The organism is Streptomyces sp. WZ.A104, from assembly GCF_002382885.1.
In the GTDB taxonomy this organism is placed as follows: Bacteria; Actinomycetota; Actinomycetes; order Streptomycetales; family Streptomycetaceae; genus Streptomyces.
The window spans coordinates 1-56038 of record NZ_NWVL01000010.1; the positions used below are offsets into that span (position 1 = coordinate 1).

Below are 56038 nucleotides of genomic sequence, written 5' to 3' on the forward strand. Positions count from 1 at the left end.
GGGCGTGGGGTCAACGGTGCGGAGAACTTCCCGCTGATCGAGGCGCTCGCGGACTCTCTGGGTGCCGCGGTGGGTGCGTCGCGTGCGGCGGTGGACGCGGGCTGGTATCCGCACACCTCCCAGGTCGGCCAGACCGGTAAGTCGGTCTCTCCTCAGCTGTATATCGCCTCGGGTATCTCGGGGGCGATCCAGCACCGGGCGGGGATGCAGACCTCGAAGACGATCGTCGCGATCAACAAGGACGCCGAGGCCCCGATCTTCGATCTCGTCGACTACGGCGTCGTGGGTGACCTCTTCACCGTCGTTCCGCAGCTGACCGAGGAGATCAACACCCGCAAGGGCTGATCCCCGGGCAGGCATACCCCGCCTCTGGGCCGCACGGTGAACCCACCGCGCGGCCCAGAGCCGTTCCGGGCCACCATTGACGCAGGTCCGGCGGACTTATAACTTCACTATACGGATTGTTGATTCCGGGAAGCGGAAACGGCGAGAGCGTGGAGGGTACGGTCATGGGTCAGCAGGAGAAGGTGGCGACGAGCCTCGCGGGCACGGTCAGCGAGGAGATCAGCGCCTCCCTCACGGCGGTCGACGCGGAGCTCGCCCGTCGCTACCCGGGCGATCCCGGCACCCGCCAGCCCGTCCACACCGTCTACGTACCGGGTGACGTCTTCGAGCCCGGCACGTTGCGCTCCTGGGGCGACCAGGCGCTGGCCGCCCTCGACGAACACGCCCCCGACGCCTCTTCGTTCGCCGCCGTCCTCGGCATCCCCGAGGAGCTGGCCGGGCCGGTCCACGACCGCGTACGCGCCAAGCTGGAGCGCGAGCCGGTCGAGGACCTGCGCATCGACTTCGAGGACGGCTACGGCCCCCGCCCGGACGCCGAGGAGGACGAGGCCGCCGCCCGCGCCGCCCGCCTGGTCTCCGAGGCGTACGCGAACGGCACGGCGGCCCCGTACATGGGCATCCGGATGAAGTGCATGGAGGCCGGGGTACGCGACCGGGGCATCCGGACCACGGACGTCTTCCTCACCGGGCTCATCGAGGCGGGCGGGCTGCCCGAGGGGCTCGTGCTGACCCTGCCGAAGGTGACGTACCCCGAGCAGGTCACCGCCTTCGTCCAGCTCCTGGAGGCCTTCGAGAAGACCCACGGGCTGGACGCGGGGCGCATCGGTTTCGAGATCCAGATCGAGACCAGTCAGTCCATCCTCGCCGCCGACGGGACCGCCGCGGTCGCCCGCATGATCGACGCCGCCCGGGGCCGGGCGACCGGACTGCACTACGGCACCTTCGACTACAGCGCCTGCGTCGGCGTCAGCGCCGCCTACCAGGCCAGCGACCACCCGGCCGCCGACCACGCCAAGGCCGTCATGCAGGTCGCCGCCGCGGGCACCGGCGTACGGGTCTCCGACGGCTCCACCAACGTGCTGCCCGTCGGCCCCGCCGCCCAGGTGCACGAGGCCTGGCGGCTGCACTACGGACTCACCCGCCGTGCCCTTGCCCGTGCCTACTACCAGGGCTGGGACATGCACCCGGGCCACCTGCCGACGCGCTACGCGGCCGTCTACACCTTCTACCGCGAGGGTCTGGAGCCCGCCGCCGCCCGGCTCGCCGCGTACGTGGCCAAGGCGGGCGGTGACGTCATGGACGAGCCCGCCACCGCCAAGGCGCTCAGCGGCTATCTGCTGCGCGGTATCGACTGCGGCGCGCTGGACACCGCCGAGGTCGCCCGGCTGACCGGTCTGACCCGCGCGGACCTGGACGCGTTCGCCTCCCCGCGCCGTGGCGACCTGACGGTCACGGCCCCGTAGGGAGCCGTCGGCGGGCCCGGTGCCCCGGCCGGGGCACCGGCCAGTCCGGCCGGAGTCCGACGGCCCGACGGCCCGACGGCCCGACGGCCCGACGGCTCACGTGGGCGCGGGCCGCCCGGGCGGGCGGGCGCAGGCACAGCCGTTCTCCGGCGGAGCGGCGAGGCGCCCCCCTACGGTCGCGCGAGACGCCCTCCAGGCCGAAGGTGGTGAAGGCCGTCCTGTCCGGCAGCGGATAGGTCTCCTTGCCCGTGAGGGCGTTGACGATGACGGCGGAGCGCCAGGCGGCCAGGCCCAGATCGGGCGCCCCGACCCCGTGGGTGTGCCGTTCGGCGTTCTGCACGAAGACGGAACCCGCGATCTCCGGGGCGAGGACGAGCCGTTGGGCCTCATCGACCTCGGGGCGCCCTGCGCCGTCCCGGACGAGGTACGGGTCGAGGGCGGCGAGCAGCGTGTCCACGGGGCGCTCCCGGTAGCCGGTGGCGAGGACGACCGCGTCGGTGGTGAGGCGGCCCCGGGCCCCCTGCTGGCCGTGCTCGACGCTCAGTTCGACGCGCCCGGCGTCGGTGACCGCCGCACCGGTCACCTCGATGCCGGGGGTGAGGGTGACGTCGGGCCAGTCGCCTCCGAGGCTGCGCCGGTAGAGCTCGTCGCGGATGTCCCCGAGGGTGTCCCCGCTGACGCCCTTGTAGAGCTGCCATTGACGAGGCAGGAGCCGGTCCCGGGTGGCCTGCGGGAGTCCGTGGAAGTAGCGGGTGTAGTCGGGGGTGAACTGCTCCAGGCCGATCTTGCTGTACTCCATGGGCGCGAACGCCGGGGTACGGGCCAGCCAGGTCAGCCCCTCCGCCCCGTCGGGCCGGGAACGCAGCAGGTCCAGCAGGACTTCGGCACCCGACTGCCCGGAGCCGACGACGGTGATGTGCCGGGCGGCCAGCAGCCGGTCCCGCCGGCCCAGATAGTCAGCCGAGTGACAGACGAGGTCCGCCGCATCCTGAGCCAGGGCCCGCAGCGGCTCGGGGACGTACGGGGCGGTCCCGACGCCGAGAGCGAGGTTACGGGCATGGGCCAACCCGGAAGAGGACATCTCGCCGTCCGGGCCGAGCCGGGTGAACTCCACGGCGAACGCGCCCTGTCCGGCATCCCAGGCCACCGTGTCCACGCGGTGCCCGAAGCGGGTGGAGGGGAGTTCCGTGCTCACCCAGCGCAGGTAGTTGTCGAACTCGGAGCGGTGGATGTGGAAGCTCTCGGCGAAGTAGAACGGGAAGAGCCTGCGACGGATCTTGACGTAATTGAGGTAGGACCAGGGGCTGGTGGGCTCTATGAGGCTCACCAGGTCGGCCAGGAACGGAACTTGGAGCGTGGCCCCCTCGATGAGCAGCCCGGGGTGCCAGTGGAACGCGGGGCGCTGCTCGTAGAAGGCGCCGCGCAGACCGGGTACGCCGTCGGCGAGCGCGGCCAGGGAGAGGTTGAAAGGCCCTGCGCCCACTCCGAGCAGATCGAGCGGCGGCGTTCGCGGTCCGGACGTCATCGGATTCCTCCCACAGGGTTCGTGCGCTTCGTCAACAACGTCATGGCGACAGTCTTTCCGTCACCGGGGCCCCGCCATCTCCGTCCGCCGTCCCTTCGGCAGCGGCACGCTCCGCCGCGGTCGTCACGAGGCCGAGGAGCGGCAGCAGTTCGGCCGTGGTGGCGTTCGGGTGCAGCAGCGCGGCCTTGAGCCACAGGCGACGGCGGCCGTCGCCGTCCTCCGCGACGGCCCGGCCGAGCACGGCACGCCCTTCGGCGAGCAGGGTGCGGCGGACGGCGGCGACGACCAGGACCGGTACACCGGTGAGCCCGGACGCGGCATGGCGAAGCCCTTCGGTCGGAGCGGAAAGATCCACCACCGGGGGTTTGCTGGTTAGGCTAACCTAACTTCAGGCGCGCGAAGGGCGGTCTCCCGCGCCGGGCCACGGGGGCTACTTCGCGTACCAGCCGCCCAGGTCGTTGGTGCGGGACTCCGCGGCCCGCCGCATCGCATCGGGACTTCCCAGCAGATCGGGCGGCAGATAGCCGGAGCGTACGCCGAGCTCCCATCCGTGCGCCTGAACGGCGAGCGCGGCCAGGGCGAGGGCGTCGAGCGGCAGCAGGCTCCGCGGCGCGGGGTGGGGCCCCACGCTCTCCCGGTAGGTGCCGAGCCGGGCCGCCAACGCCTCTTCGAATGGGTGCTGTTCGTCGTCGAGGAGCACGCGCAGCAGGTGCTGATCGGGGGTCGGCGTGCCTGCGGCGTCCAGCGCGGCGGCCGCCTGTTTCCGCTCGTCGGCATCGGGCTTGCACAGCGGCACGGTGGGCCAGTGGCGGGGCTGATGGCCCTCCGTCCGGGTCAGATAGAGGCACAGGACGTCCATCGCGGCGAGGTCCGCCGGGTCCGATGCCGAGGTGAGCGGGGAGTAGGGCACTCCTTCGTGGATCTCGGGCGCGTAGTCGTCCCGCAGCAGCAGTCCGATGACCCGCTGCCAGTCCCATACGAGGCCGCTGGCCAAGCAGATCGCGAAGGTGTCCAGCCAGGTCCGGGCCGAGGGGGCCTGTGCCCCCGCGTGGCCGAAGGCGGCGCTGAAGGATATGTCCTCGGTGCTGAGCTTCTCGCCGATCAGCGGGAAGAAGATCTCCTGGTCGCCGTCGGGGTAGCAGCCGACGCTCAACTCCCCCAGGCGGCACTCGGCCGCCGTGCGCAGCGCGGAGCGGGCCACATCGTCGAGCGCGGCTCCCTGCGCGGTGCGCGCGGCGACGTGGTCGAGCAGTTCGTCGGCCGCTTCGGCCATGCGCCGCGGGGCCGGGTCGTCGTAGCGCATCCGGTGCCACCGCCCCGTGGCGCGCCCGACGATGCCCTCCGACGCCTCGCCCAAGCGCCGGGCGTCCACCTCATGACACGTCACTTCCCGCACGTCCGCAGCCCTTTCGTGATCTTCGATCCGGAAGCGGCACGCTATCAGCGGGCTCGGACATTCACCGGCGCGCACGGGAACGTCATCAGCGGGCTCGGACAATCACCGGCCCGCACGGGAACGTCCCGGGGCGGGAGCAGCGGTGGCCGCTCCCGCCCCGGGGCGGATCACGCCGCTTCGGTGGGCAGCTCCGCGCGGATCTGCCGCGCGGCGGCGACCAGGTTCTCCAGGGAGGCCCGGGTCTCGGGCCAGCCGCGGGTCTTCAGGCCGCAGTCGGGGTTCACCCAAAGCCGCTCGGCCGGGATGGCCTCAAGTCCCTTGCGCAGCAGGGCCGCCGCCTCTTCGGTGCTCGGGATGCGCGGGGAGTGGATGTCGTAGACGCCGGGCCCGGCCTCACGCGGGTAGCCGTGGGCGGCGAGTTCGCGGGCGACCTGCATATGGGAGCGGGCGGCCTCCAGGCTGATGACGTCGGCGTCGAGGTCGTCGATGGCCTGGACGATGTCACCGAACTCCGCGTAGCACATGTGGGTGTGGATCTGGGTGTCCGGCCGTACCCCGGCGGTGGCGAGCCGGAAGGACTCGGTCGCCCACTCCAGGTACGCGGCATGCTCGGCGGCCCGCAGCGGCAGCGTCTCGCGGAGCGCGGGCTCGTCGACCTGGATCACCGAAGTGCCGCTCGCCTCCAGGTCGTTGACCTCGTCACGGAGGGCGAGGGCCACCTGGCGGGCGGTCTCGCCGAGCGGCTGGTCGTCGCGGACGAAGGACCAGGCGAGCATGGTGACCGGGCCGGTGAGCATGCCCTTGACGGGGCGCTCGGTCAGCGACTGCGCGTAGGTGGTCCAGCGCACGGTCATCGGCTCGGGCCGCGAGATGTCCCCGGCGAGCACCGGCGGGCGGACGTATCGGGTGCCGTAGGACTGGACCCAGCCGTGCCGGGTGGCGAGGTAGCCGGTGAGCTGCTCGGCGAAGTACTGGACCATGTCGTTGCGTTCGGGCTCGCCGTGCACAAGGACGTCGATCCCGGCTTTCTCCTGGAAGGAGAGGACCTCGCGGATCTCGTCCTTGATCCGCTCCTCGTACCCGGCCTCGTCGATCCGGCCCGCCCGCAGGTCCGCGCGGGCGGTGCGCAGTTCGGTGGTCTGCGGGAACGAGCCGATGGTGGTGGTCGGGAGCTGCGGCAGCCCGAGGTGGGCGCGCTGGGCGGCGGCCCGCTCGGGGTACGGCTGGGAGCGGCGGCCGTCGGCTTCGGTGATGGCCGCCGTACGGTCCCGGACAGCCGGGTCATGGGTGAGCGCGGCCCCGGCGCGGGAGGCCAGGTCGGCGCGGTTGGCGGCCAGGTCGGCCGCGATGGCGCCGGTGCCGCCGGCCAGGCCGCGGGCCAGGACCACGATCTCCTCGGTCTTCTGCCGGGCGAAGGCCAGCCAGCGGGCGATCTGCGGGTCGATGTCGCGCTCGGCGTCCGCGTCCAGCGGGACGTGGAGGAGGGAGCAGGAGGCGGAGACGTCGACGCGGTCGGCGAGGCCGAGGAGCGTGCCGAGGGTGGTGAGCGACTTCTCGTAGTCGTTGATCCAGATGTTGCGGCCGTTGACGACGCCCGCGACCAGGCGCTTGCCGGGCAGGCCGCCCGCCGCCGCGAGATCGTCGAGGTTGCCCGCGCCGGACTCGGTGAAGTCGAGCGCCAGTCCGTCGACGGGGGCCTTGGCCAGGACCGGCAGCGCGTCGCCGAGCCGCCCGAAGTAGGTGGCGACCAGCAGCTTGGGCCGGTCGGCGAAGGCGCCCAGCTCGCGGTAGGCGCGGGCGGCGGCGTTCAGTTCGGCGGGGGTGCGGTCCTGGACGAGGGCGGGCTCGTCCAGCTGCACCCATGCGGCGCCCGCCGCGCGGAGGTCGGCGAGGACTTCGGCGTACACCGGGAGGAGCCGGTCCAGCAGGGTCAGCGGCTCGAAGCCGGCGGCGACACCGGGGGCCGCCTTGGCGAGCAGGAGGTAGGTGACGGGGCCGACGAGGACCGGGCGCGGGGTGTGGCCGAGCGCGAGGGCTTCCTTGAACTCGGCGACCTGCTTGGCGGGGTCGGCGGTGAACACGGTGTCGGGCCCGAGCTCGGGCACCAGGTAGTGGTAGTTGGTGTCGAACCACTTCGTCATCTCCAGCGGCGCGACGTCCTGGGTGCCGCGGGCCATGGCGAAGTATCCGTCGAGGGCGTCGGAGCGGACGGCGTCGCGGTGCCGCGCGGGGACAGCGCCGACCATGACGCTGGTGTCCAGAACATGGTCGTAGTACGAGAAATCACCGGTCGGCACCTCGTGGACTCCGGCCTCGGCGAGCTGCCGCCAGGTCCCCCGGCGCAGTTCGGCGGCGGTCCGCCGGAGGGTGTCCGCGTCGACGCGGCCCTTCCAGTAGCCCTCGATGGCCTTCTTCAGTTCACGGTTCCGACCCTGGCGGGGGTAGCCGTACACGGTGGCCCGTGCTGCCTCGGCTGCGGGCTTCGCTGTCACGTGACTCTCCTTCGCGAGCGTGGCTGCTTGCTGATCCCGGGACGGGACGCGGACGCGAAGGGGTGACGCATCGGGCGGAGAGCAGGACACACTGAACCGTGTCCGTCCGCCTGACGGTTGCGCCGACCCGCCCACGAGGTCACCGGGAACTCCGCACGCGAACGGTCACGTGCGGGCAACGGGCAGGTCTTCGGACTCGCGGGCACGCCTGCCGGGGCAGACACCTACTGGCCGTCGCTTCCCAGACCCGGCCGGGCCCAGTGCGTATGACGGCGGTCGTTCCCACTCACCGCTGCGGGGCAGTCCCGGATTCCCACCGGGTTCCCTCTTACGACTCCCTGACTGGCGGACAGGGCGAACCAGCTGCACCGGTCACCCTAAGGGGACGACCGCCGGGCGCACACCGTTGTTCACACTTCGAACGGTGATGTGAGACACGGGTGCCCGAACACGGCCCCTCGGGGTGTGCGGGGGCGGAGACCCAGATGTAACCGAATGGCGTAGGAAAGGCGGAACCACAGAGCGTCAAAAGCCGTTCTTCTTCCCACTACACGGCCCGCCGACCCAGGCGGGGCCGACCGAGGAACGGAAAACGCCATATGAAGAAGACAGTTGGATGGGCCCAGGACGGCGACGACTGGACGATCACCGTGAACGGCACGCAGTACCGCGCGATCGAGCGGCCGGCGGACGGCCAGGTGCACAACTACCTGGTGCGGGGTGACGACCTGAGCGCCGAGTGCCCGAGCCTCGGCCACGGGCTGGGCGTCATCCGGGAACACGAGTCCCGGCGCTGACGCCGGCCGGTCAGCCGAGCGGGCCGCCCCCAGAGCCGTCCGCGCCTTCCGCCGGGCGGCCCGCCCCTTCCGCCTCGTCGCGCCCCTGCCGCAGCAGGTAGGTGTCCATGATCCAGCCGTGCCGCTCGCGGGCCTCCGCGCGCAGCCGGCTGATCCGGCCGGCGACCTCGTCGAGCGGGCCGGAGACCAGGATCTCGTCGGGGGTGCCGAGGTACGCACCCCAGTGGATCCACAGACCCCTGCCCGTCAGATGGGTGAAGGTCTCGTGGCCGTCGAGCATCACCACGATGTCGCCGTCGTCCTCGGGGAAGCCCTGGGCGAGCCGTCTACCGGGGGTGATGCGGATGGGGCGGCCGACCCGGTTCAGGGTGACGCGGTGCCGGGCGGCGAGGGCGGAGACGCTGCTGATGCCGGGGATCACCTCATGGCCGAAATTCACCGTGCCGCGGCCCCGGATGTCCGCCAGGATCGCGAGCGTGCTGTCGTACAGGGACGGGTCGCCCCACACCAGGAAGGCCCCGCACTCCCCCGGCGCGAGCTCCTCGATGATCAGGCGTTCGCAGATGTCGGCGCGGCGGCGGCGCCAGTCGTGCACGGCCGAGGTGTAGCGCGCACCGTCGTCCTGGGTGCGGTCGCGCCACGGGTCCTCGGCCTCCACGACCCGGTAGGGGCCGGTGAGGTGCTCGTCGAGGATGTCGCGCCGCAGCCGGGTCAGGGACTCCTTCTCGCGGCCCTTGCCGAGGACGAAGAACACATCGGCCCGGCGCATGGCCTTCACCGCGGCGAGGGTCAGATGGTCGGGGTCACCGGCGCCCATGCCGATGACGAGAACGTGCCGTGGTACCTCGCTGATATCAGCCGTGTCTGCCATGCCTGCCGATCATGCCAGGCGTCGCGGACCGGGCCGTGATCCACCGGCCACACGCCGGGCGGGGTGGACTTACTAGGACGTCCAACTATATGTTCGGGGCAGTGGGTGCCCGGCATGCAGCCGAGTGCTCCGTCCTCGTCGAGCGCCGGGGCCGAACCGCCCTGCTCACCCTGAACCGCCCCGAGGCGCTCAACGCGCTGAGCCTGGGCGTCATGCGGGAAACGGTGGGGGCGACCGAGGCGCTGGACCGCGACCCGGACGTCGGCTGCATCGTCATCACCGGCAGCGGGAACAAGGCGTTCGCGGCCGGGGCGGACATCAAGGAGATGCAGCCGCGGAGCTACCTGGACATGTACCTCAGCGACTGGTTCACCGCCCGGGACCGGCTCGGTCATCTCCGTACGCCCACGGTCGCCGCCGTACGGGGCTACGCCCTGGGCGGCGGCTGCGAGTTGGCCGTGCTGTGCGACCTGGTGATCGCCTCGGACACCGCCCTCTTCGGACAGCCGGAGATCCGCCTCGGCGTGATACCCGGCATCGGCGGCTCCCAGCGACTGACCCGGGCGGTCGGCAAGGCCAAGGCGATGGACCTCTGCCTGACCGGCCGGAACATGGACGCCGAGGAGGCCGAGAGGGCCGGTCTGGTCTCCCGGATCGTCCCGGACGCGGACCTGCTGGAGGAGGCGCTCGCTGTCGCGGGCACGGTCGCCGGGATGTCGGCGCCCGTCGCGATGATGGCGAAGGAGGCGGTCAACCGGGCCTTCGAGACGACGCTCGCCGAGGGCGTCCGCTTCGAACGCCGCCTGTTCCACGCGGTGTTCGCGACGGACGACCAGAAGGAGGGCATGAAGGCGTTCGCCGAGAAGCGGCCCGCGCAGTTCACCCACCGCTGATCCGCGCAGGCGGTGCGGACCGGCCGTCGGCCACCACCGGATGCGGACCGTGCGCGCGGCGGTCGGGGTCGACGGCCGGCGGGAGACCGGGCGGGCGGCGGCGGTTCCGCCGAGGTGGCGCGGGGGGGGTGGCAGGCTGCCCGCCGACGGGCTGCATCGGGTACTGGCGGCGCTGCCGGGTCCGGTGGCGGAGGGCTGAGGGCGCCTGACCGTCGTCCGCGCGGGATGATCCGCGCCCCGATGCGCGTTACATCCAGTTGTGTCCGGCTCATCCGTCGAACCGGGCCCTCTCAGACGAAGCTGGAGGCAGCACGGTGCACGGTGAGTACAAGGTTCCCGGCGGCAAGCTGGTCGTGGTGGACCTGGACGTCGAGGGCGGGGCGCTGCGGAACGTCCGCGTCGCCGGGGACTTCTTCCTCGAACCCGACGAGGCGATCCTCGCGATCGACGCGGCCCTGGAGGGTGCCCCGGCCAACACCGACACGGCCGGGCTGGCGGCCCGGATCGAGGCGGCGCTGCCCGAATCCACGGTGATGCTCGGGCTGAGCGCGGAGGGCGTCGCCATCGCCGTACGACGGGCGCTGGCGCGGGCCACGGAGTGGTCCGACTACGACTGGCAGCTGATCCACGAGGCCCCGCAGCCGCCCGCGCTGCACATGGCGCTCGACGAGGTGATCACCGCGGAGGTGGCGGCGGGCCGCCGTCCGCCGACGCTGCGGGTCTGGGAGTGGGACTCCCCCGCCGTGATCATCGGCAGCTTCCAGTCGCTGCGCAACGAGGTCGACCCGGCGGGTGTGGAGCGGCACGGTGTGAACGTCGTACGCCGGATCTCGGGCGGTGGCGCGATGTTCGCCGAGCCCAGCTCCACCATCACCTACTCGCTGGCCGTGCCGCAGGCGCTGGTGTCGGGCCTCTCGTTCGCCGACAGCTACGCCTATCTGGACGACTGGGTGCTCGAAGCCCTCGCGGACATGGGCATCAAGGCCTGGTACCAGCCGCTCAACGACATCGCCACCGAGGTCGGCAAGATCGCGGGGGCGGCGCAGAAACGGGTGGTGGGGCCCGACGGCGGTCCGGGGGCGGTGCTGCACCACGTGACGATGGCGTACGACATCGACGCCGACAAGATGCTGGAGGTGCTGCGGATCGGGAAGGAGAAGCTGTCCGACAAGGGCACCCGGTCCGCGAAGAAGCGCGTCGACCCGCTGCGGCGGCAGACGGGGCTTCCCCGCCAGGCGGTGATCGAGCGCATGATCGGCTCCTTCCGCAAGCGGCACGGGCTGACCACGGGCGGCGTGACGGACGCCGAGCTGGCCCGCGCCGAGGAGCTCGTACGGACCAAGTTCGGTTCGCCCGAGTGGACGGCCCGGGTGCCGTAACGAAGGCCCCCGGCGCGCAGGGCATGAACACCGATGCCCAGGACGCCTGCACCCCGGCGTGAAAGCCCGCGCTGACCTTCGGGGGTGCCGCGTGCGCCCGGACTGCTACCGCAGCGCCTGCCTCCGACGCCCCACGGTCGGGGAGTTGAAGGAGGCGCTGGGGAGGGTCTTCGACCCGTGAAGGCGAGGGCCTCGCTGCGGGAGGGCCCCGGAGGGCCCCGGCGGCCCTCCCGCAGCGGGGCGGTCTGTCACGGCAGGAGGCTGCCGCCCGACTACTTCGGCATCAGCACCGTGTCGATGATGTAGACGGTGGCATTGGCGGTCGGGACGTTGCCGCAGACCACGCCGGCGCTGTCGTTGACCTGGTACGACTCACCGGAGCCCGACGTGGTCAGCGTGCTCTTCTGCAGCGTGTCGAACGTGCCGCTCTCCAGCTGCTGCGGGGTGAGCTTCTCCCCCACCACGTGGTAGGTGAGGATCTTGGTGAGCATGGCCTTGTCGTTGAGGACCGCGTCCAGGTCGGCCTTCGGGATCTTGGCGAAAGCGTCGTTGGTGGGCGCGAACACCGTGATGTTCTCGGCGTTGTTGAGGGTGTCGACGAGGCCGGCCTTCTGCACGGCGGCGACAAGTGTGGACAGCGCGGGGTTGTTGGAGGCGGCGGTGGCGACCGGGTCCTGGGCCATGCCGTCGAAGCTGCCCGCGCCGTCCTTCGGGACGCCGGCGCAGGCCGGGCCGAACGGCTTGTCCGTCGACGTGTCGTCACCGGCGGCCGGCTTTGACTCCTCGGGAGCCGAGCTCGCGGCGGAAGCGCTGTCGGACGCCTTGTCCGAGCTGTCCTCGGCGCAGGCGGTCAGCGACAGGGGCAGCAGGACCGCGGCGACGACGGCGACGGCTGCACGGCGGTGGCGAAGGGCGTTCATGGAATTCTCCTGGATTGTCGGTACGGGAAAACGGGACGGTTCGTATGGGGCAAGGGAATGCCGTCTGGCTGGGAATGGAGCAGTTGGGAATGGAGCAGTGCAGATGGAAAGGTCTGTTGGGATCAGTCGACGGAGACCACGACGGAGTGCCAGCCACTGGCACCGTCCGGGACGGTCTTGGTGCGCTTCTCGGTCTGGACCTCGCCCGTGCCGTCCGTGGCGCGGACGGTGAGGGTGTGGCCGCCGGGGGTGGCCTGCCAGGGGTAGGACCACTGGCGCCAGGCGTCGACGGTGCTCTGCTCGGCCAGCTGGGCCGGGCGCCACGGGCCGTCGTCGACGCGGATCTCGACCTTCGAGATCCCCCGGTGCTGGGCCCAGGCCACTCCGGCCACCATGACCGTGCCGGCCTCGGGGCGGCCGAAGGGCTTGGGGGTGTCGATCCGGGACTGGGTCTTGATCGGGGCCTTGCGGGCCCACTTGCGCTTCACCCAGTACGCGTCGTAGTCGTCGAAGGTGGTGAGCTCGATGTCCTCGATCCACTTGCAGGCCGAGACGTACCCGTAGAGGCCGGGGACGAGCATGCGGACGGGGAACCCGTGGACGAAGGGGAGCGGTTCGCCGTTCATGCCCACCGCGAGCATCGCGTCCCGGCCGTCCATGACGTCCTCGACGGGAGTGCCGAGCGTCATGCCGTCCACCGAGCGGGCGATGATCTGGTCGGCCTTGCCGCCCCGGGACGGCGGCTTGACGCCCGCCTCCTTGAGCAGGTCGGCCAGGCGTACCCCGATCCACCTGGCGTGGCCGATGTAGGGGCCGCCGACCTCGTTGGAGACGCAGCAGAGGGTGATCTCACGCTCGATCAGGGGGCGTTCCAGCAGGTCCTGATAGGTGAACTCCAGGTCTCGGCGTACGCCCTTGCCGTGGATGCGCAGCCGCCAGGTGTTCGCGTCGACCTTGGGGACCACCAGGGCGGTGTCGACCCGGTAGAACTCGTTGTTGGGGGTGGTGAAGGGGGGCAGGCCGGGCACCCGTAGCCGGGCTCCCGCGGGAATCGGCCGCGCGGGTGAAGCCGGGGCGGGCAGCCGGGCAGCCGCGCGGGAGGCGACGGCGTCCTGACTGCTCCGGCCGTTCAGCGTCCGGCCGACCGCTCCGGCGACGGTGGAGGCGGCGGCCGCGGCGGTGGCGGCGATCAGGAAGCCCCGCCGGTCCCAGCCGCTCTCCTCGTGCGCCTCCTGCTCCTCCCCCGAGATCCGGCGCGGCCGGGTGAGACTGCCGATGAGGACGTACAGCAGGACCGCCCCGGCCGCCGCTCCCACCAGCGATGGGAGTCCGTCGACCAGGCCGGTGGAGTCCGGGCGGCTGACGGCGGAGGCGGCGCCGACCACACCGAAGGCAAGGACGGCGGCGGAACCGGCACGGCGGTGGCGCAGGGCCAGCAGGCCGACGGCGAGGGCGAAAAGGGCGAGCGTGACCACGATGCCGAGCTGCAGGACGAACTTGTCACTCTCGCCGAAGTTCCGGATCGCCCAGTCCTTCACACCGGCGGGCGTCCGGTCGATGGCCGCCCCGCCGACCGCTGTCACGGGGCTCGCCTCGGGCCTGACGGCCGCCGACACGAGCTCGGCGAAGGTCAGTGCGGCGAATCCCGCCAGCAGTCCGCTGAGGGCTGCGAGCGTTTCGCGGGCAAGGGTTGTCCGGGTGATCCTCACGGCCGTCATTCGGAGCCGTGGGCCAGGCGGATTGGTCGTTCACTCGATCACATGAAACCGGTGGGTCCGTTGTGCGTCGGGGGCGTGCGTGGGCTAAGGGGGCCCGAGAGGCAGGGGGAGACACCCGGAGACGCGAACCGCCCCGGCGGGCACAGGGCCGGCCGGGGCGGAACGGTGGGCGGACTCGTCCGCCCCTCACCAGGTCAGACGAGGCTCGCGATCGCCTGGTTGAACGTGGCGGACGGCCGCATGACCGAGGCGGCCTTGGCCGGGTCGGGCTGGTAGTAGCCGCCGATCTCGGCCGGGGAGCCCTGCACCGCGATCAGCTCGGCGACGATGGTCTCCTCCTGCTCGGCCAGGGTCTTGGCGAGCGGGGCGAACGCCTCGGCGAGCTTGGCGTCGTCGGTCTGCTGCGCCAGCTCCTGGGCCCAGTAGAGAGCCAGGTAGAAGTGGCTGCCGCGGTTGTCGATGCCGCCCAGGCGACGGCTGGGCGACTTGTCCTCGTTGAGGAAGGTGCCGGTCGCCCGGTCCAGGGTGTCGGCGAGGACCTGGGCCCGCGCGTTGTCCGTGGTGGTGGCCAGGTGCTCGAAGCTGACCGCGAGGGCCAGGAACTCGCCCAGGCTGTCCCAGCGGAGGTAGTTCTCCTTGACGAGCTGCTGGACGTGCTTGGGGGCCGAGCCGCCCGCGCCCGTCTCGAAGAGGCCGCCGCCGTTCATCAGCGGGACGACGGAGAGCATCTTCGCGCTGGTACCGAGCTCCAGGATCGGGAAGAGGTCGGTGAGGTAGTCGCGCAGCACGTTGCCGGTGACGGAGATGGTGTCCTCGCCGCGGCGGATGCGCTCCAGGGAGAAGGCGGTGGCCTCCTCCGGGGTCTTGATGGAGATGTCCAGGCCGTCGGTGTCGTGGTCGGCGAGGTACGTGGTGACCTTGGCGATCAGGTTGGCGTCGTGGGCGCGGCCCGCGTCCAGCCAGAACACCGCCGGATTGCCGGTGGCGCGGGCACGGGTGACGGCGAGCTTGACCCAGTCCTGGATCGGCGCGTCCTTGGTCTGGCACATCCGGAAGATGTCACCGGCGCTGACGGCCTGCTCCAGCACGACGTCGCCGTTCGTGTCGACGACGCGCACGGTGCCGGTGGCGGGGATCTCGAAGGTCTTGTCGTGGCTGCCGTACTCCTCGGCCTTCTGCGCCATCAGACCGACGTTGGGCACCGAGCCCATGGTCGACGGGTCGAAGGCGCCGTTGGCGCGGCAGTCGTCGATGACGACCTGGTAGACACCGGCGTAGCTGCTGTCCGGGAGGACGGCGATGGTGTCGGCCTCGTTGCCGTCCGGGCCCCACATGTGGCCGGAGGTGCGGATCATGGCGGGCATGGAGGCGTCGACGATGACGTCGCTGGGGACGTGCAGGTTGGTGATGCCCTTGTCGGAGTCGACCATCGCGAGGGCGGGGCCCTCGGCGAGCTCGGCCTCGAAGGACGCCTGGATCTCGGCGCCCACGTTCGGCAGGGAGTCCAGGCCCTTGAGGATGCCGCCCAGGCCGTCGTTCGGGGTGAGACCGGCGGCGGCGAGCTGGTCGCCGTACTTGGCGAAGGTGTTGGGGAAGAAGGCGCGGACCGCGTGGCCGAAGATGATCGGGTCGGAGACCTTCATCATGGTGGCCTTGAGGTGCACGGAGAACAGCACGCCCTCGGCCTTGGCACGGGCGACCTGCGCGGTGAAGAACTCGCGCAGCGCGGCGACGCGCATGACGGCCGCGTCGACGACCTCGCCCTTGAGGACGGGTACCGACTCGCGGAGCACGGTGGTGGTGCCGTCGTCGCCGTGCAGCTCGATGCGGAGCGAGGAGTCCTCGGCGATGACCGCGGACTTCTCGGTGGAGCGGAAGTCGTCGACGCCCATGGTCGCGACGTTCGTCTTCGAGTCGGCCGACCAGGCGCCCATGCGGTGCGGGTGGGCCTTGGCGTAGTTCTTGACGGACGCGGGGGCGCGGCGGTCCGAGTTGCCCTCGCGCAGCACCGGGTTCACGGCGCTGCCCTTGACCTTGTCGTAGCGGGCGCGGACGTCCTTGTCCTCATCGGTCTGCGGGTCGTCCGGGTAGTCCGGAAGCGCGTAGCCCTGCTCCTGGAGCTCGGCGATGGCCGCCTTGAGCTGCGGGATCGACGCCGAGATGTTGGGCAGCTTGATGATGTTCGCGCCGGGCGTCCTGGCCAGCTCGCCGAGCTCGGCGAGTGCGTCATCGATACGCTGCTCGGCCTTCAGCCGCTCCGGGAAACTGGCGATGATCCGGCCCGCGAGGGAGATGTCACGGCGCTCCACCGTGACTCCTGCGGTCGAGGCGTAGGCCTCGATCACGGGCAGGAGCGAATAGGTCGCCAGGGCAGGGGCCTCGTCGGTGTGCGTATAGATGATGGTCGAGTCAGTCACCGGGTGCTCCGCTCCACGTCTGCAACATTGCTTGACATCAAGATATCTCCTCGCCGCGCGGGGCTCCACAAGGCCCCCGCACGGTTTTGCGGTACCGCGGAGGTGTCACGGGCCCGGAGCCCGGTCCTCCGCCGCCCGTGACCGGGGCTCGACCGGCCCGGGCTCGCGGGCGGACACCACGAGCTGGGCCCGGCCGCGGGTGCCGGGCTTGATCATCGCTCGGCTCACGTGCCTCTTGGCGGTGTACGGGCCGACTCCCGTGCGGGCGGCGAACTCCTCGCCGCCGAGACCCCGGGCGTCCTGCGCGGTGACCCCGCGGTCGCGGCGGGTGAGGGTCTCCAGGCCGGGGGCGGTGGCGCGGTCCGGGCCTGAGCGTGGTGTGTCAGGCGGGCGGCCGGTGCTCGTACCAGCGCCGGTCGTCCTCCAGCTGGGCGGCCAGGGCGATCAGCCGCGCCTCGCTGCGGGAGGGGCCGAGGAGCTGGGCGCCGACGGGGAGACCGGTGCTGGTGAAGCCGGCCGGGACGTTCACGCCGGGCCAGCCGAGGACGTTCCAGGGCCAGGCGTACGGGCACGCGGCCGCCATCGCGAGGTCGGTGCGCCAGGCGCTGAGGTCGTCGAACCGGCCGATACGCGGCGGCGGGGCGGCCGTGGTCGGGGTGAGGAGCACATCGAACCCGGCGGCGTCGAAGAGCGCCCCGATCCGGCGGTGCTGGCGCACTTCGCGGGCGCGGGCGGCCCGCACCGCCCGTCCGCCGAGGCGTGTCCCGGTCCGCTGGGCGCTGCGGGTGCGGGGGTCGAGCAGGGCCGGTTGGGGGTGGCGGGCGGCGAACTCGGCGATGCCCGCCGTGGCGCGGGGCACGAAGGCGAGGCCGATCAGCCCGTACCGGGGGCGGGCCTCCTCTACGTGGTGGCCGAGCCGGGCGAGGGCCTCGGCCAGCTCGGTGACGGCCCGGCGCACCTCGGGGTCCGGGGCCGCACGGGTGAGGGTGAGCGGGGGCCGCCAGGCGAGGGCGATGCGCAGGCGGCCCGGGTCGCGGCGGGCGGCCTCGGCGGCGCGGACGGCGGGCGGACGGTGCAGGTCCTCCGGGTGCGCGCCCGCGGCCGCGTCCAGCAGGAGCGCCGCGTCGGCCACCGTACGGGCGAGGGGGCCGTTGACGGTGAGGCCCTGGAAGGCGTCGTGGTGCGGGTGGACCGAGATGCGGCCGCGCTGGGGCTTGATACCGACGAGATGGGTCCAGGCGGCGGGGATGCGGACGGACCCGGCCCCGTCCGAGCCGAGGGCGGCGGGGACGAGCCCGGCGGCGACGGCGGCCGCCGATCCGCCGGAGGAGCCGCCCGGGGTGTGCGCGGGGTTCCAGGGGTTGCGGGTGGCGCCGAACGCGGGGCCCTCGGTGAACGGCCACTGGCCCAGTTCGCAGGAGTTGGCCTTGCCGACAACGATCGCCCCGGCCGCGCGCAGCCGGCGCACCGCCTCGCTGTCGGCGGTGGCAGGGGGCCGTTCGCCGTCGCAGCCGAAGTGGGTGGGCAGGCCCGCGACATCGGTGTCGTCCTTGACGGCGACGGGGACGCCGAGGAGCGGCAGCCGCTCCCCCGCCGCGAGTCTGCGGTCGGCTTCGGCGGCCTCCGCCAGGGCGGCTTCGGCCCGCACGTGGCGGAAGGCGTTGAGGGTGGATTGCGTCGCCTCGATCCGGGCGAGCGCGTCGGCGACGAGGGCGGTGGAGGTGGTGGCTCCGTCGGCGATCCGGCCCGCGCTCTCGGCGAGGCCGGGCACCGGCGCCGGGGCGGGGTCCGGACGGAGGGTCCGGCCGGGGTGCGGCCGCGGGGCCGGTCCGGTCTGCTCGGTGGGCTCCGCTGAGGACATGGGCGTGCCGCCTCCCTCGTAACCGTGGGGCCGACCGGTCGTCCCGGCTGCACCCACCCGTACTTACTGGAGGGTAACGAGAGGAGGCGGCCCGCTCAAGCAGTGCGGCCGCGAAGGCCGTTCCCGTCCCTACCGCCAGGGCGTCACGGGCGGACGTGGATCTCGCCGATGCCGGTGCCGAACTTCCCGCAGTGGGCGGTGGACTGGCCGGACTCGCCGGGCCTCAGGGTGACGTGGTTGCCGTCGACGTCCGGGGACCAGCCGCACACCAGGTGGACCCAGAAGGTCTGCGTCCGGCTGCCGTTGTTGCGACAGAGCGCGAAGCCCGTGTAGTCGTCGATGGCGTGCTTGCCGGTGTCGCACGAGAGGCCGGGCGGAATCGCGGCCGGGGCGGCGGTGGCGGTCACGGCGGTGACCGGGACGGCCAGCGCGGCCGCCATGGAGGCGGCGGCTACGGTCCGCCGGGCCGACCGGAGCCGCTCGTTCCCCGTGAACAGCTTCATGGTTCTCCTTACCTGGTTTACGTGGTCTACGTGGTTTTACGCGACGGGTGCCTAACGCGATCCCTGGTGGGATCACCGCAGCCCTGCCCACCCTCCGTAATCAGAAACGCCTTCACTCCTGACGCTCCGTATGCGCGCCGGGCGGCGCCCCCACGGTCGGCGTACGCTCGAATGTGCCGGTTCTCATGGAGCGCACTCCCCTGACCGGGGCGTTTTCGAGGAGGCGACGTGAGCGGACACCGCTGGGCCGCACGTGCGGCGGCAGGAACGGCGGCCGTAGCCCTCACCCTGACGAGTGGTGCGGTCGCGCAGGCCGATGACGACATCGACTCGCTCAGCGCCGAGGAGATCGTCGACCGCTCGCGCGACGCCCTGCTCGGCGTCTCGTCCCTGCATCTGAGCGCACGCGGCAGCCTCGACGGCAGCGGCTCGGACGTGAGCCTCGACCTCACGCTCGACCGCGAGGGCAACTGCGTCGGCGGGGTCGACATGGGCGACGAGGGGTCGGTGGAGATCGTCAAGCGCGGCAACGACGTATGGCTGAAGCCGGACGCCGCCTTCTGGGAGACCCATGTGCCCATCGGCGGCTCGGCCTTCGACGCGATCCTCGACGGCCGCTACATGAAGGCCGAGGCCGACCATCCGCGACTGCTCACGGTGACCGAGGTCTGCGATCTCGACACCTTCCGCGAACTGATCGAGGACAACGCCGATGTGGCGGACCGGGGCACGCTGACGAAGGGCGAGAGGACCGAGGTGAACGGCGCGCCCGCGGTTCCGGTGACCCGGGCCGAGGGCCGCGAGCGGGTGACGGCCTACGTGGCTGCCGAGGGCGAGCCGTACCCGGTGCGGATCACCGTGCGGGACGCCTCCGAGGAGGGGACCGTGAACTTCTCCGGCTTCAACACGCCAGTGCCCACGGCCACTCCGTCGGCGGACGAGACGGTGGATGTCACGGCCCTGCTGGGCCGCAGCATCAAGCCGGTGTGAGCGTCAAGTCGACTTCGGTGCAGACCCGGTGAGAGCCGCCCCGGTGACCGCCTGCGGACCCGGTGAGCACTGAGGGGCACACGTCCGCCGGTCCGGCGAGCGCCGACCGAGCAACTGCCCACCGGTCCGGCCGACATGCCGGGTGCCCGGATCCGGTTGCCTTGCTCCCCGTTGCTGGGACAGGATCGTCCGGGGGGCCATCACCGGGGGGGTGCACGTGTCGGGCAGGGAAGTGATCGGCGGGCGCTATCGCCTGCGGCGGCTGATCGGCGCCGGAGGCATGGGTGTGGTCCACGAGGCCAAGGACCTGGTGCTCGACCGCAGGGTCGCCGTGAAGATCCTCTCCGTGGCGGCCTCGTCGACGGACACCGAGCGGCTGTCCGAGCGGTTCCACCGGGAGGCCCGGGCCCTGGCACGGATCGCCGGCGACGGCGCACCGGCGCTGTACGACTTCGGCATACTCGACGGCTCCCCGTACCTCGTGATGGAGTATCTCGACGGCGTCGACCTGCAGACACTGGTGGCCCAGCGGGCGCGATTACCGGACGCGGCCGCCGTCGGCATCGGGATCGGGGTCTGTGCCTGCCTGGCGGCCGCCCACGAAGCGGGTGTGCTGCATCGCGATGTCAAGCCGTCAAATGTACGGATCACCTCTCAGGGACGGGTCGTCCTGCAGGACTTCGGACTGGTCCGCCTGACCGAGGACTCGGTGACCACCAAGGTGGGCGCGCTGGTCGGCACCCCCCGGTACATGGCTCCGGAGATCATGCGGGGCGAGCGGCCCGGACCGACGAGCGACCTCTACGGCCTGGGCATGTGCATGTATCTGATGCTCACGGGTGAGCCGCCGCTCGCGGAGGTCGACGACGTCGGGGCCGTCGTGGAACGTGCTGTCGACGAGGGCGCGCCCCGGCTGGCCCGGAGCCGTCACCGTATTCCGCCGCAGCTGGCGGAGTTCGTTGATTCGCTCTCCGCCCGGGAACCGTTCGAGCGGCCGCAGAGCGCTGCCGCGGCGCTCGCCGACCTGCTCGCGCTGCGGACGGAGCCGGACACCGCCCGGCTCCTCGGTGAGCTGGTGCGGCGGTCCGTCCGCGAGGACGCCGTCCGACAGGTTCACCGCCCTCCCGAGGCCGAGACCTCGTATCCGGAGTATCTGGACGCCGCCCTCCCCCAGGGACCCGTGGTGGAACTGCGGCCCGATCGCGTACTGCCGCTGTCCCTCAGCGAGGTGACCCGTCAGACCGTCCTGGGCAGCATGACCGCGGAGAACGCGCTGTCGCGCCAGCGGGAGGCCGTCAATCTCGTCCTGCGGGGAGAGCTGCAGGAAGCCGCTCACATGCTCGCCTCGGTGGTTCAGGTCTGCACGAGGACACTCGGCGCCTCCCACCCCACGACGCTCACCTCCCAGTACTGGCAGGCCGTGTGCCTGGCGAGACTCGGTGCCCGCGAGGTGGCGCTCGCACTGTTCTCGGGGGTCGGCGCCCGGGCTGAACGGAGAAAGGACCCATCAGGTGACCAAGGTTGAGGTACGCGTCGTCGGGAACGAACACGCCGAGGGCGGCGAGGCCGATCTCCGCTCGCTGCTGCGCTGGGTGGATGCCGAGGACTCGCTGCGGCACGAGGTGAAAGGCAGGATCGCGAGCGGCACGACGGCACCACCCGGCTCCATGGGTACGGGGTTCGATGTCCTGGAACTCCTCATCGGCTCGGGGCTGTCCACCGGAGCCCTGGTCGTGTCTGTGGCCCAGTGGCGCGCATCGCGACGCAACCGGCCCGCGATCACCCTGCGGAGGGGAGAGGTCGAGGTGGAGATCCCGGCGAACGGCGTTTCGGCCGACATGGTGGAGCGCATCGTCACGCTGCTCGACCGGGAAGCGGACGGCAACTCCGACGATGACCAGGCTTCCTGACCCGGCCGCGTCCCGGGCCGTGCTCATCGGCACGCACTCCTACCGGAGCCTCGAACAACTGCCTGCGGTCCAGGCCAACTTGCGCGACCTGTCCGAAGCGTTGCGGGACGCGATGCTCTGGGGTCTCCCCGAACCGCACTGCACGGTCGTGCTGGATCCCGAGGACGGTTCGGCCATGCTCGATCCGGTGCACAGCGCGGCGGAGGAGGCCACCGACACCCTCTTCGTGTACTACGCGGGGCACGGGTTGCGCGACGCGGACACCGCGGACCTCTATCTGGCCCTGACGGGGTCGCGCGAGAACACCGGTTACACGGCGGTGGCCTTCGAGCATCTGCGGGCCGCCATCCGTTCGTCCAGGGCCAGGCGACGGGTGATCGTGCTGGACTGCTGCTTCAGCGGGCGGGCCGCCCGCACCCTCGCGGGCGACGCGGACACGCTGGCCGGCCGGGTGGCGGTCGACGGGGCCTACGTACTGACGGCCTCCCCGAAGGACAGACTCGCCCTGGCCCCGGAGGGCGAGGTCCACACCGCTTTCACGGGCGAGCTGCTCCATCTGATGCGGACGGGGGTGGCCGACGGGCAGGAACTCATCGACCTCAACACCATCTACCGGGTGCTGGACGAGCGGTTGCGGGCGAAGAACCGGCCGAAACCGCAGCGTTCGCAGGAGAACGACATCGGGCGTCTCCCCCTGATCCGCAACCGCGCACGCGCCGAGCGCCATGTCCCGGCGGGCCCGGTCGTGGACGCCGACGTCCGCGCGGCGCTGGTCGCCGCCGGACTGAACCTGGCGCGTCTGCTGCGCACCGAGGGACGCAACCGCGACGCCCTGCCCATCCTCCGGCTAGCCCTGGGCGAACAGTCCCCGGGCGGGAAGAGCCACGCCTTCGCCGTACAGCTCGAACTGGCCGAGGCCCTGGCCGACGCGGGTCAGCTCAGGGAGGCGATCGAGGTCCTGGAACAGGCGTTCCACCAGACGCACAAGACACGCGGCTCGGAAGCCGTGCTGGTCTGCCGCAGGCTCGCCGGTCTGCTCCAGGAGTCCGGCAACCACCTCCAGGCCTGCGAGGTGCTCGAACACGCCCTGGACCTCGCCCAGGGCTGACGCCTCCGCCCGCCCGGCTCCGGCGGGCTCTCCTCCGGGGGCGCGGTCAGTCGGTCAGCCGGTCAGGGCGGGGATGATCGCGGCGCCGTACGCGTCGATCGTCGCCTCCCGGGCATCGTGCATGTTGTAGACGGCGAACTGGTCGACGCCCAGGTCCCTCAGGTGGAGCAGCTTCTCGATGTGCGCCTCGGCGGGACCCAGCAGGCAGAACCGGTCCACGATCTCGTCAGGCACGAAGGCGGTGTCCGGGTTGCCGGAGCGCCCGTGGTGGCTGTAGTCGTAACCGTGCCGGTCCTTGATGTACGCGGTCAGCGCCTCGGGCACCAGACCCGAGTGCTCGCCGTAGCGGGCGACCAGGTCCGCGACGTGGTTGCCGACCATCCCGCCGAACCACCGGCACTGCTCCCGGGCGTGGGCGAGGTCGTCGCCGACGTACGCGGGCGCGGCGACGCAGATGGTGACGGCGTCGGGGTCCCGTCCGGCGTCGGCCGCCGCGTCCCGTACCGCCTTGATCATCCACTCGGTGAGGAAGGGGTCCGCGAGCTGGAGGATGAACCCGTCCGCCTTCCGCCCGGCCAGGGCGAGGGCTTTGGGCCCGTACGCCGCCATCCACACCGGCAGCCGCCCGTCCTTCACCCAGGGGATCTGGAGCGGCTGCCCGTCGACACTCGCCTCCCGGCCCTCGGCGAGGTCCCGGATGACGTCGATGGCCTCGCCGAGGCGGGCCAGGGTGTTGGGGCGGCGGCCCGCGACGCGCATCGCGGAGTCGCCGCGCCCGATGCCGCAGACGGTGCGGTTGCCGTACATGTCGTTGAGGGTGGCGAAGGTGGAGGCGGTGACCTCCCAGGTGCGGGTGCCCGGGTTGGTGACCATGGGGCCCACGGTGAGGCGTTCGGTGTGCTCCAGGATGCGGCTGTAGATGACGAACGGCTCCTGCCAGAGCACCGCCGAGTCGAAGGTCCAGCCGTAGCGGAAGCCGTTTCGCTCGGCGCGGCGCATCAGGCCGACGACGGCCGAGGCGGGCGGGTCGGTCTGGAGGACGAGTCCGAAGTCCATGACGGGATCTCCTATCCAGGTACTGACAGGCGGCTAGTCCAGGTACTGACAGGTGGCGCGGGGGGTGTACATGCCGTGTCCGGCACGGCCGGTGAACTTCCGTCCGTCGATGACGGGTTCGCCGCGCGAGAGGACGGTCTCGACCTGTCCGGTGATGCGTTTGCCCTCGTACGCCGAGTAGTCGACGTTCATGTGGTGGGTCTCGGCGGAGAGGACGTGCTCGGCGGCCGGGTCGTAGATGACGATGTCCGCGTCGGCTCCCGGGGCGATGGTGCCCTTCTTCGGATAGAGGCCGAACATCCGGGCCGGGGAGGCGCAGGCGATCTCGATCCAGCGGCGGCGGGTGATGTGCCCGTCCACCACGGCCTGGTGCAGCAGGTCCATGCGGTGCTCGACGCCCGGCATGCCGTTGGGGATCTTGGAGAAGTCCCCGCGGCCCATCTCCTTCTGGCCCGAGAAGCAGAACGGGCAGTGGTCGGTGGAGACGACCTGGAGTTCATTGGTGCGAAGGCCCCGCCACAGGGCTTCCTGGTGCTCCTTGGGGCGCAGCGGGGTGGAGCAGACGTACTTGGCACCCTCGAAGTCCGGCTCGGCGAGGTTGTCGGTGGACAGGAACAGGTACTGCGGGCAGGTCTCGCCGTAGACCGGGAGGCCCCTGTGGCGGGCGGCGGCGATCTCCTCCACGGCCTCGTCGGCGGAGACGTGGACGACGTAGAGGGGAGATCCGGCGACCCGGGCGAGCTGGACGGCGCGATGGGTGGCCTCGGCCTCCAGGGCGACCTTGCGGACGTCTCCGTGGTAGCGGGGGTCGGTGCGGCCGGCCGCGAGCGCCTGTTCGACCAGGACGTCGATGGCGATGCCGTTCTCGGCGTGCATCATGATCAACCCGCCGTTTCCCGCGGCTTGTTGCATGGCCCGCAGGATCTGGCCGTCGTCGGAGTAGAAGACGCCCGGGTAGGCCATGAACAGCTTGAAGGAGGTCACCCCTTCGGAGACGAGGCGGTCCATCTCCTTGAGCGAGGAGGGGTTCACGTCGGCGAGGATCATGTGGAAGGCGTAGTCGATGGCGCAGTTGCCGTCGGCCTTCCCGTACCAGGAGTCCAGCCCTTCGCGCAGCGAACGGCCCACGCTCTGGATCGCGAAGTCGACGATGGTGGTGGTGCCGCCCCAGGCCGCGGCCCGGGTTCCGGTCTCGAAGGTGTCGGCGGCGTACGTTCCGCCGAACGGCATCTCCATGTGGGTGTGGGCGTCGACGCCGCCCGGGATGACGTACTTCCCGGTGGCGTCGATCCGCCGGTCGGCGCTCCAGCTCCCGGCGGCGTCGGTCCCGTGGGCGGCGAGCGCGGCGATGCGGCCGCCCTCGATGAGGACGTCGGCGTGGATCTCGTCGGACGCTGTGATGACCAGGCCGCCGTGGATGACGGTTCGGCTCATGGGTTCCTCCTCACTGCGGGGCGCCCCGCCGGCCTCCTGGGCGTACGGCGGGGCCGCCCCGCACGGCGGTCGATACGTGCGGCGCACGGGTCTGCGGGGCGGGTCAGCCCGCCGCGTGCAGGGCGTCCGCGAGGATGGCCGCGCCCTCCTCCGCCTCGGCGACGGTCAGGGTCAGCGGCGGGGCGATCCTGAGCACGCTGGTGCTGTGGCCGCCGCCCTTGCCGATGAGCAGTCCGCCCTCCCGGGCCGCTTCGAGGACGGCTGCCGCGGCTTCCGGGTCAGCCTCGTCGGTGCCGGGCTTCACCAGCTCGACGCCGATCATCAGGCCCCGGCCGCGCACTTCGCGTACGGCGGGGCAGCCGGCGGCGATGCCGCGCAGCCGTTCGATGAGGAGCCCGCCGACACGCCGCGCGTTGCCCTGGAGGTCGTGCTCCAGGAGGTACGAGAGGTTGGCGAGCGACGCGGCCATGGTGATGGGTGAACCACCGAACGTGGAGATGGAGTTGGCGTCGAGGCAGTTCATCACCTCGGCGCGGGCCACGACTCCGCCCACCGACATGCCGTTGCCGATGCCCTTGGCGAAGGTGAGGATGTCCGGCGGGCCGTGCTCCGCGTGCGCCTGCCAGCCCCAGAAGTGCTCGCCGGTACGGCCCCAGCCGGTCTGGACCTCGTCGGAGATCCACAACACACCGTGCCGGTCCAGGACTTGGCGGAAGGCGGCGAACAGCCCGTCGGGCGGCGAGGTGAAGCCGCCGACGCCCTGGATGGGTTCGGCGATCAGGGCGGCGGGGCGGCGGGTGTGCCCGAGGAGGTCTTCCAGGTCGGCGACGCACGCCTTGATGAAGCGCTCGTCACTCAGCTCGGCGTACGGCCCCCGGCTGCGGACGCCGCCGTGGACGTACAGGGTCTGGAGCGGGGAGAGATTCGTCGGCGACCAGGCCTGGTTGCCGGTGATCGAGACCGTCGAGAACGACCGGCCGTGGTAGCTGTTGCGCATCGCGAGGATCTGGTTGGACCGGCGGTACGCGGTGGCGAGCAGCAGCGCGGTGTCGTTGGCCTCGGTGCCCGAGGTGGTGAAGAAGACCCGGGCGTCGGGGATGCCGGAGAGGGTGGCGATCCGCTCGGCCATCTCCACCATGGGGCGGTTGAGGTAGAGGGTGGAGGAGTGGACGATCCGCCCGGCCTGCTCTGCGACCGCCTTGGTGACCTCGGGCAGGGCGTGGGCGGTCATCGTGGTGAGGATGCCGCCGAAGAAGTCCAGGTAGCGGTTGCCGTCCGCGTCCTGGACATGGCGGCCCTCGCCGTGGGTGAGTTCGATGGGGTGGCGGTAGTAGAGGGCCAGCCATTCGGGGCTGACGGCGCGGTGGCGGTCGTACAGTCCGGTCACGGCTCCACCAGCCCGTCGTAGGCGTCGGGCCGCCGGTCCCGGTAGAACGCCCACTGCTGGCGGACCTCCTCGATCAGGCCGAAGTCCAGGTCTCGGACGAGGAGTTCCTCCTCCTTGTCACTGGCGACGTCGCCGACGAACTGGCCGCGCGGGTCGACGAAGTAGCTGGTGCCGTAGAAGTCGTTGTCGCCGTACTCCTCCTGGCCGACGCGGTTGATCGCGGCGACGAAGTACTCGTTGGCGACGGCGGAGGCCGGCTGCTCCAGCTGCCAGAGGTAGCTGGAGAGGCCGCGCGATGTGGCCGACGGGTTGTAGACCAACTGGGCTCCGTTGAGGCCCAGTTGCCGCCACCCCTCGGGGAAGTGCCGGTCGTAGCAGATGTAGACGCCGACCTTGCCGACGGCAGTGTCGAAGACGGGCCAGCCGGCGTTGCCGGGCTTGAAGTAGTACTTCTCCCAGAAGCCCTTGACCTGCGGGATGTGGTGCTTGCGGTACTTGCCGAGATACGAGCCGTCGGCGTCGATCACGGCCGCGGTGTTGTAGTAGAACCCGGTCTGCTCGATCTCGAAGACCGGCACGACGACGACCATCCCGGTCTCCCGGGCCAGGTCCCGCATCCGCCGGACGGTCGGCCCGTCGGGCACCGGTTCGGCCCAGCGGTAGTGCTCGGGCTCCTGGACCTGGCAGAAGTAGGGGGCGTTGAACACCTCCTGGAAGCCGATGATCTTCGCCCCCTGCCGGGCGGCCTCGCGCGCGTGCTCCTCGTGCTTGGCAATCATGGATTCGGTGTCGCCGGTCCAGGTCGCCTGGACGAGTGCGGCGCGTACGACGTGGGACATGAGCTGCTCCTTCGACGCGGCGTCAGAGAGCCTGCACGCGTTCTCTACGCACGTAGATCGGTGCATGGATGGAGAACGTAAGCCCCGTGGTCCGGCGGGGCAAGACCATCGCCGTGAACCGACGGAGTCGATCATGTTTCGCACCCGAGCGGTCCACAACGGACGCGGTACCGATCGGCGGGCAGCACGCGCCGGGCGTTCAGACCCCCGGCACGCCCGCCACGCGCAACGCGTGCACCAGGTCCCACTCCCGCTCCGCGGACACCTCACGGGCGGCCGCCAGGAGGAGGGGCAGCAGCCGGGTGTCACCGCTCCCGGCGAGGGCGGCGGCCTCCTGCGGAGTGCGTACGCGGATGAAGGCGCCGAGCAGGTCCCGCGCCTCCCGTTCGTGGCCCGCGCCGTCCAGGGCGAGCGCCGCTGCGGCCACCTCGGCGGCGGGCCGGGCCACTCCCTGGCGCAACAGGAGCCCGCAGTCGTCGTCGTGCCCCGCGGCGGCCAGCGCGCCCGCCGCCGAGGCGAACCCGGCGGGCGGCAGCGAGGACACCTCCCAGAGCAGGGTCGTCCAGTCGGCGGAGAGGCCCGCCCGGTACAGGGCGACCGCGAGCACCGGCAGCCGGGCCGCGGGCCAGGCCGCGACCTCGCAGAGCACCACGTGCGCCTCGCCACTGCGGCCCTCGGTGCGCAGCCGGACCAGCCGGGCGACGGCGGCGGCCACGGCCTGCCCGGCGGCCGGGTCCGGCAGGGCGTCCGGCGTACGGTCCCGCCCGGCCCGGTCCCGGCCCTCACGATCCCCTCCGCCCTCATCGCCCGCGCCACCGAAGCGGGCGCCGCGCGGGGCAAAGGCCCCGGGCCGGGCGGGGGCGGGCAGCACGGGCACCGGCGAGGGGGCGTAGCCGGTCGCCTCGTCGTCGACCTCCAGCCCGGCGAACCGGGCACCGCGCGGCTTCTTGCGCGAGGGCTCGGCGGCGGGGGCCACAGGCACGGCGGGCGCCACGCGCGGGCGACCGGGCGCAGGGGCGTCGGGCGCAGGGGCCGGGTACGCGGTCGGGGCAGGGGCCTCAGGCGCGGAGGAATACGCATCGGCCGCCACCCGGGGGTGGCCGACGGCAGGCCCCTCCGGCCCGGAGACATCCGCATCGGGCGTGACGCCCGGGCGACCAGGGGCGGGGGCGGGGGCGGGCTGCGTATCCAGTGCCGGGGCAGGTTCGGCGTACGCGTCCGGCACCGTCACCGCCGCCAGCCGCTTGCGCAGTTCCGCGCAGCGCGCCGAGGCCCGCGCGTGGTCGTCGCGGGCCCAGGCCAGCGCCTCGGGGTCGGCCGGGTCCGTGTCGTCGGCCCCGGCGTCGCGCAGCCGTTGTGCCGCCCGGCCCTGCTCGCCGATCATCAACTCCAGCCGGTGGACGAGCTCCTGGCGTCCGCCGGGCCGCCGGTCGTGGGCGGCGGCGGAGGCCGAGTAGAGGGCGGCCGCCCGGACCGAGACCTGCTCGGCGAAGCGTGCGCCGTGCAGCGCGGCCAGGTCCGCGAGCAGGGACTCGACCACGTCCCAGGGCGGGACCTCCACCCCGTCGAGGCAGGACCGCATGCCCGCCGGGTCGCGCCGGACGAAGACCCCGTACCAACCGCGCCCGGGGTCCAGTCGCGCCGCCAGATCGCGTAGGTACCGCGCGAACTCTCCTACTTCCAACTCCTGCTGATACACCGTCATCGTCGCCCTCGCCGACCGTCGACCGGAGCCCTCCGGTCCGGAGGCATTCGACCGCAGGTGTGTTACGGGACGGCTACGCGCAGCTTTCGGGCACACTGCGGCGGGAGCACGGCAGCCGCGCCGTGCGCCCCCCGCGCGCTCCGATGAACGGCCCCGGAAGGCGCGGAAGCCACGGAAGACTCAGAAGGTGACGGCGACACCGGTGTGCGGGCGCTTGCCGAGCCGGGCGACCATGGCAGGCCAGTCGACCAGCCAGAACTTCCACGTGTACTTGCGGGCCAGCAGCTTGCGCACCGCACGGGTCGCGTCCTCGTCGAGGAGCGTGGCGGTGCCTTCGGCGCTCGGGGCCCCATCGGCGATCCGGCCCCGCACATCGCAGACGGTCACGACGACCTTGCTGTTGTTGCGCAGCCGCTTGACCTTCCACGAGTCGGAGCGGGTCCAGACGTACAGCACACCACCCTCGGCGGCCGCCCAGACGGGCGTAGCGACGGGTGTGCCGTCCTTCCGGTAGGTGGTCAGGCTGACGTATTCGCTGCGGGCGAAGTCCTGGAGAGTCACGGGCGCGACCCTACGCCCTGCGCGCCTCCGGAGGGGGCACTACGCGATCAGCGGCACCGCGGCCGGTTCCGGTGCGCAGCCGCCGAGGATCTCGTCCAGGGAGAGGCCCAGCGCACCGGCGAGGGCAGCCACGGTGAAGAAGGCCGGGGTCGGGGCGCGGCCGGTCTCGATCTTGCGGAGGGTCTCCGCGGAGATTCCGGCGCTCGCGGCGACGGCCGCCATGCTGCGCTCCCCGCGCGCTTCGCGGAGCAGCAGGCCGAGCCGCTCGCCGCGCAGGCGCTCTTCGGGAGTCAGGGGGGTGCGGACCATGCGGCCACCCTACCACGGTGCACCATTCCTATACCGTCATTACTATACCGCTTCGACCGGTATAGTAATGGGCATGGTTCACATCAAGACAGACACCGACATCGAAGCGATGCGCGAGGCCGGCCGGATCGTCGCGCAGATCCTGACCCGTACGCGGAAAGTCGCGGCGGTCGGCGTGACACCGCGCCAACTGGACGAGGCGGCCCGCGAGGTGCTGAGCGAGGCCGGCGCCTCCTCGCCGTTCCTGAACTACCGGCCCCACTTCGCCTCCACGCCCTTTCCGGCCGTCGTCTGCGTCTCGGTCAACGACGCGATCGTGCACGGCATCCCCTCGGCCGAGCCGCTGCGGGACGGGGACCTGGTCAGCGTGGACACGGGCGCCCTCCTCGACGGCTGGGCGGGCGACTCGGCGGTCAGCTTCACCGTGGGCCGCGCCCGCCCCGCCGACACCCGGCTCATCGCCACCGCCGACCGGGCCCTGGAGGCAGGGATCGCCGCGGCAGTGGTGGGCAACCGCATCGGCGACATCGCCCACGCGATCGGCACGGTCTGCCGGGACGCGGGCTACGGGATCATGGAGGGCTACGGCGGGCACGGGATCGGCCGGTCCATGCACGAGGACCCGCCCGTGCCGAACGAGGGACGCCCGGGGCGCGGCATGCCGCTGCGGCACGGGATGGTCCTGGCGATCGAGCCCATGCTGATCGCCGGCGGCGGCGACGCGTTCCGCGAGGACCGGGACGGGTGGACCCTGCGGACGGCCGACGGCACCCGGGCCGCGCACAGCGAGCACACGGTGGCGGTCACCGACGGCGGTCCGCGGGTCCTGACCGCGCTCTGACGCCGCTCTGGCCGGGCACCCGGCCGGGCTCCGACTGGGCTCTGACCGGGCACCGGCCGGGCCCGATCGACCGAGGAACCGCCTCCGGGACACCCCTCGGAAGCACCTTCAGGAGCGCCCCACGAACTCCCTCGCCAGCTCCTCCCCCCGGCTCCGCGCCTTCGCACGGCTCTCGATCGGGGAGATACGGGAGTCCTTGAACGCGATGTACGTGACCCCGGACTCGGCGCCTCCGCTCACCGGGTCGGGGTCGATGCCCAGCGTCCTGGCCATGGCGTACGACGCCTCCCCGATGATGCCCCTGGGACCGGTGTCCCCGATGACGCCGTACCGCACCAGGTCCCCGTACACGACCGCGACGACGCTGCCGCCGCCGAGCCCCGACTTCCGGTAGTCCCACACCTTGCCGGGGGCGGGTACCACCACATGGGGGAGTGCGGCCGAGTCCAGCGGTTCGCCGCGGGAGGACGTGAACGCGGTCTCCGGCAGGAAGTAGGGGTCCGTCTTCAGGTTGCACTCCTTGGTCTTCCGGCCGTCGCAGTCGATGTCCATGTCCGCCTTCCAGAACACGGCGTCCTGGGTGCCGCAGACGGAGACCGTGGCCTTGGGGCTGCCGCTGTCCGTGCGGTACTCGCCCTTCGAGATCCGCGTACAGGAGCGGACCTCGGCCAGCAGCTCGGCGGCGGTCACCTCGGTCGCGTCCACGGCCGAACCCTCCGGGGCGGCCCTCTCCGCGTCACTGGCGGCCGCCGGCAGCGCCGCCGCCGCGAGCAGCGCGGCGCCGCAGGCGGCGGAGGTCAGGGCGAGCATTCGGGTGCGCATGGTGCGGATGGGCCCTTCCCGTAGAACGAGGGGCCCGTGCGGGTCGCCGCCCCTGCTTCGTCCGGCCGGCTCAGCGCCTGCCGCCCGGATGCACCACCATGGCCGAGCCGCCGCCCCGGCGCACCTTTTCCGCCGCCGCGAGCCATCGGCCGTCGGGCAGCCGCTGCACGCCGGTGGCGGCCCCGATCTCCGGGGTCTGCTTGAAGGCGTGGCCGAGCCCCTCCAGCTCCGTGCGGACCGCGCTGTTCCACAGGTCCGGCTCGATGTCCGTCGTCGCCGTGTTGCGCTGGCTGGCGCGCGGCGCGGCGATCGCGTCGACCAGCGGGAGCCCCCGGTCCAGGTGTCCGGTGAGCGACTGGAGGACGGTCGTGATGATCGTGGCCCCGCCCGGTGTGCCGAGGGCGAGGACCGGCTTGCCGTGCTTCAGCACGATCGTCGGCGAGATCGACGAGCGCGGGCGCTTGCCGGGTCCCGGCAGGTTCGGGTCGTGCACGGCCGGGTCGGCGGGGGCGAAGGAGAAGTCGGTGAGTTCGTTGTTGAGCAGGAAGCCGCGGCCGGGCACCGTGATGCCGCTGCCACCGGTGGACTCGATCGTGAGGGTGTAGGCGACGACGTTGCCCCACTTGTCGGCGGCCGTCAGGTGGGTGGTGCTCTCCCCCTCGTACGTCGTCGGAACGGCCGCGCCACCCCTGCCGCACCGTTCGGGGTTCCGCGGGTCGCCCGGCGCCAGCGGGCTGGTCAGCGCCTTGTCGTCGCTGATCAGGCACTCCCGGGCGTCCGCGAAGCGCTGGCTCAGCAGCTCCTTCGTGGGGACGTCCTCGAACGCCGGGTCGCCCACCCAGCGGCCCCGGTCCGCGAAGGCGATCCGGCTCGCCTCGATGAGCCGATGCAGATACCGGGTGGGGTCGGCCCGCGAAAGGTCGGTCGACTCAAGGATGTTGAGGGCCTCGCCCACGCTGGTGCCGCCGGACGAGGAGGGGGCCATGCCGTAGACGTCCAGGCCCCGGTAGTTCACCCTGGTCGGGTCCTTGAGCAGGGTCCGGTAGGAAGCGAGGTCCTTGCGGGTCAGATCGCCGGGCCGCACCACCCGGGTGGCGTCCGGGTCGACCGGCGGCTTGCGTACGGTACGGACGATGTCGTCGGCCAACTCGCCCCGGTACAGCGCGCCGACCCCTTCCCGGCCGAGCTTCGCGTACGTACGGGCCAGGTCCGGGTTCTTGAACACCGAGCCGACGACGGGGAGTTCACCGCCCGGGAGGAACAGCTTCGCGGAGGCCGGGAAGTCGGCGAACCGGGCCCGGTTGGCGGCAGTCTGCGAGCGGAAGGTTTTGTCCACCACGAACCCGTCCCGCGCCAGGCGCTCGGCCGGTTTCAGCAGCGTACGCAGGGACTTGCTGCCCCAGGCGTCCAGCGCCCGTTCCCAGGTGGCCGGGGTGCCGGGGGTGCCGACGCCGAGGCCGCTGGTCATCCCCTCCGCGAACGGGATGGGCCTGCCGTTCTCCAGGAAGAGGGAGGCGTTCGCGCTGCGCGGGGCTGTCTCGCGGCCGTCGATGGTCTGGACGGCGCGCTTCCTGGCGTCGTAGTGGACGAAGTAGCCACCACCGCCGATGCCCGCCGAGTACGGTTCCGTCACCCCGAGGGCCGCCGCGGTGGCGACGGCCGCGTCCACCGCGTTGCCGCCCCTGCGCAGGACCTCGATCCCGGCGGCCGACGCGTCCCGGTCGACGCTCGCCACCGCTCCCCCGTAGCCCACCGCCACCGGGGACTTGGGCGGAGCGGGGTGCGGGGCGGTGGAGGGCGCCGAGGCCGCCGGGGCGGCGGCCCCCACCGAGGCGAGGACGGCCAGGACGGCCAACAGGGACGTGTTCCGGCCGACGGAACGGCGCATACGTACCTCCAGTCAACGGATCTCCGCCGCAGGGTAGTCCCGGCGGAGCCGGATCGTCAGGACCGCCTCGAACGGTTACCCGGATGACCGATACCATGCGCGCCCATGACGGACGACGTGCGCAACATCGTGCTGGGCGTGATAGCCGCCGGTTTCAGTACCTCCCTGGGCTGGCTGGCCCGGACCTACCTCTGGCGGCGCAAGCTCCGCCGCAAACAGGCCTTCTTCGGGCTGCCACGCAACTCCGAGTGCCTGCTCGTCGTGAACCGGTACGCGGGCGCCGACGGGTCCGTGCACCGCCACGACGCCTTCGCCCTGCTCGAACTCTCCGCGCTGATCAAGGACTGCGGGGCGCATGCGCAGATCGTGACCCACGACACGGCCCAGCAGGGGTTCGGGGAGCGTACGGAGTTCTGCGTCGGCGGCCCGATGTCCAATCAGCGGATGGCGGCGCATCTGCGCACCCTGCTGCCCGGGGTCCGGATTAACGTCGAGCAGGACCCCGGCCCGGACCGGGTCGCCTTCCGGATCGGGGCGGAGCGCTACCGGCTGGAGCCCGGAACCTCGGAGTACGTCCTGCTCGCCCGGCTGACGGGCGGGCAGGACGCACGTCCGGTCTTCGTGTTCTGCGGGCAGCGGGCCATCACGAACCAGGCGGCGACCCGCTATGTGGCCCGCAACCACGAGAAGCTGCTGCGCAAGCACGGCAACAAGTCGTTCTGCCTGCTGCTGAAGGTCGTCAACTCCCAGGCGTACGGCCCCGATGTGGTCGAGGTCGTCGGCGATGTGACGCGCGAGGCACAGGAGCCCGCGCCGAGCACCGGCACACCGGCGTCACACCGGGCGAGCAGCTGAGCGCCGCACTCCGCTTCCGGCGGTGAGATTTTCCGCTCCGGACGGAACCCGACATGGGCGAATTGGCCTCTGACCAGCTGAGTGTCCTGCCTGGGAGGTTTCGTTGAGTTCCGCACGCCCGTCACGTTCCGCACGCCCCGCACACCCGTCACGCTCCGCGCGCCTGTCGCGGTCCGCGCGCCTGTCGCGGTCCGCGCGCCCCGGCATCCGACGTACCGTTCTGGCCGGTCCGGCGGCGCTCCTCGCCGCCGCGCTCACCGGCTGCTACGCCGGTGGCTCCACCTCTGCCGAGGACGCCCCCGATGCGGCGCCCGACACCAGCATCTCGGTGAACCTCAAGGGCAAGGCTGCGGCGCCGGGGCAGCCGGTGAAGGTGACCCTGGCGCACGGGAAGCTGAAGTCGGTGGCGGTGACGGCGGGCGAGAGCGGCGCGCTGACCGGGAAGATATCCGCCGACGGCCGGACCTGGATATCCGAGCGGGTAGCCGCGCCGGGCACCGCGTACACGGTGCGGGCGAAGGACTCCGACGGCGGCAGTGACCAGGCAGTCTTCACCACCGCCGGGGCCGAGAAGGTCAACAAGCTGTCGCTCGCGCCCGGGAAGAACACGACCGTGGGCATCGCCCAGCCGCTGTCCGTCGTCTTCGACCACCCGGTGAAGGACAAGGCGGCCGTGGAGAAGGCCCTCAAGGTGTCCACCTCCAACGACACCGAGGGCTCCTGGGGCTGGCTCCGGGACTACTCGGGCAAGGACCGTGTCGACTGGCGGCCGAAGGAGTACTGGAAGCCCGGCACGAAGGTCACCCTGGACGCGCAGCTGAACGGCATCGACACGGGTACGGACGGCGGCTGGTTCGTCCGCGACTACACGACGACGTTCACCATCGGCGCGGCCCAGGTCGTCAAGGTCGACCTCGACCGGCACCGCCTCGCCCTGCACCGGGACGGGAAGCAGGTCCTGGACATCCCGATGTCGGCGGGCACCCCGGGCGGTGAGAAGGCGTCCTGGCGGGGCACGGCGGTCCTGATGTCGAAGGAGGGCACGATCAACATGCGCTCCGAGACGGTGGGCCTCGGCGACGCCTACGACAAGATGGTCGACTACTCGATGCGGCTGACGTGGTCGGGGATGTACGCACACGCGGCCCCGTGGAACGCGGGCTATTTCGGCCAGGCCAACCGGAGTTCGGGCTGCGTCGGAATGAGCGACGCGAACGCCGCCGCGCTGTACGGACAGGTGCGGGTGGGCGACCCGTTCGAGATCACCGGCGCGGACGCCAAGGGCACCGTCGCCGAGGGCAACGGATACGGCGCGTGGAACGTGTCGTGGGCCGACTGGCAGGCGAAGAGCTCCCTGAAGTGAAGTAGCCGCGCGGGACGCCACGGTCACCGGCAGGAAGTCGAGCGGCACCCTCGTCGCGTTTCTCCACGACGTGGGGCCGCTCGGCGTCTTGCATCGAGCACAACCCGACCGGCGCGCAGCTGACCTTCTCCTCGCCCGGTACGGACCCGGGTCATCCCGGTCCCGCCGCGCGAGAAGTGATCACCGACTGCTGCCGGGCGGGCACTGCCCGGCTACTGCCCTCCCGGCAGCAGCGTCCCTGGTTCGGCCGGGTCCACCTCGACCGCTTTGGTCTTCAGGTTGCGCCGCTGCCTCCTGGCCACCCAGGTGGCGAACCACGAGAGCAGCATGCACATCCCGATGTAGATCGGAGAGATCACCATCACCACGGGGATGAAAGGAAGATCGTAGTCGAGATTCGACGCGATCAGCTTCCCCGCGTGGAGGAATTCCTCATAGGTGATCAGATAGCCCAGTGAGGTGTCCTTGAGCGCGACCACCAGCTGACTGATGATGGTCGGCAGCATCGCGCGTACCGCCTGCGGGGCCAGGACGAAGGTCGTGACCTGCGTCTTGCGCATTCCCAGCGCGTACGCGGCCTCGCGCTGGCCCCGGTCCACGGAGTTGATCCCGGTCCGGAACACCTCGGCGAGCACGGAGCCGTTGTAGAGCGTCAGCCCGGCCACCAGGGCGGGCAGCGCCTGCACCTTCAGCGCGACGAAGATGAAGAAGATCATCACCAGCACCGGCATGGCCCGGAAGAACTCGACCAGCACGGTGGAGATCCAGCGGACCGGCCGGTGCACGGAGAGCCGGCCGACCGCGAGGACCGCTCCCAGCGCGAGGGAGAGGACCGCGGCGTACGCGAAGGCCTTGAGGGTGTTGCCGAGCCCGCGCAGCAGCAGTTCCTGGATGCCCGCGTATGCGAAGGGCCGCCACTTCTCCGCGGTGAACTGGCCGGTGTCGAACAGCAGATAGAGAATCCAGGCGAACAGCCCGAGGATCACCGCCGTCGAGGCGAGCCCGTAGGTGAGGTGCCGCTTGCGGGCCACCGGGCCGGGGATGTCGTAGAGCGCGGTGGCCGCGGGCAGCGACGGCTTGCGGGTACGGGTGGTGGTCATCGGGCGACTCCCCAGCGCTTCTCCATCACGTTGAACAGCGCACTGATGGTCAGGGTGATGATCAGGTAGCCGACGGCGATCCAGATGAAGGTCCAGATGATGCTGTAGCCCAGCTCGTTGAGCGTCTTGTAGGTGCCGAGCAGCTCGGTGACGCTGAACGCCCCGGCGATCGCGGAGTTCTTGGCCAGCGCGATCAGGGTCGAGCCGACCGGCGGGATCACCGACCGGAACGCCTGCGGCAGCACCACGGTGCTCAGGGTCTGGCCGAAGTTCATGCCGAGGCTGCGGGCGGCCTCGCCCTGGCCCTTGGGCACGGTGTTGATGCCGGAGCGCAGCACCTCGCAGATGAACGCCGAGGTGTAGCAGCCCAGCGCGATGACCGCGAAGGCCTGGAACGGCAGGACGAGCCCGAAGCGGGGCAGGCCGAGCAGGACCGCGAAGAACAGCAGCGTCAGCGGGGTGTTGCGGAGCACGGTGACCCAGACGGTGCCGAAGACCCGGAAGGAGCCGACGGGCGCGACCCGGAAGGAGGCCATCAGGAAGCCGAGGACGAGCGCCAGCGCGGAGGCGTAGACGGTCAGTTCGACGGTGCCGAGGAAGCCCTCGCCGTAGAGGGAGAAGTTGTCTGTCAGTACATCCATGAGTGGGGCCGTCCCCTCAGTTCGCCGGGTAGCGGTCGATGGGCGGCGGGGTCGGCGCGGGCACTCCGGAGAGGCCGAGCGTCGCTTCGAACGCCTTCTTCCAGTTGCCGTTCTCCTCGTTGGCCTCCAGGGCGTCGTCGAGGGCGAGCCGCAGGGCGTTGTCGTTGCGCGGGACGCCGACGCCGTACGGCTCCTCGGAGAACGGCCTGCCGACGACCTTCATCTCGTCGGGCGCCTTGGCCGCGAAGCCCAGCAGGATCGCGTCGTCGGTGGTGACGGCGTCGACCTGGTAGGTCAGCAGGTTGTCGACGCAGATGGAGTACGTGTCGTAGGCGACGAGCACCGCCTTGGGGAAGTCGGCGGCGATGCGCTGGTAGGGCGTGGAGCCGGCGGCCGAGCAGACGGTCTTGCCGTCCAGGTCCTGGGGGCCGCTGATGTCGTCCTCGTCGGTACGCACCAGCAGGCCCTGGCCCGCCATGTAGTACGGCCCGGCGAAGCCCACGAGCTTCTTGCGCATGTCGTTGATGGTGTAGGTGCCCACGTAGTAGTCGATCTGGCCGTTCTGGAGGGCGGTCTCGCGGTTGGCGGAGGCGATCGTGCGGAAGCTGATCGTCTTCGGCTCGAAGCCGATCGAGGCCGCCAGCATCCGGGCGATCTCGATGTCGAACCCGGAGTAGATCCCGCTCGCCGGGTCCTTCTCCCCCAGGTACGGCTGGTCCTCCTTGGCGCCGATCACCAGGTGGCCGCGCCGCTTGGCCTTGGCCCAGGTCGGTGATTCGGGCAGCTCGAAGCCGGTGTCGACCTCGTACACCGGCAGGGCTTCGAGCCTGGGGCCCTTGACCGGCGGGCTTCCGTCCTTGCCGCAGCCCGCGGCGAGTGCGGCGAGCAGGAGACCGGTCACGAGGGCGGCGGCCCGGCCCGTACGCGAGTTCCTCGTACGCAACATGGAAAGCCCCCTCAGTGCTTGAGGATCTTGGACAGGAAGTCCTTGGCACGGTCGCTCGACGGGGACGTGAAGAAGTCCTCCGGGGTGCGGTCCTCGACGATGCACCCGTCGGACATGAACACCACGCGGTTGGCCGCGGAGCGGGCGAAGCCCATCTCGTGGGTGACCACGACCATGGTCATGCCCTCCCGGGCGAGCTGCTGCATGACCTCCAGCACTTCGTTGATCATCTCCGGGTCGAGCGCAGAGGTGGGCTCGTCGAAGAGGAGCGCCTTGGGGTCCATGGCCAGGGCGCGGGCGATGGCCACGCGCTGCTGCTGGCCACCGGAGAGCTGGGCGGGGTACTTGTCGGCGTGGGCGGAGAGACCGACCCGCTCCAGCAGCTCCCTGGACCGCGCGTCGGCCTCGTCCCGCTTGCGCTTGCGTACCTTGAGCTGCGCGAGGGAGACGTTGTCCAGCACGGTCTTGTGGGCGAAGAGATTGAACGACTGGAAGACCATGCCGACTTCGGCGCGGAGCTGGGCCAGGCCCTTGCCCTCCTCGGGGAGGGGTCTGCCGTCGATCGTGATCCGCCCGGACTCGATCGTCTCCAGGCGGTTGATCGCCCGGCAGAGCGTGGACTTCCCGGAGCCGGAGGGGCCGATGACCACCACCACCTCCCCGCGGCCGACGGTGAGATTGATGTCCTGAAGTACGTGCAGCTCTCCGAAGTGCTTGTTGACGTCCCTCAGTTCGATCAACGGATCGTCGGCCATGCGCTGCCCTACCCACTTGTCGCTGTGTCTGTCGCTGTGTCGAGGTCAGCGCAAACTATCCATCCCGATAAGGGACTTCGCAGCCGACACGCGCAAATGGTGCAATAAGGCTGTTTATCTAGATTAGGTGACGGGAGACGGCTCGCCGGTCAGCTCTCGGCGGACTCCGCGTAGACCTGGGACAGCTCAGGGCTGCCCGACATCGCCCAGTCGAGACCGGCCGCGACGACGTCGATCTCCCGGCCGGAGATCAGCCGCACGACGGGGCGGCCACTCGGCCAGATGTCCCACGAGGCACCGGCGACGGTCCGCACGATCACCGTGCCGAGGTAGAGACCGGCGTCGTTGCCGAGCCAAGGCAGCTCCTCCGGATCCTCGCGCCAGCGGGGCGGCAGCTGGTCGAGCGCGGACAACGAGGCTGGGGTGTCGTCGAGTTCGAGTCCTTGCTGCCCCGCCCGGACACGCAGCAGTTCGCACTCGGCGAGCAGTTCGGCCACACCGTCGGGATCCGCCTCGACGGCGGCCGCGAGCCCGCTCCCCTGCGTACCGCCCTGACGCTTACGCCAGTTGTCCAAGAAAGGGATGTTCATACCACTAGGGTCCCATCCCGGCCAGGTTCCGCACCACAGGGCGCGCGGCCTTCGCCGTTCCGGCACCCTGCCCCGGCCCCGCCCCCAAGCGGGTGCTTAGGGTACGGACATGAGTTCACAGGGGTACGTGGCGGAACTGTTCTCGCTGGAAGGCCGGGTGGCGGTGGTGACCGGCGGCAGCTCCGGCATCGGTCTGGCGATCACCGGCGCACTGGCCCGGGCGGGTGCGTCCGTCGTCGTGGTGGCCCGCCGGGAGGCCGAGCTGAGGGCGACCGTCGACGAGCTGACCGCCGAGGGCTGCCGGGCGGCCTGGGTGAGCGCGGACCTGGGCACCACCGAGGGGGTACACGCGGGCGCGGCGGGGGCCGTCGAGCCCTTCGGGGAGCCGGACATCCTGGTCAACTGCGCGGGGATCAACCTGCGCCCGCCGATGAACGACCTCGGCGAGGACGTCTGGGACGCCACGATGGCGGTGAACCTGAAGGCCCCGTTCCTGCTGGGGCAGCGCTTTGGTCCCGGTATGGCCGAGCGGGGTTACGGGCGGATCATCCACGTCACTTCTCAGCAGGCGCACCGGGCCTTTGTCGACAGCGGTGCGTACGGGGTGTCCAAGGGCGGTCTGGAGTCGCTGGCCCGGTCACAGGCGGAGGCGTGGTCGCCGTACGGCGTCACCGTGAACACCCTGGTACCGGGGTTCGTGCTGACCCCGCTGAACGCGCGGCTCCAGTCGGACCCGGAGAAGGTGGCGTCGCTGGCCGCCCGGACCCTGGTCGGGCGCAACGGGCTCGCGGAGGACTTCGCGGGCGCTGCGGTGTTTCTGGCGGGGCGGTCCTCGGCCTACGTCACCGGGCAGTCGGTGTTCGTGGACGGCGGGTTCTCGGTGCACTGAACCCCTTCTCGATGGCCTCGCTCAGATCATCGAGGCGAACACAGGGCGCACCGGCAAGAGGCTGCGTCATGCGACAACCGCAGGTTGACACCTCAAGGGTGTCAACCTTGGGTTGTCACGCGATGCGCAGCCCTCTTCTGCCTCCCCGGGCTCAGAGATCGAGGTCGACCACCACCGGGGCGTGGTCGGACGCCCCCTTGCCCTTGCGCTCCTCGCGGTCGACGTAGCTGTCCTTGACGGCGGCGGTGAAGGGGGCGTTGCCGAAGGTCAGGTCGATCCGCATGCCCTTGTTCTTGGGGAACCGCAGCTCGCGGTAGTCCCAGAAGGTGTACGCGCGGTCGTACTTGAGGGGGCGGGGCAGGACCTCGCTCAGGCCCTCCGCCTCCAGGGCCGCGAGGGCGGCGCGCTCGGCGGGGGTGACGTGCGTGGCCCCCACGAAGAGAGCCGGGTCCCAGACGTCCTCGTCGGTCGGGGCCACGTTGAAGTCGCCCAGGACAGCGAACGGGAGAGTCCCCGCGGCGTCCGCCGCCACGGCCTTGCGCAGCGCCTCCAGCCAGGCCAGCTTGTACGGATAGTGGGGGTGCCCCACCTCCCGGCCGTTGGGAACGTAGACCGACCACAGGCGCACCGGCCCGCAGGTCGCGGAGATCGCGCGGGGCTCCTCCACCCCCTCGTACTCCGGGCCGCCGGGCAGCCCCGTGACGACGTCGGAGAGGCCGACCCGGGAGAGGAGCGCGACTCCGTTCCACCGGCCCGTGGCGTTGACGGCGGACTCGTACCCCAGCTCGCGCAGGGCGTCGGCGGGGAACTGCTCCGCCGCACACTTGGTCTCCTGGATGCACAGCACATCGGTGCCGCTGCTCTCCAGCCAGGCCAGCAGCCTCGGCAGCCGGGCGGTGATCGAATTGACGTTATAGGTGGCGATGCGCATGGCAGTAAACCTATCGGCTCCCACTGACAGCGGGGCTCACAGCTCGGTGACCCCGCCAGGGGCGAGCCGCCCGTGGTCCGCGCCGCCCAGGGCCCCGATCTGGTTGTCGTAGATCGGCCGCGCGAGATCGGTCAGCAGGGCGTCGTGCACGTCGATGGCGCGCCGCGGCTTCACCTCGCGTACGTAGTCGATGACCTCGGAGATCTTGTTCCAGGGGGCCATCACCGGCAGCAGCAGGGTGTCCACGGGCCGCTCGGGAACAGTGAGCGCGTCGCCGGGGTGGAAGACCGAACCGTCGACGAGATAGCCGATGTTGGTGATCCTCGGGATGTCCGGGTGGATCACCGCGTGCAGTTCGCCGTGCACGGTGACGTCGAACCCGCCGGCCGAGAACGCGTCGCCGTCGCCCACGGTGTGCACCCGTCCGGGAAAGGCGGCCGAGAGCTGGTCGGCCACGCTGCGCAGGGTCCAGATCTCGGCCGCCGGGTTCGCCTCCAGGCCCGCCCGCAGCCGGGCCTCGTTGAAGTGGTCCGGGTGTTCGTGCGTGACCAGCAGAACGTCGGCACCGATGGCCGCGTCGTCCTCGGAGAAGCCGCCGGGGTCGATGACCAGGACGCGCCCCTCCTTCTCGATCCGCACGCAGGAGTGGGTCTTCTTGGTGAGGGTCAGTGCCCGAGGCGATGCGTTCATGGGGCCATCCTGCTACGCGGGCGGGGTGGTTTCCTCCTGGATCACGGACTGCGCGACGGAGAAGGCGGCGCCTGCCGCCGGGAAGCCGCAGTAGACGGCGGTCTGGAGCAGGACCTCCTTGATCTCGACGGGCGTCAGGCCGTTGCGCAGAGCGGCCCGGGTGTGGGCGGCCAGGCCCTCCGGATGGCCGGAGGCGACGAGCGCGGTGAGCGTGATGACGCTGCGGGTACGGCGGTCCAGGCCCTCGCGGCTCCAGACGTCGCCCCAGGCGTAACGGGTGACCAGCTCCTGGAAGTCCTCGGTGAAAGCGTCGGCCGAGGCGTTCACCGCGTCGACGTGGGCGTCCCCCAGCACCTCGCGGCGCACCTTCGTCCCGCGCTCGTACCGCTCGTCCGGTGCCGGCGCCGGAGCCTCGGGCGCCGCGGTGGCCGGGGCGATGTCGGCCACGGGCGCGAACGGGGCGGCCGGGGCGGCGGGCCCGGGGACGGAGGGCAGCACGGGGATCGCGGCCGAGGTGTCCTGCTGCCAGGCGGTGGAGAAGTGCGTCAGGAGCAGGTCGCTGACGGCGGCGGGCTGCTCGACCGGGGCGAGGTGGGACGCGCCGGGCACGAGCGCGAGGCGCGCGTCCGGTATCCCGGCGACCAGCGTCCGGGCCTCGGCGGGCCCGGTGACCTGGTCCTCCGCCCCGACGAGCACCAGGGTGGGCGCGCCGATCCGGTCCAGCGCACCACGGATGTCGAACGCCGCGAGCGCCTCGCAGGCCGCGATGTAGCACCCCGGATCGGTGGTGCGGACCATCTGCACGGCCCACTCGACGATCGCGTGCTGCGCGGCGGCGAACCCTGGGGTGAACCACCGCTCCGGTGCGGTGCGGGCGATCGGCTCCAGCCCGTTGGTACGCACGATCACCCCGCGCCGGCGGAACTCGTCGGCCGTGCCGAACCGGGGCGAGGAGGCGACGAGCGCCAGCGAGGCGACCCGGTTCGGGTGCCGCAGCGCCAGGTCGGCACCGATCGCCCCGCCGATCGAGCAGCCCACGTAGCCGAAACGCTGGACCCCGAGCCCGTCCAGCGTGGCGAGCAGCCGGTCGCCCAGCTCGGCGACGGATGCGGCGACGTGGGCGGGGGCGCCTCCGTGGCCGGGCAGGTCGTAGCGGAAGACCCGCCAGTGCCGGGACAGCTCGGGAACCTGGCGGTCCCACATGTGCCAGGTGGTCCCGAGCGAGGGCCCGATCACCAGGACCGGGGCGTCCTCGGGCCCGTCGAAGCGGTACTGAAGCGTCCGCGGGGCCCCGGCCGGGGGTGCTGCCTGCGGGGCGGGTGCGGCGGGTACGACGGCCTGCGGGGCGGTAGCGACAGGCCGGGCGGAAGCCGGGGCGGCCGGGCCGAGCGGAGCGGGTGACGCGGGTGCGGCGGCCAGCGGGGCGGCGTACCCGGGCGCGGCGTCCGGTCCCTGCTGCGGGGCCGGGGCCACCGGCTGAGGCGTTCCGGAGTGCGGGGCGGGCCCACCGGGACGGGGGGTCTGCACGGGCTGCGGGGTCGTCTCGCTCACTTCGCTCACTCGCTCCAGGTTAGTGAGCGCACCTCCGGCTCCGGGTCAGGGGGTCGCCGCCGATACGACATAGATGACAGGGCTGGCCGGATCGGTCATGTTGACCGTGATGTTCTGGGTGGGGCGCGGCTTCTTGTTCCTGTGCGTGGTGCTGGCCCAGTGCTGGTCCGGGCCGAAGTGCCAGCCGGTGATCCTGATGTCCCGCGCGCTGATGTCGATCTCGTTGGGCTCCAGCGCCGCGCGTCCGGTGCCGACGCCGGTCAGGAAGCGGTCGAGACCGGCGGAGGTCGTCCGGAACTTCACGTACATCCGGCTGGCTTTCCAGTTGTTCGTCTCGTAGTACTGGACTCCGCTGCCGTTGCCGGGAATCGGTACCTCGAAGATCCGGCGCTGCATCTTGGAGGGCCAGCCCTCGCGGAGGCCCTGGGCGGCCGCCTCGGCCTCCTTGTCCTTGCCCGAGCGGCGGCTCTGGCCCGCCGAGATCAGCAGGTAGCCCGCCGGGATGCCGATCAGCAGCACGATGATCGTGGCGGTGATGAACCGCCGCCTGAAGACCCGTCGGCGGTCCTCGGGCGGCTTGCCCTCGCCGTCACCCGGAGACTCCGACTGGTGGCGCACCACGGGGTGCTCGGCTGCGATCATGATCAGGTGGTCCCTAGGGTGCTGCGGTCATGGCGTTGGGGTGGGACGCCGGAGGGGCGGCCACGGTTCAGTCGGCGGTGCGGGTGGAGCGGGTGTTGCGGATGGTACTCGCCGCCTGGTCGTAGATCTGGGCATACCGCTCGTAGCGCTCGACACGGCGCCGGTTGGCGCGGCGGAACCGGCGGGCGACCAGCCGGGCCAGGTCCGCGGCGCCGACCATACCCGCCTCGGGGCCGAGCTGCGCCTTGGCGATCCTTGCCTCGGGGCGGTAGCCGCGGCCGGTGAGGTGGCGTTTGAAGGCGTCCCGGGCGGGGTTGATCAGCAGGTCGTCGGCGGCGCTGACGCCGCCTCCGATGACGAAGCACGAGGGGTCGAGCGCGGCGGCCAGGTTGGCGATGCCGACGCCGAGCCACTGGCCGATGTCCTGGAGCAGCTCGATGCACATCGCATCGCCCTCGCGGGCCAGTTCGGTGATGAGCGGACCGGTGATGTCGGGGATGTTCCCCTTGACGCGGTCCAGCAGGTAGTGGGCGACCGGGGAGTCGGCGGCGGCCAGCTCCTTGGCCTCGCGGACCAGGGCGTTGCCGGAGCTGTACTGCTCCCAGCAGCCCCGGTTGCCGCAGGGGCAGCGGTGGCCCGAGGGCACGACCTGCATGTGGCCGAACTCACCGGCCACGCCGTACTTGCCGCGCTTGACCTGGCCGCCCTCCAGGATCGCGCCGCCGATCCCCGTACCGAGGGTGATCATGACGAGGTGGTCCTCACCCCGGCCCGCGCCGAAGCGCCATTCCGCCCAGGCCGCTGTGTTGGCGTCGTTGTCGACCATGACGGGGACGACGAGGCGGGAGGCGATGGCGTCGCGCAGGGGTTCGTCGCGCCAGGCGAGGTGCGGGGCGAACAGGACCTTGGACCGGTCGGCGTCCACCCAGCCCGCCGCGCCGATGCCCACCGCGTGGACGTCGTGGCGGTCGGAGAGGTCCAGGACCAGTTCGACGATGGTGTCCTCGACGACCTTGGGGCTCTTGGACTTGTCGGGCGTCTCGGTGCGTAGCTGTTCCAGGATGTTGCCGTCGGCGTCGACGACGCCCGCCATCACCTTCGTACCGCCGATGTCGATCCCGACCGTGGGGACACGGGGCGCGGTCAGGTGCGAGCGGCGTTCCTTGGTGCCGACCGTCTTGAGGACGGTGGCGCGGGCGGAGCCGCGGTGGGCGAAGTCGCGGTACGTGCTCATCGTCCCTGCGGGGTTGAGGAGGCCGGTCGGCTGGGGCACCCGGCGGCGGACGGCGCCCGCCGGGCTCGATTCTGCCACTGCCGGGCCCCGGGGGCCGCCGGTCGGGGTCGGCCGCGCCGGGGCGGGTCGGCCGTCAGGACGCTTCGTCGGTCGCGGCCGAACTGCCCGGGAGGGTGGGCGTCGGGGTGCGTTCCAGCTCGTGGCTGAGCTCCTCCAGCTCGCTGCCGCCCGCCATCTGCCGGGTCAGCTCGTCGAGCGTGACGCTCTCCTTGGTGTGGCTGCCGGACATCGCGCCGCGCTTGAGCAGGATGAACCGGTCGCCGACGAGGTGGGCGTGGTGCGGGTTGTGCGTGATGAGGACCACGCCGAGCCCGGCGTCGCGGGCGGCCGCGACGTACTTGAGAACCACGCCGGACTGCTTGACACCGAGGGCGGCGGTCGGCTCGTCGAGCACGAGGACCTTGGCGCCGAAGTAGACGGCACGGGCGATGGCCACGCACTGGCGCTCGCCGCCGGACAGGGTGCCGATGGGCTGGTCGACGTCGCGCAGGTCGATGCCCATGCGGAGCAGTTCTGTACGGGTCGTCTCGCGCATCCTGCGGACGTCGAGGCGCTTGAAGGGGCCGACGCCGGTGGTCGGTTCGGAGCCGAGGAAGAAGTTCCGCCAGACCGGCATCAGCGGGACGACGGCGAGGTCCTGGTAGACGGTGGCGATGCCCCGGTCCAGGGCGTCGCGCGGGTTGGCGAGCGTGGTCTCCTCCCCGTCGATCAGGAAGCGTCCGGCGTCGTGCCGGTGCAGCCCCGCGATGATCTTGATCAGAGTGGACTTGCCAGCGCCGTTGTCGCCGAGGACGCAGGTGATCTCGCCCGCGTGGACCTCCAGCGAGACGTGTTCCAGGGCCTTGATGTTGCCGTAGAACTTGGCTACGTCGTCCAGCTCGACCAGCGGGCCGGGGGCAGGTCCGGAGGTCTCTTCAGGAGTGGCCGTCATGACGTCGCCTCCGCGCGCTTGCGCACCCACGCGTTGAGCAGGGTGGCCAGGAGCAGCATCGCTCCCAGGAAGAATTTGAACCAGTCCGGGTTCCACTCGGCGTACACGATGCCCTTGCTGGTCATGCCGAAGATGAAGGCACCGACCGCCGAGCCGATCGCGGAGCCGTAGCCGCCGGTGATCAGGCAGCCGCCGATGACGGCGGCGATGATGTACGTCAGCTCGTTGCCGACGCCCTCGCCGGACTGGACGACGTCGTAGCTGAACAGCAGGTGCTGGCCGGAGACCCAGGCGGCGAAGGCGACGCCGAGGTAGAGCCCGATCTTCGTACGGATGACGGGGACGCCGACCGCGCGGGCCGCGTCGGCCTCGCCGCCGACGGCGAAGATCCAGTTGCCGAAGCGGGTACGGAGCAGGATCCAGGTGGCGATCGCGACGAGCGCCGCCCACCACAGGATCGTCACCTTGAACTCGACGCCGCCGAGGGTGAGCGTCGACGCGAACAGGGTCCGGGCGGACTCGAAGCCCTCCATGTCCCCGATGGCCTTGGTGGAGACGGTGCCGCTGATCAGCTTGGTGAAGCCGAGGTTGAGGCCTGTCAGCATCAGGAACGTACCGAGCGTGATGATGAAGCTGGGCAGCCTGGTGCGGGTCAGCATGAACCCGTTGAACGCGCCGATGGCGAGCGTGACCAGCAGCGACACGAAGACGCCGACCCAGACGTTGGCCGTCATCTGGTAGCTGAACATCGAGGAGATCAGCGCGGAGCTGGTCACCATCACCCCGGCGGAGAGGTCGAACTCGCCGCCGATCATCAGCAGCGCCACCGGCGCGGCCATGATGCCGAGGACGGAGGCCGCGTACAGCACGGTCCCGAAGCTGGAGGCCTGGAGAAAGCTGTCGGCGACGATCGCGAAGAAGAGGAAGACGGCTGCCGCGCCGACGACCGAGCCGAGCTCGGGGCGGCCGAGCAGCTTGCGCAGCGCTGAGGTGCGCACCAGCCGCTCGTCCACCCGCGTCGGCTTTTCCGGTGCGGCGGTGGAGCCGCTCATCGGGTGCCCCGCTTGGTGTAGTCGGCCAGGGCTTCCGCGTCGTCGGCGGTGATGATCTGCGGCCCGGTCAGGACGGGCCGGCCGCCGCCGAGGACGTTGAGGTTGGAGCGGTAGAGCCAGAGCAGGTCAACGGCCTCGTACCCCTGGAGGTAGGGCTGCTGGTCGACGGCGAAGCCGAGCTGGTCGGCCTGGAGGCCGGTGGCGACCTTGGCGTTCAGGTCGAAGGTGTTGATCTCCGCCTTGCTGCCCGCCGTCCGCTTGGCCTGGACGGCGGCGTCGGCGAAGGGGGCGCCGAGGGTGACGACCGCGTCGATGCTCTTGTCGGACTGGAGCTTGGCCTCGATGGACGCGGTGACGTCGGGCATGTTGGTGCCGTCGACGTACAGGTTCTGCATCGTGCCGTCGAAGGTCTTCTTCGCCCCGGCGCAGCGCTGCTCGTGGCCGACGTTGCCCTGCTCGTGCAGGACGCAGAGGGCCTTCTTGCGGCCCCGCTCGTTCAGCTCGTCGCCGACGGCCTCACCGGCGATGGACTCGTCCTGGCCGATGTGGGTCAGGGCGCCGAACTCCTTGGACTCGGCGGAGCCGGAGTTGACCGTGACGACCGGGATGCCCGCCTTGACGGCCTTGGCGACCACGGCCTTCATGGCGGCCGGCTTGGCCAGCGAGACGATCAGCCCGTCGACCTTCTTGTCGATCGCGGTCTGGACGAGTTGGGCCTGCTGGTTGGCCTCGTCGTTGTGCGAGTAGAGGAAGTTGATGTTGTCCTTGACGGCCGCCTGCTCGGCGCCCTTCTGGACGATGTCCCAGAAAGTGTCGCCGTCGCCCGAGTGGGTGACCATGGCGAAGGTCCAGCGGGGCGTGTTCACCGCGGCCCGCCCCTCGGCGGCCTCGGCCGCGCGCTCTTCCGCCCGCTTGCCGCCGGTGCTGCTGCATCCCGCGAGGGAGGCGCCGAGCACCACTGCCAGCACGGCGCCCATCGCGCGTACCCCTGTCCGAACCCTTGCCACGACGCGGTGCCCTTCTCCTGCTGCTCGCTGTGCGCTTGACCGGGCCGGGGAGCGTACGGCCCCGGGCCGACTGCCCAGTATCCCCGAGCCGGGAGGGCGCCCGCCCGGCAGGGGCAGGTCCCCCGCCCTTCCGAGCCCCTTCCAGCCCGCCCGGGGCCCGCCCCCAGCCCGTCCGGCGTTCGAGGACGGAGCCGTCGACGTGCGCATGCATCGGCTGCCCTCGGGGTCCCGTACCTCAGGATCTTCTGCCTGCGGCCCCACCCGCGCAAGGGTTCCGTCCGTTCCGCCCTCGAACGCCGGGCGGGCTCGGTCCGGCGCTCCGCTCAGGCGCGTACCAGCAGCTGGAACTCGAACGCGTACCGCGCCGCCCGGTAGACGTGCGAGCCGAACTCGACCGCCCGGCCCGTGTCGTCGTACGTCGTGCGCTCCATCGTCAGCAGCGGCGCGCCCGGCTCCTCGTGCAGGGCCCGCGCCTCGCCCGCCGTGGCCGCGCGGGCGCCGACCGACTGACGGGCGCTGTGCAGGGTGATGCCCGAGGCGCGCATCAGCCGGTACAGACCGGTGGCCTCCAGGTCCTCGGCGGTGAGGGGGAGCAGGCCCGGGGGCAGGTGGTTGCGCAGGAGGGCCATCGGCTCGTCGTGGGCGCTGCGCAGCCGCTCGACGACCTGGACCTCGCTGCCCTCGGCGACGCCGAGCGCGGCGGCGACCTCGGCGGTGGCCGGTTCGGTGGTGTTGCGCAGGACGCGGGTGGCGGGGCGCTGACCGGCCGCCTCCAGGTCGTCGTAGAGCGAGCTGAGCTCCAGCGGGCGGCGGACCTGGCTGTGGACGACCTGGGTGCCGACGCCGCGCCGGCGCACCATGAGCCCCTTGTCGACCAGGGACTGGATGGCCTGGCGGACGGTGGGACGGGACAGACCGAGGCGGGCGGCGAGGTCGATCTCGTTGCCGAGCAGGGTGCCGGGGGGCAGCCGGCCCTGTTCGACTGCGGCCTCCAGCTGCTGCGCCAGCTGGAAGTAGAGCGGCACCGGGCTGGTGCGGTCCACGCTCAGCGGCAGCGGCTGATCGGTTCCTTGTGCGGTCACGGGGCGAGCGTAGTTCGCTTGTCCGGACAAAGCCATGGCACGCCGGGACGGGAACCGCGATCGATGCGGGCGCCATTTGTCAGGACAAACGCTTGACATGATGACCGGGCGAACGTCACCTTGGGGGCCATGCGCATCGGACTGATCGGAACGGGACGGATCGGCACGTTCCACGCGGAGGCGCTGAGCCGTCACCCCGCCGTGGACGCCCTGCTGCTGGCGGACGCGGCCCCGGAGCGGGCCGCAGGAGCCGCCGCGCGGACGGGGGCCACGGCCGTACCGGTGGACGCGCTGTTCACGGGCGGGGGTGAGACGGGGTCCGGGGGCCTGCCCGACGCGGTGATCATCTGTTCGGCGACCGCCGCCCACGCCGGGCTCATCGCCCGGGCCGCCCGCGCCGGACTGCCGGCGTTCTGCGAGAAGCCGATCGCCCTGGACCTGCCCGGGACGCTGGCCGCGCTGGCTGAGGTCGAGGCGGCGGGCACCGTTCTCCAGCTCGGCTTCATGCGCCGCTTCGACGCGGGGTACGGCGAGGCCAGGGCCGCCGTACGGGAGGGCAGGCTAGGACGGCTGCACACCGTGCGGGCGGTCACCTCGGACCCGGCCCCGCCGCCCGCCGCCTACCTCCCGCTCTCCGGCGGGCTGTACCGGGACTGCCTGGTCCACGACTTCGACATCCTGCGCTGGGTGACGGGCCGCGAGGTGTCCGAGGTGTACGCCACCGGGTCGGACCGCGGGCCCGCGATGTTCCGCGCGGCGGGCGATGTGGACACCGGCGCCGCCCTGCTCACCCTGGACGACGGCACGCTCGCCACCGCCACCGCCACCCGGTGCAACGGCGCCGGGTACGACGTACGCATGGAGCTGGCCGGCGAGCTGGACCAGATCGCCGTCGGCCTGGACGACCGTACGCCGGTGACCTCGGCCGAGCCGGGGGGTCCCGGCGGTCCGGCGAAGCCATGGCCGGGCTTCCTGGAGCGGTTCGCCCCGGCGTACGAAGCGGAGCTGGACGCGTTCCTGCGCGTGGTGCGCGGCGAGCTGGCCAACCCGTGCGACGGGCGGGAGGCCCTGCACGCCCTGCGGATCGCCGAGGCGTGCGAGCTCTCCCGCCGCGAACGCCGGCCGGTGGCGATGGCCGAGATCCCCGGCGGGTGAGCGGGGGGCGGCGCTCCCAGGTCCCGGCTCCCTCCGGGCCCGCCCCCCCTACCAGGCGACCGGCACGCTCAGCGGCCCCCGCACCAGCATCCCGGCCCGCCGGGCGAGCGTCGCCGGAGAGCCGGTCGCCGTCCTCGTCGGCGGCGCGGATCAGCGCGCTCAGCGGATCCTCGCCCGGCTTCTTGCGGTTGTCGGTCAGCAGCCCGACGATGTACGCGGTCATAGCCCGTGCGGAGGAGGCGCGTACGGAGGGGGCGCGTGCGGAGGGGCGCGTACGGAGGGGGCGACGGACACCGTTCGGGCGTTGCGACAACGCGGCCGGGTGCCGTCGCTGTCGTCGTGTGCCCGCCGGGGATCACGGGACAGCCCTCAGAGGTCGCCCTCGCCCTCGTCGCCCGGATCGAGGAGCCCGGCGTCATGGACCAACAGGGCTATCTGTACGCGGTTGTTGAGTTCGAGTTTGGCGAGAATGCGCGAGACGTGGGCCTTGACGGTGGCGACGCTGAGGTAGAGCGAGCCCGCGATCTCCGCGTTGGAGCTGCCGCGTCCCACCGCGACGGCCACCTCCTGCTCCCGCTCGGCCAGTTGGCCGAAGCGCCTGCGTGCTCGGTCGGCGCGGTTCGCCCGCTCGTCGTGCGCGCCGCCCGCGGCCCGGTCCATCAACTGGCGGGTGACGGCGGGCGAGAGGACCGGGTCCCCGGCGGCGACCCGGCGGACGGAGTCCACGATCCGGGCGGGCGGGGTGTCTTTCAGGACGAATCCCGCCGCCCCGGCCCGGATGGCCCGGAGCACCTGTTCATCGGCGTGGAAGGTGGTGAGGACGACGACTTCGGGGGCCCCGGGGCGGCCGCGCAGCTTCTCGGTGGCGGTGAGCCCGTCCATGCCCGGCATCCGGATGTCCATGAGGACGACGTCGGGGCGGAGCCGTTCGACCAGCTCCGCGACCTCGTTGCCGTCCGCGCCCTCCCCCACGATGTCGATGCCTTCGTCCCCGCCGAGCATCAGGGTCAGTCCGGCCCGGACGAGCGGGTCGTCGTCGACGATCAGCAGCCGTACGGGCGGGCCGGGCGAGGGCGTTGCGTTCATGACGGCCACCGTAGCCAGCCGGCGCCCCGCCTCATCCCGCGGGCCACGGCAGCCGGGCGCGGACCGCGAATCCGCCGTCCTTCGTCGGGCCGTGCTCCAGGCCGCCCCCGGCCAGGGTGGCACGTTCGGTGAGGCCGATGAGCCCCTGGCCGGAGCCGGGGACGCGTTCGAAGGGTTCGACGGGGGCCGGGTTCGCCACCGCGATGGTGAGGCCTTCGCCGGGGCCGCCGGTCACGGTGACGGTGACCTCGGTGCCGGGGGCGTGCTTGCGGGCGTTGGTCAGGCATTCCTGCGCGATGCGGTAGACCGTGCGGCCGGTGGCGGCGGGGGCGCCCTGCGGATCGGTGACCCGGTTGTCGAGGGCGACCTTCATGCCCGCGAGCCGGGACTCGTCGATGAGGGCGTCCAGACTGGTGAGGGTGGGCTGCGGGCGCTCGCCCTCGTCGGTGTCGCCGGGGCCGCGCAGGACGCCGATGATCTCGCGGAGGTCCTGGAGCGCCTCGTGGGCGCTGTCCCGGATGACCCCGGCGGCCCGGCCGATCTGGGCCGCGGGGGCGTCGGGCCGGAATTCCAGCGCCCCGGCGTGCACGCTGAGCAGGGTGAGGCGGTGGGCCAGGACGTCGTGCATCTCGCGGGCGATCGCCTCCCGGGCGAGGCGCTGGGCCTGCTCGGCGCGCAGCTCCGCCTCCGCCTCGGCGCGGTGGGCCCTCTCGTGGAGGGTCAGGACGAGCTGACGCCGCGACCGTACACCCATGCCCCAGCTGAGCGCCAACAGGATCAACATGACCCCGAAGAGGACCGAGACGAGGAAACCGGTCTGCGGGTCGGGGCGCAGGAGGGGCTGGACGGGCACCGCGAGCAGCGCGCCCGCGCCGACGATCAGCGTCGGCTTGAGGGGGCGGTGGACGGCCAGGCTGAACAGGGCGACCAGCATCGCTCCGGCGGCGACGGGCTCGACGACGGAGAGGACGGTCAGGGACACGGCGAGCCCGACGGGCCAGCGCCGCCGGAGCCAGAGCGCGCAGCAGGCCGCCGCGCCCACCACGGAGTCCACGAACACCACCACGTCCGCCGTGGTCTCGTCGGCGTCGACCGCGGCGAGGGCGAGCATGCCGATGAACGCGGCGGAGAGAAAGGCCACGATGTCGACGACCCAGTCCCGCACGGTCCGGCGCGCCCGGGCACGGTCGCCGGGCAGCTCGGGGTCGGCCATCGCCGAGGGGAGCAGCCAGCGGTACTCGGTGCGCGTCATATCGACAAAGTTACGCAGAAGGGCGGCCCGCAAGGGCAGCGTGCGGCGCGAAGGCGACCAAAGTCGTCCGGCTCGCTACTTTCGGCGCGGCGGACGGGACCGGTGGCCGAAGCGGCGGGCCGGGGGTGGCCGCAAGGCTCGATGTATGAAGAAAATCGTCGAGACGATCGGGTTCCTCGTCTTCATCCAGGGCGTCGGCGGGCTGGTGTTCGAGTGGACGGGCTGGTTCCGGCTGTGGACGGTGGTGCGGCACATCGACTTCCTCAGCGACCGCGGGCTGTTCGTCAACATCGTGCTGATCGTGACGGGGGCGGCGGTGATGATCGCCGCGGACGCGATCAAGACCTGACCGGAGCGCCCCGGCTCACGCCCCGCCGCGCTCCCGGTCCACGCTGCGCCGGCCCCACGCGGTGCCCGCCAGGACGAGGACCGCACCGGCCACCCCGACGACGCCCAGCCGCTCCCCGCCCAGGCTGATCCCGACGGCGGCGGCCCACAGCGGTTCCGTACCGAGCAGCAGGCTGACCCGGGACGGCGAGGTGCGGCGTACGGACCACATCTGCACGAAGAACGCGAACAGCGTGCAGAACACCGAGAGGAAGACCAGGCCCGCCCATTCCCGGGGGCCGAAGTCCGCCGCCGCGCTCCAGGGCGAGGCGCCGGTCCCCGGGACGGCGGCGAGGACGGCGAAGACCGCGACCGCGCTGCCGAGCTGGACGGTGGTCAGGGAGAGTGAGTCGGCACCCCGGACCGCCTTGATGCGGGCCATCGCCAGAACGTACGCGGTCCGGGCGAGGGCGGCGAGCAGCATCAGCAGATCACCGGTCGAGGGGCTGGTGATCCCGCCGCCCTGGGTCAGCAGCACCACCCCCGCCACCGAGAGCCCGGCCGCCGCGACGAAGCCCCCGGACGGCCGGACGCGGGTGACCGCGGCCTCGGCGAGCGGCGTGAAGATCATGGTGAGGCTGATGATCAGCCCGGCGTTGGTGGCGGAGGTGTGCACCACCCCGTACGTCTCCAGCAGGAAGACCCCGCTCAGCACCAGGCCCAGCAGTCCGGCACCCCGCCACTGCGGGAGGGTCAGCGCCCGCAGCCTGCGCCATCCGGTCGCCACGAGCACCGGCAGCACGATCGCGAAGCGCAGGACGAGGACGGCTATGACGGTGTGCGCGCTGGTGATGCCCTTGGCGGCGAGGTAGCTGGCTCCCCACACGACGGCGACGGCGAGCACCGGCAGGTCGGCGACCCAGGCGCGGCGCGGGGTTGCGAGGTCGGGCACGGCGACAGCGGACACCGGGTTCTCCTGGATCTCCACGGAAGGTGTTGTGGAGACCTCACCGGCTCGCACTCGGAACGATCACGCTACCCGCCGGGCTCCGAAGAAGGGAACACCTGTCTCAACGGTCGGATCATCGCGAGGCATTGCCCGTGGTCACAGGGGCAATGCCCGTGGTCAGGGCCGTCCGGACGGCCGGACGGGGGTCCGGCACCCGCTCCCCCGTTCCCTAGACTGACGCCTCGATAACTCTGAGGCACGGAGTGGTCACATGATGTTGGTCAGGGCGGACGGGCGGGTCGAGCGGGGGAACCAGACCCGGCGGATGGTTCTGGGGCGAGCGGTGCAGATCGCCTCGGTCGAGGGTCTTGAGGGGCTGTCGCTGGGGCGGCTGGCGACCGAGCTGGGGCTGAGCAAGAGCGGCGTGTTCGCCCTCTTCGGCTCGAAGGAGGAACTCCAGCTGGCCACCGTGCGGGCCGCGGTGGCCGTCTACGTCGACCATGTGCTGCGCCCCACCCGCTCGGTGCCCCCGGGGCTCCGCCGGGTCTGGCGGCTGTGCGAGGCGTGGACCGCGTACTCCCGCGAGCGGGTCTTCCGGGGCGGTTGCTTCTTCTACGCCGCCACCGCCGAGTTCGACGCCCGCAGCGGCAAGGTGCACGACGCCCTGGCGTCCGCGCAGACGGGCTGGGTCACGTTCGTGGAGCAGACGATCGACGAGGCGAGGGCCGCCGGGGAGCTGGCCGCGGACACCGACGTGCGCCAGCTGGCGTTCGAGGTCATCGCCTTCCTGGAGCTGGCCAACGCCGAATCGGTGCTCCAGAACAACAACCTCGGCTACGACAAGGCGGCCCGGTCCATCCTGGGACGGCTGCGGAGGGCGGCGACGGACCCGACGCTGCTACCGGACACGCCGCACCAGCCGGACTCACCCATGGCGTAGAGGCGTTCCGCCCGTAGGGGCGTTCCGCGTCATTCGCCGATGGTGCCGAACCGAGCCGGGCCGCCGCGCCGGTACGTCTGGATCGCGATGCCGCTCGACGTGGTGCGGGCCGAGGTCGGCTCCAGGGCCGTCGGGGCACCGCCCTCGCCGAAGAGCCGCCGCCCCGCGCCGAGGAGGACCGGGAAGACGAGCAGGCGGTAGGTGTCGATCAGCCCCGCCTCGTGCAGGGCCCGGGCGAGCTGCCCGCTGCCGTGCACCTGGAGCTCACCGCCCCGCGTCCGCTCCTTGAGGCGGGTGACCTCCGTGACGAGGTCGCCGTCGAGCACGGTCGTGCCCTGCCACTGCGGGTCCCGGAGCGTCGAGGAGACGACGTACTTGGGCAGCTCGTTGAGTCCGGCGGCGATGAGGTCGTCCTCCTCGGTGACCTTCGGCCAGTACGCGGCGAAGATGTCGTAGGTGCGCCGGCCGAGCAGGAAGGCCGCGGGGCGCCGGAACACCTCCTCCATGAACGCGCCCATGTCCTCGTCGGCGTACGGGAAGACCCATCCCCCGTACGCGAAACCCCCGCTGGTGTCCTCGT

Annotated in this window: 53 protein-coding genes, 2 pseudogenes and 1 riboswitch (1 of these 56 cut by a window edge); of the genes and pseudogenes, 17 read left to right on the top strand and 38 right to left on the bottom strand. The window is 71.8% G+C overall.

Translation table 11 applies throughout. The annotated features are described in order from the left end of the window. Together CIB93_RS07475 and CIB93_RS07480 are read left to right on the top strand one after the other, a co-directional pair. Nucleotides 1-345: electron transfer flavoprotein subunit alpha/FixB family protein (locus tag CIB93_RS07475; RefSeq protein WP_143660008.1), on the top strand; the 345-nt coding region annotated here is incomplete at its 5' end. Nucleotides 346-509: 164 nt separating this feature from the next. Then, entirely contained in the window at nt 510-1808 is a 1299-nt protein-coding gene (locus CIB93_RS07480; RefSeq protein ID WP_096625316.1) for an aldolase/citrate lyase family protein, read from the top strand. Here the strand turns inward: CIB93_RS07480 and CIB93_RS07485 are convergent. The 4 genes and pseudogenes from CIB93_RS07485 to metE all read right to left on the bottom strand — a co-directional run bounded on the left by CIB93_RS07485 (nt 1795) and on the right by metE (nt 7221). Beyond that, entirely contained in the window at nt 1795-3333 is a 1539-nt protein-coding gene (locus CIB93_RS07485) for a lysine N(6)-hydroxylase/L-ornithine N(5)-oxygenase family protein (RefSeq protein ID WP_257002087.1), read from the bottom strand. The genes CIB93_RS07480 and CIB93_RS07485 overlap by 14 nt on opposite strands. A 40-nt stretch (nt 3334-3373) precedes the next feature. Beyond that, a pseudogene (locus CIB93_RS07490) lies at nt 3374-3619 on the bottom strand (aspartate aminotransferase family protein); the annotation flags it as partial. A 144-nt stretch (nt 3620-3763) separates the two neighbouring features. Then, complete coding sequence (locus CIB93_RS07495) at nt 3764-4729, bottom strand: Imm49 family immunity protein (RefSeq protein WP_096625318.1); 966 nt, start codon at nt 4727-4729, stop codon at nt 3764-3766. Between the two features lie 167 nt (nt 4730-4896). Next, on the bottom strand, nt 4897-7221 hold the full coding sequence (metE, locus tag CIB93_RS07500; RefSeq protein ID WP_096625320.1) for a 5-methyltetrahydropteroyltriglutamate--homocysteine S-methyltransferase: 2325 nt from the start codon (nt 7219-7221) through the stop codon (nt 4897-4899). A gap of 163 nt (nt 7222-7384) precedes the next feature. Then, nucleotides 7385-7600: riboswitch (cobalamin riboswitch) on the bottom strand. 220 nt (nt 7601-7820) lie between these two features. Here metE and CIB93_RS07505 point away from each other — a divergent pair. Further along, on the top strand, nt 7821-8018 hold the full coding sequence (locus CIB93_RS07505) for a hypothetical protein (protein ID WP_096625322.1): 198 nt from the start codon (nt 7821-7823) through the stop codon (nt 8016-8018). A 10-nt stretch (nt 8019-8028) separates the two neighbouring features. On the opposite strand, the gene cobF is transcribed toward CIB93_RS07505, so the two are convergent. Then, nucleotides 8029-8871 (bottom strand): precorrin-6A synthase (deacetylating), encoded by an 843-nt coding sequence (gene cobF, locus CIB93_RS07510; protein ID WP_096625520.1) that lies wholly within the window; start codon nt 8869-8871, stop codon nt 8029-8031. A 119-nt stretch (nt 8872-8990) separates the two neighbouring features. On the opposite strand from cobF, the gene CIB93_RS07515 reads away from it, so the two are divergent. Together CIB93_RS07515 and CIB93_RS07520 are read left to right on the top strand one after the other, a co-directional pair. Then, nucleotides 8991-9782, top strand: a complete 792-nt coding sequence (locus CIB93_RS07515; protein ID WP_257002089.1) for an enoyl-CoA hydratase — start codon at nt 8991-8993, stop codon at nt 9780-9782. Between the two features lie 314 nt (nt 9783-10096). Further along, entirely contained in the window at nt 10097-11161 is a 1065-nt protein-coding gene (locus CIB93_RS07520; protein ID WP_096625326.1) for a biotin/lipoate A/B protein ligase family protein, read from the top strand. A 272-nt stretch (nt 11162-11433) separates the two neighbouring features. Here CIB93_RS07520 and CIB93_RS07525 read toward each other — a convergent pair whose 3' ends face one another. The 3 genes from CIB93_RS07525 to CIB93_RS07535 form a co-directional block, all read right to left on the bottom strand. Next, on the bottom strand, nt 11434-12081 hold the full coding sequence (locus CIB93_RS07525) for a fasciclin domain-containing protein (RefSeq protein ID WP_096625328.1): 648 nt from the start codon (nt 12079-12081) through the stop codon (nt 11434-11436). 122 nt (nt 12082-12203) lie between these two features. Beyond that, a complete protein-coding gene (locus tag CIB93_RS07530) occupies nt 12204-13799 on the bottom strand; it encodes a molybdopterin-dependent oxidoreductase (RefSeq protein ID WP_096625330.1) in 1596 nt (531 codons plus the stop codon). Nucleotides 13800-13993: 194 nt separating this feature from the next. After that, nucleotides 13994-16216, bottom strand: a complete 2223-nt coding sequence (locus CIB93_RS07535; protein WP_096625332.1) for an NADP-dependent isocitrate dehydrogenase — start codon at nt 16214-16216, stop codon at nt 13994-13996. Nucleotides 16217-16444: 228 nt separating this feature from the next. Here CIB93_RS07535 and CIB93_RS39570 point away from each other — a divergent pair, with 228 nt between their 5' ends. Further along, nucleotides 16445-16588 (top strand): hypothetical protein, encoded by a 144-nt coding sequence (locus tag CIB93_RS39570; RefSeq protein ID WP_179500019.1) that lies wholly within the window; start codon nt 16445-16447, stop codon nt 16586-16588. Between the two features lie 10 nt (nt 16589-16598). Here the strand turns inward: CIB93_RS39570 and CIB93_RS07540 are convergent, their stop codons facing one another. Together CIB93_RS07540 and CIB93_RS07545 are read right to left on the bottom strand one after the other, a co-directional pair. Next, on the bottom strand, nt 16599-18077 hold the full coding sequence (locus CIB93_RS07540) for an amidase (RefSeq protein ID WP_096625334.1): 1479 nt from the start codon (nt 18075-18077) through the stop codon (nt 16599-16601). A gap of 143 nt (nt 18078-18220) precedes the next feature. After that, entirely contained in the window at nt 18221-18580 is a 360-nt protein-coding gene (locus CIB93_RS07545; protein WP_096625336.1) for a hypothetical protein, read from the bottom strand. Between the two features lie 228 nt (nt 18581-18808). Here CIB93_RS07545 and CIB93_RS07550 point away from each other — a divergent pair, with 228 nt between their 5' ends. The 4 genes from CIB93_RS07550 (at nt 18809) to CIB93_RS07560 (ending at nt 22588) form a co-directional block, all read left to right on the top strand. Next, nucleotides 18809-19570 carry a hypothetical protein gene (locus CIB93_RS07550; protein ID WP_096625338.1) on the top strand — a complete coding sequence of 254 codons (762 nt, stop codon included), beginning with the start codon at nt 18809-18811 and terminating at the stop codon, nt 19568-19570. Between the two features lie 217 nt (nt 19571-19787). Continuing rightward, nucleotides 19788-21095 (top strand): serine/threonine-protein kinase, encoded by a 1308-nt coding sequence (locus CIB93_RS07555; RefSeq protein WP_143660009.1) that lies wholly within the window; start codon nt 19788-19790, stop codon nt 21093-21095. Then, nucleotides 21082-21480, top strand: coding sequence for a hypothetical protein (locus tag CIB93_RS37780; RefSeq protein WP_179500020.1), 399 nt, complete (start codon nt 21082-21084; stop codon nt 21478-21480). Before CIB93_RS07555 ends, CIB93_RS37780 begins: the two co-directional genes overlap by 14 nt. Beyond that, complete coding sequence (locus CIB93_RS07560; RefSeq protein WP_179500021.1) at nt 21464-22588, top strand: caspase family protein; 1125 nt, start codon at nt 21464-21466, stop codon at nt 22586-22588. Before CIB93_RS37780 ends, CIB93_RS07560 begins: the two co-directional genes overlap by 17 nt. A gap of 54 nt (nt 22589-22642) precedes the next feature. Here the strand turns inward: CIB93_RS07560 and CIB93_RS07565 are convergent, their stop codons facing one another. The 7 genes from CIB93_RS07565 to CIB93_RS07595 form a co-directional block, all read right to left on the bottom strand. Next, nucleotides 22643-23644 carry a TIGR03842 family LLM class F420-dependent oxidoreductase gene (locus tag CIB93_RS07565; RefSeq protein ID WP_096625344.1) on the bottom strand — a complete coding sequence of 334 codons (1002 nt, stop codon included), beginning with the start codon at nt 23642-23644 and terminating at the stop codon, nt 22643-22645. Between the two features lie 33 nt (nt 23645-23677). Beyond that, nucleotides 23678-25078, bottom strand: a complete 1401-nt coding sequence (gene hydA / locus CIB93_RS07570) for a dihydropyrimidinase (RefSeq protein WP_096625346.1) — start codon at nt 25076-25078, stop codon at nt 23678-23680. Nucleotides 25079-25181: 103 nt separating this feature from the next. Next, the gene (locus CIB93_RS07575) at nt 25182-26465 is read right to left on the bottom strand and encodes an aspartate aminotransferase family protein (RefSeq protein WP_096625348.1); all 1284 of its coding nucleotides are present in this window, start codon (nt 26463-26465) and stop codon (nt 25182-25184) included. Then, nucleotides 26462-27304, bottom strand: a complete 843-nt coding sequence (locus CIB93_RS07580; RefSeq protein ID WP_096625350.1) for a nitrilase-related carbon-nitrogen hydrolase — start codon at nt 27302-27304, stop codon at nt 26462-26464. The genes CIB93_RS07575 and CIB93_RS07580 overlap by 4 nt, the downstream gene beginning before the upstream one ends. Before the next feature lie 199 nt (nt 27305-27503). Then, entirely contained in the window at nt 27504-29009 is a 1506-nt protein-coding gene (locus CIB93_RS07585) for a hypothetical protein (RefSeq protein WP_096625352.1), read from the bottom strand. A gap of 180 nt (nt 29010-29189) precedes the next feature. Continuing rightward, nucleotides 29190-29570, bottom strand: coding sequence for a PPOX class F420-dependent oxidoreductase (locus tag CIB93_RS07590; RefSeq protein WP_096625354.1), 381 nt, complete (start codon nt 29568-29570; stop codon nt 29190-29192). A gap of 39 nt (nt 29571-29609) precedes the next feature. After that, the gene (locus tag CIB93_RS07595) at nt 29610-29879 is read right to left on the bottom strand and encodes a helix-turn-helix domain-containing protein (RefSeq protein ID WP_096625356.1); all 270 of its coding nucleotides are present in this window, start codon (nt 29877-29879) and stop codon (nt 29610-29612) included. Between the two features lie 73 nt (nt 29880-29952). Here CIB93_RS07595 and map point away from each other — a divergent pair, with 73 nt between their 5' ends. Then, nucleotides 29953-30720 (top strand): type I methionyl aminopeptidase, encoded by a 768-nt coding sequence (map, locus tag CIB93_RS07600; RefSeq protein ID WP_096625522.1) that lies wholly within the window; start codon nt 29953-29955, stop codon nt 30718-30720. 108 nt (nt 30721-30828) lie between these two features. Here the strand turns inward: map and CIB93_RS07605 are convergent, their stop codons facing one another. Beyond that, on the bottom strand, nt 30829-31542 hold the full coding sequence (locus tag CIB93_RS07605) for a glycoside hydrolase family 75 protein (RefSeq protein ID WP_096625358.1): 714 nt from the start codon (nt 31540-31542) through the stop codon (nt 30829-30831). A gap of 70 nt (nt 31543-31612) precedes the next feature. Beyond that, on the bottom strand, nt 31613-33430 hold the full coding sequence (ggt, locus tag CIB93_RS07610) for a gamma-glutamyltransferase (RefSeq protein WP_096625360.1): 1818 nt from the start codon (nt 33428-33430) through the stop codon (nt 31613-31615). A gap of 105 nt (nt 33431-33535) precedes the next feature. On the opposite strand from ggt, the gene CIB93_RS07615 reads away from it, so the two are divergent. Both CIB93_RS07615 and CIB93_RS07620 read left to right on the top strand, forming a co-directional pair. Then, complete coding sequence (locus CIB93_RS07615) at nt 33536-34285, top strand: hypothetical protein (protein WP_096625362.1); 750 nt, start codon at nt 33536-33538, stop codon at nt 34283-34285. 181 nt (nt 34286-34466) lie between these two features. Next, a complete protein-coding gene (locus CIB93_RS07620) occupies nt 34467-35648 on the top strand; it encodes an Ig-like domain-containing protein (RefSeq protein ID WP_373558722.1) in 1182 nt (393 codons plus the stop codon). A gap of 212 nt (nt 35649-35860) precedes the next feature. Here the strand turns inward: CIB93_RS07620 and CIB93_RS07625 are convergent, their stop codons facing one another. The 5 genes from CIB93_RS07625 to CIB93_RS07645 form a co-directional block, all read right to left on the bottom strand. Continuing rightward, nucleotides 35861-36748 (bottom strand): amino acid ABC transporter permease, encoded by an 888-nt coding sequence (locus CIB93_RS07625; RefSeq protein WP_096625364.1) that lies wholly within the window; start codon nt 36746-36748, stop codon nt 35861-35863. After that, complete coding sequence (locus CIB93_RS07630; protein WP_096625366.1) at nt 36745-37389, bottom strand: amino acid ABC transporter permease; 645 nt, start codon at nt 37387-37389, stop codon at nt 36745-36747. Before CIB93_RS07630 ends, CIB93_RS07625 begins: the two co-directional genes overlap by 4 nt. Before the next feature lie 16 nt (nt 37390-37405). Further along, nucleotides 37406-38335, bottom strand: a complete 930-nt coding sequence (locus tag CIB93_RS07635) for a glutamate ABC transporter substrate-binding protein (RefSeq protein ID WP_096625368.1) — start codon at nt 38333-38335, stop codon at nt 37406-37408. An 11-nt stretch (nt 38336-38346) separates the two neighbouring features. Then, nucleotides 38347-39090: an amino acid ABC transporter ATP-binding protein gene (locus CIB93_RS07640; RefSeq protein WP_096625370.1), complete on the bottom strand. Its 744-nt coding sequence runs from the start codon at nt 39088-39090 to the stop codon at nt 38347-38349. 149 nt (nt 39091-39239) lie between these two features. Next, nucleotides 39240-39680, bottom strand: coding sequence for a DUF6278 family protein (locus tag CIB93_RS07645; protein ID WP_096625372.1), 441 nt, complete (start codon nt 39678-39680; stop codon nt 39240-39242). A gap of 109 nt (nt 39681-39789) precedes the next feature. On the opposite strand from CIB93_RS07645, the gene CIB93_RS07650 reads away from it, so the two are divergent. Further along, on the top strand, nt 39790-40569 hold the full coding sequence (locus tag CIB93_RS07650; RefSeq protein WP_096625374.1) for an SDR family NAD(P)-dependent oxidoreductase: 780 nt from the start codon (nt 39790-39792) through the stop codon (nt 40567-40569). 151 nt (nt 40570-40720) lie between these two features. On the opposite strand, the gene CIB93_RS07655 is transcribed toward CIB93_RS07650, so the two are convergent. The 9 genes from CIB93_RS07655 to CIB93_RS07695 all read right to left on the bottom strand — a co-directional run bounded on the left by CIB93_RS07655 (nt 40721) and on the right by CIB93_RS07695 (nt 49749). Then, nucleotides 40721-41500, bottom strand: coding sequence for an exodeoxyribonuclease III (locus tag CIB93_RS07655; RefSeq protein WP_096625376.1), 780 nt, complete (start codon nt 41498-41500; stop codon nt 40721-40723). Between the two features lie 36 nt (nt 41501-41536). Further along, complete coding sequence (locus tag CIB93_RS07660) at nt 41537-42190, bottom strand: MBL fold metallo-hydrolase (protein WP_096625377.1); 654 nt, start codon at nt 42188-42190, stop codon at nt 41537-41539. A gap of 12 nt (nt 42191-42202) precedes the next feature. Next, nucleotides 42203-43741, bottom strand: a complete 1539-nt coding sequence (locus CIB93_RS07665) for an alpha/beta fold hydrolase (protein ID WP_096625379.1) — start codon at nt 43739-43741, stop codon at nt 42203-42205. Nucleotides 43742-43786: 45 nt separating this feature from the next. Then, nucleotides 43787-44383, bottom strand: coding sequence for a hypothetical protein (locus CIB93_RS07670; protein WP_096625381.1), 597 nt, complete (start codon nt 44381-44383; stop codon nt 43787-43789). A 67-nt stretch (nt 44384-44450) separates the two neighbouring features. Beyond that, on the bottom strand, nt 44451-45617 hold the full coding sequence (locus CIB93_RS07675) for an ROK family glucokinase (RefSeq protein WP_096625383.1): 1167 nt from the start codon (nt 45615-45617) through the stop codon (nt 44451-44453). A gap of 133 nt (nt 45618-45750) precedes the next feature. Next, nucleotides 45751-46608, bottom strand: a complete 858-nt coding sequence (locus CIB93_RS07680; RefSeq protein ID WP_096625385.1) for an ATP-binding cassette domain-containing protein — start codon at nt 46606-46608, stop codon at nt 45751-45753. Next, nucleotides 46605-47660 carry an ABC transporter permease gene (locus CIB93_RS07685; protein ID WP_096625387.1) on the bottom strand — a complete coding sequence of 352 codons (1056 nt, stop codon included), beginning with the start codon at nt 47658-47660 and terminating at the stop codon, nt 46605-46607. The genes CIB93_RS07680 and CIB93_RS07685 overlap by 4 nt, the downstream gene beginning before the upstream one ends. Further along, a complete protein-coding gene (locus CIB93_RS07690) occupies nt 47657-48637 on the bottom strand; it encodes a sugar ABC transporter substrate-binding protein (protein WP_096625389.1) in 981 nt (326 codons plus the stop codon). Before CIB93_RS07690 ends, CIB93_RS07685 begins: the two co-directional genes overlap by 4 nt. A gap of 353 nt (nt 48638-48990) precedes the next feature. Continuing rightward, nucleotides 48991-49749: a GntR family transcriptional regulator gene (locus CIB93_RS07695; RefSeq protein WP_179500022.1), complete on the bottom strand. Its 759-nt coding sequence runs from the start codon at nt 49747-49749 to the stop codon at nt 48991-48993. Nucleotides 49750-49878: 129 nt separating this feature from the next. Between CIB93_RS07695 and CIB93_RS07700 the strand changes: the two genes are divergently transcribed. Next, on the top strand, nt 49879-50904 hold the full coding sequence (locus CIB93_RS07700) for a Gfo/Idh/MocA family oxidoreductase (protein ID WP_096625393.1): 1026 nt from the start codon (nt 49879-49881) through the stop codon (nt 50902-50904). A gap of 109 nt (nt 50905-51013) precedes the next feature. On the opposite strand, the pseudogene CIB93_RS38725 reads toward CIB93_RS07700, so the two are convergent. The 3 genes and pseudogenes from CIB93_RS38725 to CIB93_RS07715 all read right to left on the bottom strand — a co-directional run. Continuing rightward, nucleotides 51014-51157, bottom strand: a pseudogene (locus tag CIB93_RS38725) (cytochrome P450); the annotation flags it as partial. A 116-nt stretch (nt 51158-51273) separates the two neighbouring features. After that, entirely contained in the window at nt 51274-51990 is a 717-nt protein-coding gene (locus CIB93_RS07710) for a response regulator transcription factor (protein WP_096625526.1), read from the bottom strand. Between the two features lie 31 nt (nt 51991-52021). After that, nucleotides 52022-53242, bottom strand: coding sequence for a sensor histidine kinase (locus tag CIB93_RS07715; RefSeq protein WP_096625395.1), 1221 nt, complete (start codon nt 53240-53242; stop codon nt 52022-52024). Nucleotides 53243-53387: 145 nt separating this feature from the next. Between CIB93_RS07715 and CIB93_RS07720 the strand changes: the two genes are divergently transcribed. Continuing rightward, nucleotides 53388-53591 (top strand): hypothetical protein, encoded by a 204-nt coding sequence (locus tag CIB93_RS07720; protein ID WP_096625397.1) that lies wholly within the window; start codon nt 53388-53390, stop codon nt 53589-53591. A gap of 15 nt (nt 53592-53606) precedes the next feature. Here CIB93_RS07720 and CIB93_RS07725 read toward each other — a convergent pair whose 3' ends face one another. Then, a complete protein-coding gene (locus tag CIB93_RS07725) occupies nt 53607-54536 on the bottom strand; it encodes a DMT family transporter (protein WP_096625528.1) in 930 nt (309 codons plus the stop codon). Nucleotides 54537-54789: 253 nt separating this feature from the next. On the opposite strand from CIB93_RS07725, the gene CIB93_RS07730 reads away from it, so the two are divergent. Continuing rightward, nucleotides 54790-55458, top strand: coding sequence for a TetR/AcrR family transcriptional regulator (locus CIB93_RS07730; RefSeq protein ID WP_096625399.1), 669 nt, complete (start codon nt 54790-54792; stop codon nt 55456-55458). Between the two features lie 29 nt (nt 55459-55487). Here CIB93_RS07730 and CIB93_RS07735 read toward each other — a convergent pair whose 3' ends face one another. Next, on the bottom strand, nt 55488-56038 hold the 3' portion of the coding sequence (locus CIB93_RS07735; RefSeq protein WP_096625401.1) for a dihydrofolate reductase family protein. 67 nt of this gene lie beyond the right edge of the window; only the last 551 of its 618 coding nucleotides appear in the window; its start codon lies beyond the right edge, outside the window; the stop codon is at nt 55488-55490.

Coding starts and splice junctions, on each gene's coding strand:
- CIB93_RS07655 (WP_096625376.1), bottom strand. CDS start 41,500: ATGCGCATCGCCACCTATAACGTCAATTCGATCACCGCCCGGCTGCCG.
- CIB93_RS07480 (WP_096625316.1), top strand. CDS start 510: ATGGGTCAGCAGGAGAAGGTGGCGACGAGCCTCGCGGGCACGGTCAGC.
- CIB93_RS07720 (WP_096625397.1), top strand. CDS start 53,388: ATGAAGAAAATCGTCGAGACGATCGGGTTCCTCGTCTTCATCCAGGGC.
- CIB93_RS07685 (WP_096625387.1), bottom strand. CDS start 47,660: ATGAGCGGCTCCACCGCCGCACCGGAAAAGCCGACGCGGGTGGACGAG.
- CIB93_RS07595 (WP_096625356.1), bottom strand. CDS start 29,879: ATGGTCCGCACCCCCCTGACTCCCGAAGAGCGCCTGCGCGGCGAGCGG.
- CIB93_RS07545 (WP_096625336.1), bottom strand. CDS start 18,580: ATGAAGCTGTTCACGGGGAACGAGCGGCTCCGGTCGGCCCGGCGGACC.
- CIB93_RS07605 (WP_096625358.1), bottom strand. CDS start 31,542: ATGCGCACCCGAATGCTCGCCCTGACCTCCGCCGCCTGCGGCGCCGCG.
- CIB93_RS07565 (WP_096625344.1), bottom strand. CDS start 23,644: ATGGACTTCGGACTCGTCCTCCAGACCGACCCGCCCGCCTCGGCCGTC.
- CIB93_RS07645 (WP_096625372.1), bottom strand. CDS start 39,680: ATGAACATCCCTTTCTTGGACAACTGGCGTAAGCGTCAGGGCGGTACG.
- CIB93_RS07730 (WP_096625399.1), top strand. CDS start 54,790: ATGATGTTGGTCAGGGCGGACGGGCGGGTCGAGCGGGGGAACCAGACC.
- CIB93_RS07525 (WP_096625328.1), bottom strand. CDS start 12,081: ATGAACGCCCTTCGCCACCGCCGTGCAGCCGTCGCCGTCGTCGCCGCG.
- CIB93_RS07640 (WP_096625370.1), bottom strand. CDS start 39,090: ATGGCCGACGATCCGTTGATCGAACTGAGGGACGTCAACAAGCACTTC.
- hydA (WP_096625346.1), bottom strand. CDS start 25,078: ATGAGCCGAACCGTCATCCACGGCGGCCTGGTCATCACAGCGTCCGAC.
- CIB93_RS07675 (WP_096625383.1), bottom strand. CDS start 45,617: ATGAGCACGTACCGCGACTTCGCCCACCGCGGCTCCGCCCGCGCCACC.
- CIB93_RS07700 (WP_096625393.1), top strand. CDS start 49,879: ATGCGCATCGGACTGATCGGAACGGGACGGATCGGCACGTTCCACGCG.
- CIB93_RS07710 (WP_096625526.1), bottom strand. CDS start 51,990: ATGAACGCAACGCCCTCGCCCGGCCCGCCCGTACGGCTGCTGATCGTC.
- CIB93_RS07635 (WP_096625368.1), bottom strand. CDS start 38,335: ATGTTGCGTACGAGGAACTCGCGTACGGGCCGGGCCGCCGCCCTCGTG.
- CIB93_RS07690 (WP_096625389.1), bottom strand. CDS start 48,637: ATGGGCGCCGTGCTGGCAGTGGTGCTCGGCGCCTCCCTCGCGGGATGC.
- CIB93_RS07485 (WP_257002087.1), bottom strand. CDS start 3,333: ATGACGTCCGGACCGCGAACGCCGCCGCTCGATCTGCTCGGAGTGGGC.
- CIB93_RS07670 (WP_096625381.1), bottom strand. CDS start 44,383: ATGATCGCAGCCGAGCACCCCGTGGTGCGCCACCAGTCGGAGTCTCCG.
- CIB93_RS07660 (WP_096625377.1), bottom strand. CDS start 42,190: ATGAACGCATCGCCTCGGGCACTGACCCTCACCAAGAAGACCCACTCC.
- CIB93_RS07650 (WP_096625374.1), top strand. CDS start 39,790: ATGAGTTCACAGGGGTACGTGGCGGAACTGTTCTCGCTGGAAGGCCGG.
- CIB93_RS07560 (WP_179500021.1), top strand. CDS start 21,464: ATGACCAGGCTTCCTGACCCGGCCGCGTCCCGGGCCGTGCTCATCGGC.
- CIB93_RS07530 (WP_096625330.1), bottom strand. CDS start 13,799: ATGACGGCCGTGAGGATCACCCGGACAACCCTTGCCCGCGAAACGCTC.
- CIB93_RS07540 (WP_096625334.1), bottom strand. CDS start 18,077: ATGTCCTCAGCGGAGCCCACCGAGCAGACCGGACCGGCCCCGCGGCCG.
- CIB93_RS07630 (WP_096625366.1), bottom strand. CDS start 37,389: ATGGATGTACTGACAGACAACTTCTCCCTCTACGGCGAGGGCTTCCTC.
- CIB93_RS07505 (WP_096625322.1), top strand. CDS start 7,821: ATGAAGAAGACAGTTGGATGGGCCCAGGACGGCGACGACTGGACGATC.
- CIB93_RS07715 (WP_096625395.1), bottom strand. CDS start 53,242: ATGACGCGCACCGAGTACCGCTGGCTGCTCCCCTCGGCGATGGCCGAC.
- map (WP_096625522.1), top strand. CDS start 29,953: ATGGTTCACATCAAGACAGACACCGACATCGAAGCGATGCGCGAGGCC.
- CIB93_RS07625 (WP_096625364.1), bottom strand. CDS start 36,748: ATGACCACCACCCGTACCCGCAAGCCGTCGCTGCCCGCGGCCACCGCG.
- CIB93_RS07615 (WP_096625362.1), top strand. CDS start 33,536: ATGACGGACGACGTGCGCAACATCGTGCTGGGCGTGATAGCCGCCGGT.
- CIB93_RS07585 (WP_096625352.1), bottom strand. CDS start 29,009: ATGACGGTGTATCAGCAGGAGTTGGAAGTAGGAGAGTTCGCGCGGTAC.
- CIB93_RS07580 (WP_096625350.1), bottom strand. CDS start 27,304: ATGTCCCACGTCGTACGCGCCGCACTCGTCCAGGCGACCTGGACCGGC.
- ggt (WP_096625360.1), bottom strand. CDS start 33,430: ATGCGCCGTTCCGTCGGCCGGAACACGTCCCTGTTGGCCGTCCTGGCC.
- CIB93_RS07680 (WP_096625385.1), bottom strand. CDS start 46,608: ATGACGGCCACTCCTGAAGAGACCTCCGGACCTGCCCCCGGCCCGCTG.